Origin of the sequence: Salmonella sp. 2018103 (assembly GCF_026247685.1) — a bacterium.
Classification (GTDB): domain Bacteria; phylum Pseudomonadota; class Gammaproteobacteria; order Enterobacterales; family Enterobacteriaceae; genus Salmonella; species Salmonella enterica.
The window spans coordinates 570,901-628,571 of record NZ_CP111029.1; the positions used below are offsets into that span (position 1 = coordinate 570,901).

Here is a 57,671-nt window from a genome sequence, read left to right on the forward strand (position 1 = left end):
GGGTATTAACGACGGCGCGTATTATGCCGTCAAAAATTGGAAAGGATATTATTTTGCTTAATCCGATCGTTCGTAAATTCCAGTACGGTCAGCATACCGTTACGCTGGAAACTGGCATGATGGCGCGTCAGGCCACTGCCGCTGTTATGGTAAGCATGGATGACACCGCCGTATTCGTTACCGTTGTCGGCCAGAAAAAAGCCAAGCCAGGCCAGGACTTCTTCCCACTGACCGTTAACTATCAGGAGCGTACCTACGCTGCTGGTCGTATCCCGGGCAGCTTCTTCCGTCGTGAAGGCCGTCCAAGCGAAGGCGAAACCCTGATCGCGCGTCTGATTGACCGCCCGGTTCGTCCGCTGTTCCCGGAAGGCTTCGTTAACGAAGTGCAGGTTATCGCGACCGTCGTTTCCGTTAACCCGCAGGTTAACCCAGACATAGTTGCCATGATCGGCGCATCCGCTGCGCTGTCCCTGTCCGGCATTCCGTTCAACGGCCCAATCGGCGCGGCGCGCGTAGGTTATATCAATGACCAGTACGTGCTGAACCCGACCCAGGACGAGCTGAAAGAAAGCAAGCTGGACCTGGTGGTTGCCGGTACCGAAGCGGCTGTGCTGATGGTGGAATCCGAAGCTGAACTGCTGAGCGAAGACACTATGCTGGGCGCGGTGGTATTCGGTCACGAGCAGCAGCAGGTTGTTATCCAGGCGATCAACGATCTGGTGAAAGAAGCCGGTAAACCACGTTGGGACTGGCAGCCGGAAGCCGTCAACGACGCGTTGAACGCGCGTGTTGCTGCGCTTGCTGAATCTCGTCTGAGCGACGCGTACCGCATCACCGATAAACAAGAACGCTATGCTCAGGTTGACGTAATCAAATCCGAAACCATCGAGCAGCTTATTGCAGAAGATGAAACTCTGGATGCTAACGAGCTGGGCGAAATCCTGCACGCTATTGAGAAAAACGTGGTGCGTAGCCGCGTACTGGCAGGCGAGCCGCGTATTGATGGCCGTGAAAAAGACATGATCCGTGGTCTGGACGTGCGCACTGGCGTACTGCCGCGTACTCACGGTTCCGCTCTGTTTACCCGTGGTGAAACGCAGGCGCTGGTTACCGCGACTCTGGGTACTGCTCGTGACGCGCAGGTGCTTGATGAACTGATGGGCGAGCGCACTGATAGCTTCCTGTTCCACTACAACTTCCCTCCGTACTCCGTAGGCGAAACCGGCATGGTCGGTTCTCCGAAGCGTCGTGAAATTGGTCACGGTCGTCTGGCGAAGCGCGGCGTGCTGGCAGTGATGCCGGACATGGATAAATTCCCGTACACCGTTCGCGTGGTGTCTGAAATCACCGAATCCAACGGTTCTTCCTCTATGGCTTCCGTGTGCGGCGCTTCTCTGGCGCTGATGGACGCTGGCGTGCCAATTAAAGCCGCCGTAGCAGGTATCGCTATGGGTCTGGTGAAAGAGGGCGACAACTACGTTGTACTGTCTGACATTCTGGGCGACGAAGATCACCTGGGCGATATGGACTTCAAAGTGGCGGGTTCCCGCGACGGTATCTCTGCGCTGCAGATGGATATCAAAATTGAAGGTATCACCAAAGAGATCATGCAGGTTGCGTTGAACCAGGCTAAAGGTGCGCGTCTGCACATCCTGGGCGTGATGGAACAGGCGATCAACGCGCCGCGCGGCGATATCTCTGAATTTGCGCCGCGTATCCATACCATCAAGATCAGCACGGACAAGATCAAAGACGTGATCGGTAAAGGCGGTTCTGTGATCCGCGCGCTGACTGAAGAGACCGGCACCACCATCGAAATCGAAGATGACGGTACTGTGAAGATCGCGGCGACCGACGGCGAAAAAGCGAAATATGCTATCCGTCGTATCGAAGAGATCACCGCAGAGATCGAAGTCGGCCGTATCTACAATGGTAAAGTGACCCGTATCGTTGACTTTGGCGCGTTTGTTGCCATCGGCGGCGGTAAAGAAGGTCTGGTTCACATCTCTCAAATCGCGGATAAGCGTGTAGAGAAAGTGACCGACTATCTGCAGATGGGTCAGGAAGTCCCGGTTAAGGTTCTGGAAGTTGACCGCCAGGGCCGTGTACGTCTGAGCATTAAAGAAGCAACCGAGCAGTCTCAACCTGCGGCTGCGCCGGAAGCTCCGGCGAACGAACAGGCCGAGTAAGGTAGCCTTTTGCCCTCCGCACTGCGGAGGGCTTTAGACCTGGCTGGACGCCTTGTTGAGCCACCGGGGAACAGGACGTTCATTCAATCGTTGTCTTCGGGAGTGGGAAATGAAGCCTTTTTTGCGCTGGTGTTTCGTTGCGACAGCACTTACGCTTGCAGGATGCAGTAATTCCGCCTGGCGTAAAAGTGAAGTCCTCGCAGTACCATTGCAACCGACTTTACAGCAGGAAGTGATTCTGGCGCGTATGGAACAGATTCTTGCCAGTCGGGCTTTAACCGATGACGAACGCGCACAGCTTTTATATGAGCGCGGAGTGTTGTATGATAGTCTTGGTTTGAGGGCATTAGCGCGAAATGATTTTTCACAAGCGCTGGCAATCAGACCGGATATGCCTGAAGTATTCAATTACTTAGGCATTTATTTAACGCAGGCAGGCAATTTTGATGCTGCCTATGAAGCGTTTGATTCTGTACTAGAGCTTGATCCAACTTACAACTACGCGCACTTAAACCGCGGTATCGCATTGTATTACGGCGGCCGTGATAAGTTAGCGCAAGATGATCTGCTGGCGTTTTATCAAGACGATCCCAATGATCCTTACCGTAGCCTGTGGCTGTATCTTGTTGAGCAGAAGCTTAATGAGAAGCAGGCGAAAGAAGCGTTAAAAGCACGCTTCGAAAAATCGGATAAAGAGCAATGGGGATGGAACATTGTCGAGTTCTACCTGGGCGACATTAGCGAAGCAACGCTGATGGAAAGGCTCAAGGCGGACGCAACGGATAACACCTCGCTCGCTGAGCATCTCAGTGAAACCAACTTCTATTTAGGTAAGTATTACCTAAGTCTGGGGGATTTGGACAGCGCCACGGCTCTGTTCAAACTGGCGGTGGCCAACAACGTTCATAACTTTGTTGAGCACCGATACGCATTGTTGGAATTATCGCTCCTGGGCCAGGACCAAGATGACCTGGCAGAATCGGACCAGCAATAGCTGACGAACATATCAGCCCGTAATCTTTTTGATTGCCATCACCTTCGCGGGTGAGGGCGTTGTTGTTCGTTAATACACCTACTTTGAGCCGGTTCACACTTTTCAATGAAAATTGCAGATCAATTTCATGATGAGTTATGTAGACTGGCCGCCATTAATTTTGAGGCACACGTACTACATGGCTGAATTCGAAACCACTTTTGCAGATCTGGGGCTGAAGGCTCCTATCCTTGAAGCCCTTACCGATCTGGGTTACGAAAAACCATCTCCAATCCAGGCAGAGTGCATTCCGCATCTGCTGGGCGGTCGCGACGTGCTGGGCATGGCCCAGACCGGTAGCGGCAAAACCGCAGCGTTCTCTTTACCGCTGCTCAACAATCTTGATCCTGAGCTGAAGGCACCTCAGATTCTGGTGCTGGCGCCAACCCGCGAACTGGCGGTACAGGTTGCCGAAGCCATGACGGATTTCTCTAAACACATGCGCGGCGTAAACGTGGTTGCCCTGTACGGCGGTCAGCGTTATGACGTGCAGTTACGCGCCCTGCGTCAGGGGCCGCAGATCGTTGTCGGTACGCCGGGACGTCTGCTTGATCACTTAAAACGCGGCACCCTCGACCTCTCTAAACTGAGTGGTCTGGTGCTGGATGAAGCCGACGAAATGCTGCGTATGGGCTTCATCGAAGACGTTGAAACTATTATGGCGCAGATCCCGGAAGGTCATCAGACCGCTCTGTTCTCCGCCACCATGCCGGAAGCGATTCGTCGCATTACCCGCCGCTTTATGAAAGAGCCGCAGGAAGTGCGCATTCAGTCCAGCGTGACTACCCGTCCTGACATCAGCCAGAGCTACTGGACTGTCTGGGGTATGCGTAAAAACGAAGCGCTGGTGCGTTTCCTGGAAGCGGAAGACTTTGATGCGGCGATTATCTTCGTGCGTACCAAAAACGCGACCCTGGAAGTAGCAGAAGCGCTGGAACGTAGCGGCTACAACAGCGCCGCGTTGAATGGCGATATGAACCAGGCGCTGCGTGAGCAGACTCTGGAACGCCTGAAAGATGGTCGTCTGGACATCCTGATCGCTACCGACGTTGCGGCACGTGGTCTGGACGTTGAACGTATCAGCCTGGTGGTGAACTACGATATCCCGATGGATTCCGAGTCCTACGTTCACCGTATCGGTCGTACCGGCCGTGCGGGTCGCGCCGGTCGCGCGCTGCTGTTCGTTGAGAACCGCGAGCGTCGTCTGCTGCGCAACATCGAACGCACCATGAAGCTGACCATTCCGGAAGTGGAACTGCCGAACGCAGAACTGCTGGGTAAACGCCGTCTGGAAAAATTCGCCGCGAAAGTTCAGCAGCAACTGGAAAGCAGCGATCTGGATCAGTACCGTGCGCTGCTGGCGAAAATCCAGCCGTCTGCCGAAGGTGAAGAGCTGGATCTCGAAACGCTGGCCGCCGCACTGCTGAAAATGGCGCAGGGCGAGCGTCCGCTGATCCTGCCGCCGGATGCGCCGATGCGCCCTAAGCGTGAATTCCGTGACCGTGACGACCGTGGTCCGCGCGATCGTAATGACCGTGGCCCGCGTGGCGACCGTGAAGAACGTCCGCGTCGTGAACGTCGTGACGTTGGCGATATGCAGTTATACCGCATTGAAGTGGGCCGTGATGACGGCGTTGAAGTTCGTCATATCGTGGGCGCTATCGCTAACGAAGGCGACATCAGCAGCCGTTACATTGGTAACATTAAGCTGTTCGCGTCTCACTCCACCATCGAGCTGCCGAAAGGTATGCCGGGCGAAGTGTTGCAGCACTTCACGCGTACCCGCATTCTGAACAAGCCAATGAATATGCAGCTGTTGGGTGATGCGGTTCCGCACGCGGGCGGCGAACGTCGCGGCGGTGGTCGTAGCTTCAGTGGCGAACGTCGTGAAGGCGGTCGTAATTTCAGCGGCGAACGTCGTGAAGGTGGTCGTGGTGATGGTCGTCGCTTCAGCGGCGAACGTCGTGAAAGCCGTGGTCCGCGTCGTGATGACTCTACCGGTCGCCGTCGTTTCGGCGGTGATGCGTAACTCGCGCTGACCTGCGCATTCACAGCGTAAAGTAAAATATACAGCCCCGATCGTCACAATCGGGGCTTTTTTTATTTCTTTTGTACTCGTGTACTGGTACAGTGCAACGTATTGAGAGATAGTCACATTATAAATGACTGGAGAGAGAGCTGAATGGCAACACTTACCACCACCCAAACGTCACCTTCGCTGCTTGGCGGCGTGGTGATTATCGGCGGCACCATCATTGGCGCGGGGATGTTCTCCCTGCCGGTGGTCATGTCCGGGGCGTGGTTCTTCTGGTCGATGGCGGCGCTGGTCTTTACCTGGTTTTGTATGCTGCACTCCGGGCTGATGATCCTCGAAGCCAACCTTAACTACCGCATTGGTTCGAGTTTCGACACCATCACCAAAGATCTGTTGGGGAAAGGCTGGAACATTGTCAACGGCATCTCTATTGCCTTTGTGCTCTACATCCTGACTTACGCCTATATCTCGGCGAGCGGCTCAATTCTGCATCATACCTTTGCTGAGATGTCGCTGAACGTTCCGGCGCGAGCGGCAGGTTTTGCCTTTGCGCTGCTGGTGGCGTTTGTCGTGTGGCTGAGTACGAAGGCGGTCAGTCGGATGACGGCGATTGTGCTGGGCGCGAAAGTGATTACTTTCTTCCTGACCTTCGGCAGCCTGTTAGGACACGTTCAGCCTGCCACGTTGTTTAACGTGGCTGAAAGCCACGCGTCATATACGCCGTACCTGCTGATGACGCTGCCATTTTGTCTGGCCTCTTTTGGTTATCACGGTAACGTACCGAGCCTGATGAAATATTACGGCAAAGATCCGCGCACCATCGTGAAATGCCTGATTTATGGAACGTTACTGGCGCTGGCGCTCTATTCCGTCTGGCTGCTGGGGACGATGGGCAACATCCCGCGTCCGGAATTTATCGGCATTGCGCAGAAAGGCGGCAATATTGATGTGCTGGTACAGGCGTTGAGCGGCGTGCTGAACAGCCGCAGCCTGGATCTGCTGCTGGTGGTGTTCTCTAACTTTGCGGTCGCCAGTTCCTTCCTTGGCGTGACGCTGGGGCTGTTTGACTATCTGGCGGATCTGTTTGGCTTTGATGACTCGGCAATGGGGCGTTTTAAAACGGCGCTACTGACGTTTGTGCCGCCAATTGTCGGTGGCCTGCTGTGGCCGAACGGTTTTCTGTACGCCATTGGCTATGCAGGTTTAGCTGCAACTATCTGGGCGGCCATTGTGCCTGCGCTGTTGGCGCGCAAATCTCGCGAACGTTTCGGCAGCCCAAAATTTCGCGTCTGGGGCGGTAAACCGATGATTGCCCTGATTCTGGTCTTCGGTGTCGGCAACGCGGTTATCCATATTCTGTCGAGCTTTAATTTGCTGCCGGTGTACCAGTAATTGAACGAGCCGGATGAGCTGTTTTCATCCGGCAATATTTCACAAGTTCGCGAAATGGTATCAAATAAAACCCTGTTTATTATAAAGTTCTTTGGCGAGTGCTTCCCCGTGTTCATCGAAAAAAGCATCGGCGATAGTTAAATTTTCTGCCTTAGGATTTGCCGTTATTCTGCTACCATTGGCGTCAAATTCGAGCGCGATAGCGATCTCCGAACCCCACCAGTAATAATAAATTAGCGCAAAATTATTTTCCCCTGGCGTAATAAATTTCTCGATTCCCCGCACACAGGCCATGAGTGGCATGAAGATTTCATAGCTCTCTGAGAGAAATATGTGATCCATCGTGACTATCTGTGTTTCTTTATTAAAGTTGATATGTTCAGCATAAATATGCTTTTCACTTTCACCAGAATTACATGCGGCAAGATTGTTAAGCATTTTTGCAGGCTCGCCGTACAACCTTTGCTCCTCAGTAAACCATGGCAACCAGTCGTCATAGTCGTTAATATTTGTTGCCGGCGAATGGAAAAATTTCTTGAGGTTACTCTCGGCAATATGTGCATGAAGAAAAAAGGAAGCAGGTTCACTCATGATGATTTTCTCTGGTAATAAGTCGATTTATTCATATCCCTGTTCGGTTATGATAAAACGATTACTATTTTATAAAAGTACAGAACTGGACCTTTCCTCTATTTCCTGTCATAGAAAAATATATACTTGAACTGGTTCAGAATAAGCGGAATACGGAAATGGGGCGTAAAGGACTACTCGCTATTGTATTATTGAGCCTGTTTATCGCTTTTATTTTAAAATTTTTCTGGCTCACTCCGTACGATGAACACGTTTACCTGCCAGTGGAAAAACCTGTCGTATCGTCTTTAAAAATCATTCACCCCGGCGACCAGTTATTTATCCGCATTCTGAAAGCGGAAGATAAGCTGGAACTGTGGGTAAGCGCCAATAACAAGCCTTACGAACTCTACAAAACCTGGACTATATGCGCATGGTCTGGTGGCTTAGGGCCAAAACATAAACAGGGAGATGGTAAAAGCCCGGAAGGCTTTTATGCCACCAACAAAGGGTTGCTTAACCCAAACAGCCGCTATCATCTGGCATTTAATATTGGCTACCCGAATGCTTACGATCGGGCAAATGGCTACACCGGTGATTTCATTATGGTTCATGGGAACTGCGTTTCGGCGGGTTGCTATGCCATGACCGATGCCGGTATTGAAGAGATTTATCAACTGGTGGCGCAGGCGCTAAACAGCGGGCAGAAGAGCGTGCCTGTCCATATCTTCCCATTTACGATGAATGACAAAAATATGCGCCAGGCGCAAGCATGGCCGGAATATAATTTCTGGCGTATGTTGAAGCCCGGCTATGATTACTTCGAAAAAAATCGCCGATTGCCAACCATCACCGTTGAAAATCGGCGTTATAAAATCAGCCCAACAACTCTTCCTTAACATCCATCGCTAAATCAAACGAATGCAGCCGCGCCTGATGATCGAAAATCTGCCCGTTTACCATAATTTCATCCGCCTGGGTTTCCCGCAGGATGGATTCCAGCCCGTGGCGGACTTTCGCTTTATCGCCGACCAGCGACATACTCAGCGCCTGCTGCACGCCATACTGCTCGGATGGCGACCAGAAGGTCTCCATATTCTCAATCGGCGGCGGCAGTTGGCCGGTTTCCCCACGGCGTAGCTTCACAAAAGCCTGCTGCATAGAGGTAAACAGGAATTCGGCGTCGCGGTTGCTGTCGGCGGCGATAATATTGATACACACCATCGCGTACGGTTTTTCCAGCCGCGCTGAAGGTTTGAACTGGGTACGGTACAGATGCAGCGCCTGGAACAACATATCCGGCGCGAAATGCGAAGCAAAGGCGAACGGCAGGCCAAGCTGGGCCGCCAACTGTGCGCTATACAGGCTGGAGCCCAACAGCCAGACCGGGATCTTCTCGCCGTAGCCGGGCACCGGGCGCACATGCGGATTAGGGGCGCGAGCGTCGAACCAGTCCACCAGCTCTGCGACATCGCGTGGAAAGTTATCGATATCGCCGCTCATATGGCGACGCAGCGCGCGCATCGTCGGCTGATCGCTACCCGGCGCGCGTCCCAACCCTAAGTCGATACGTCCCGGGTAGAGCGTATTCAGCGTGCCGAACTGCTCGGCAATCACTAGCGGTGAATGGTTAGGCAGCATCACGCCGCCGGAGCCAAGATGTAATGTTGTGGTATTGGCCGCCAGATAACCAATCAATACCGAGGTCGCCGCGCTGGCGATACCGGTCATGTTGTGATGTTCCGCCAGCCAGTAGCGGTGATAGCCGCGCTTTTCGGCCAGCCGTGCGAGATCAAGCGAGTGCGTGAAGGCTTCTTTTGCCGAAGATCCTTCAGGGATCGGTGCCAGATCCAGCACCGAGAACGGAATAGTTTTGTCAGTCATAACGGCTCACTTTGTTACCGGTTAATCTTTTAATACTGCATTAAAGATTAGCGAATGTTGTTAACAAAGTGAGCTTTATGAGACTGACGGCAAAACAATGCCCGATAGCGCTGCGCTTATCGGGCCTACGGGAGCGCTATTTGTAGGCCCGATAAGGTCTTTATGCCGCCATCCGGCTAGGCCTGTAGCTCCAGCCCGGCCAGCCGCTTCCAGTAGCCGTTGCAGTCACTATGGGAGGCAAGCGGTAATGGCGCACCGCCGTTTTCGTTAGCGCGAAAGGCATCAAGCATGGCAAATGTCTCCGTACCCAACGGCGACAGCCGCACGATATCGACCAATCCCTGCATCGACGTCAGTTCGTTGCCAAGGTTATAGACATAGCCGCTCATGGTCTGAATACCGTTAAGCACAAACACCTGCTGATTCTCTTGCGAGAGCACGTCACGACCGTTTGGATACTTGATACAGCAGGTTTCGCACTCATCTTTCGGGCGGTCTTCCGAACGGGCGGTAAAGCAGCGAGCGGAGTAGGCCAGCGGCAGATGCCCGTAGCTCAACACTTCCACTTCAAACTGATTGCGGATGCCCAGTTCATCGCACTGATTAAGCAAATTCACCAGCCAGTCGCGGGACAGCTCCACCGGCATACACCAGCGTACCATGCCTTCTTTCAGCAACCGGCGCAGCGTGACCGCGTTGTAGCAATTCAGCGCATGGCCGGCGACAAACGGCAGTTTGCGCTCGGCGCACAGATTCACCACGCCAAGATCGCTGGCTTCCAGCAGAAAATCGCCGTTGTCCACATAGCGTTTCAGCTCGCTTAATTCAGATGACGCCTGTACCAGCGCCAGGGTGGAGAGCGCCACCTGCTTACCGCTGGCGGCGAGGGATTTCGCCATTTCCAGCCAGTCGCCGACTTTGGTCGCGCGACGCTTGCTGCACACCGCTTCGCCCAGATAAATGACATCAGCGCTACTTTTTGCGGCCTGCTGATAAAAATCTTCCAGCGTCTCTTTCGGCCAGTAATAAAGCACCGGTCCTAAGGAATATTTCATAGCTCCTCTCACTGCCATTTACGGTGATATGCGCCAAGCGTGGTTTGGGTGCCTTCGGACATCGCGCCGAGCGTCTCCATCCAGTCGCGCTGTGGAACGAAGTTTTGCGGGGCGGCTTTGCAGCTATCGATCGCCTGGCGCCACACTTTCGCCACCTGGCTGACATAGGCCGGGCTGCGCTGGCGACCTTCGATCTTCACCGAAGCGATGTTCGCCGCCATGAGCTCCGGCAGCAGTTCCAGCGTGTTCAGGCTGGTTGGCTCCTCCAGCGCGTGATAGCGCTCGCCGTCCACTAAATAGCGGCCTTTACACAGCGTTGGGTAGCCCGCGTTTTCGCCATCCTGGTAACGGTCAATCAGGACATCATTCAGGCGCGATTCCAGCCCCTGCGGCGTTTGCTGCCAACGGACAAAGCGGGCGGGCGAGCAGGCGCCGACGGTATTGGGCGACTCCCCCGTCAGGTAAGAAGAAAGATAGCAGCGACCTTCCGCCATAATGCACAGGCTGCCAAACGCGAATACCTCCAGCGGCACCGGCGTGACGCGGGCCAGTTGTTTTACCTGGTGAATCGACAGTACACGCGGCAGTACTACGCGGTGGACATCAAAGTTGCGGTGATAAAAGCGAATCGCCTCTTCGTTGGTTGCCGAGGCCTGAACGGAAACATGGCGCTCAATATGCGGGTAACGCTCTGCGGCATATTCCAGCATAGCGAGGTCGGCGAGAATCAACGCGTCGGCGCCAAGCTGCGCCGCCATATCCACGGCGCGCTGCCAGCGGGCATAGCCGTCCGGATGCGCAAAAGTATTAATGGCGATGTGTAATTTGCGGCGATGTTGGTGAACAAAACTCACCGCTTCCTGCAATTTTTTTTCGGTAAAGTTAAGGCCGGCAAAATGACGGGCATTGGTATCGTCTTTTAACCCGATATAAACGGCGTCAGCGCCGTTTTCGATGGCCGCCTTCAGCGCCGGGAGATTTCCGGCAGGGCAGAGCAGCTCCATAATTTATCCTGAGGGTTACGTCTGAGACGCAAAATTGTTAACGAACAGGGATTTTAGTTAACCTTGCTGCGACAATTTTTGATTTAAGGCAGTTAAAGGCGTATTGGTAACACCAATAATGGGGTAGAAAATCAGACCCAATTGTTGATTTACGCCGCCATGTGATTTATTGGATATGGCAAAATAACAGGACTATTGAAACAGGGAGTAAAGCTCGTGTTAGATAAACTGCGTTCACGCTTAGTCCATGCTGGCCCGTCTCTGATGAGTGTACCGGTTAAACTGACGCCCTTTGCGCTAAAGCGCCAGGTTCTGGAACAGGTTCTGAGCTGGCAGTTTCGTCAGGCGCTGGCCGATGGAGAGCTGGAATTCCTCGAAGGTCGTTGGTTAAGCATTCATGTTCGTGACATCGACTTAAAATGGTATACCACGGTTGAAAATGAAAAACTGATCGTTAGCCAGCAGGCGGATGCCGACGTCAGTTTTAGCGCCGACGCCAGCGATCTGCTAATGATAGCTGCCCGTAAACAGGACCCGGATACGCTCTTTTTCCAGCGTCGACTGGTCATTGAAGGCGATACTGAGTTAGGGTTGTATGTGAAGAATCTGATGGACGCCATCGAACTGGAGCAGATGCCGAAAGCGTTACGCGTTATGCTGCTGCAACTGGCGGATTTTGTTGAGGCGGGTATGAAAAACTCGCCGGAAACCAAACAGACCTCGGTAGGTGAACCATGCTAATTCGAGTAGAAATTCCTATTGATGCGCCTGGTATTGATGCGCTGTTACGCCGTTCATTCGAAAGCGATGCGGAAGCGAAGCTGGTTCACGATTTGCGTGAAGATGGTTTTCTGACGCTCGGACTGGTGGCCACGGATGATGAAGGCCAGGTGGTGGGCTATGTCGCCTTTAGTCCGGTTGATGTGCAGGGCGAAGATTTACAGTGGGTCGGCATGGCGCCGCTGGCGGTCGATGAAAAGTATCGCGGGCAAGGGCTGGCGCGCCAGTTAGTGTATGAAGGGCTGGATTCGCTCAACGAGTTCGGCTACGCGGCGGTCGTGACGTTGGGCGACCCGGCGTTATATAGCCGCTTCGGTTTTGAACTGGCCGCGCATTACGATCTTCACTGCCGTTGGCCCGGTACGGAAAGCGCTTTCCAGGTACACCGTTTGGCTGAGGATGCGCTGGAAGGCGTGACGGGGCTGGTGGAGTATCACGACCACTTCAATCGTTTTTAAGCACCGGCGTTTGCAGGCTGGACAGCAGCGCCTCAAACGCTTCGCGTTCCGTCACAAGGCGCTCCTTCTGGCGCTTTGTGAGCTGTTTGATGCGATACTCTATGCGCAGGGCCAGCGAGCGATCGCCGACCTGCGCCGCAAACGCCAGCGTTAACTCGCCTTTTCCCCGTAATGCTTTTGCGCCTTTTCCCGTTTGATGCTGCCTGTAACGACGCGCCACATCGGTGGTTATTCCGGTGTAAAGCGCATTGTCTGCGGTACGAATCAGATACAGATACCAGGGTGTCATTGTCGCCATCAGCATGATAATTTTCAGGTTCCCAGTATAAGCGAGAATAAAGATGGACACACTTACCGCTATTGGCCGTTGGCTGGCGAAACAACACGTGGTGACCTGGTGCGTACACCATGAGGGAGAGCTGTGGTGCGCCAATGCGTTTTATTTGTTCGATGCGCAAAACGTCGCACTGTATCTGTTAACGGATGATAAAACCCGCCATGCGCAAATGTCCGGCGCGTGCGCGCCAGTTGCGGGAACGGTCAATGGTCAGCCGAAAACGGTGGCGCGCATTCGCGGCGTACAGTTTAAAGGGGTAATTCGCCGTCTGGAGGGGCAGGAGAGCGACGCCGCGCGTAAAGCTTACCTTCGTCGCTTCCCGGTCGCCAGGGTGCTGCCAGCGCCGGTATGGGAAATCCGGCTGGATGAAATTAAATTCACCGACAACACGCTGGGGTTTGGTAAAAAACTGCACTGGTTACGCGACTCACGCGCCCAGCAGGCGTAGCGCCTCGCGGTTAAATGCCGGCAGGTCGTCAGGCGTGCGGCTGGTCACCAGCTGATCTTTATCGACGACGACTTCCTGATCGTAAAATTCCGCGCCCGCATTCTTCACATCGATAATAATCGGTTTCACCGCCGTGAGTTTGCGGCCACGAATGACATCGGCGCTGATCAACAACTGCGGGCCGTGGCAAATGGCAAAAACCGGTTTACCGCTGTTAACGAAATCGCGGGTAAAATCCACGAAACGGCTGTCGCCGCGCAGGTAGTCCGGCGAATGACCTCCCGGCAATAGCAAGGCGTCGAACTCGTCGGGACGAACGTCATCAATAGCCTTATCAATGGTGACGCTGGCCTCGCCTTTTTTTCCTTTCACCGTTTTACCCGCCTCTTTTTCGATGGTGATGACCTCATGGCCGGCCTGACGGAATTCTGCTGCCGGCGAGGTAAATTCTGAATCTTCAAATTCATCGGTAATCAAAACGGCAATTTTCTTACTCATGCGTTTCCTCCGCAGTGGTGGCGTCGGGTAAGGCAAATTTTCCACAATGATGGATACTTACCTCGTAGACTATTAAGCCTGGTCGATAGGGCCGAGAGTGCAAGGTGGACAAATCTGTAAAGGAGCGAGGATGAGTCAGGTACTGATTACCGGCGCGACCGGACTGGTCGGCGGACATCTGCTGAGAATGTTAATCAACACGCCGCAGGTGAGTGCTATCGCCGCGCCGACGCGTCGCCCGCTGACGGATATTGTCGGCGTTTATAACCCTCACGATCCGCAGCTTACCGATGCGTTAGCTCAGGTGACCGACCCGGTGGATATTGTTTTTTGCTGCCTGGGCACGACCCGGCGTGAAGCGGGAAGTAAAGCGGCGTTTATTCATGCGGATTATACGCTGGTGGTTGATACCGCGCTGACCGGGCGTCGACTGGGCGCGCAGCACATGGTGGTGGTCAGCGCAATGGGAGCAAACGCGCACTCTCCGTTTTTTTACAATCGGGTGAAAGGAGAAATGGAGGAGGCGTTAATCGCGCAAAATTGGCCTCGTTTGACGATTGCCCGGCCTTCTATGCTGCTCGGCGACAGAACAACGCGGCGGGTGAATGAAACGCTTTTCGCTCCGCTATTCCGGCTGCTGCCCGGAAACTGGAAATCGATTGATGCGCGGGATGTGGCGCGGGCCATGCTGGCGGAAGCGCTGGCGCCAGCACAAGAAGGCGTGACGATTCTGACCTCATCGCAACTGCGGGAAAAAGCGGAGTAGCGAAGCCGGATGATTTACCGGATGGCGACGCGGTTTACACATTTTTATCGCCACCCGGCACACCGGTTACTTAATATACGTAAAGGCGGTGGTCACGCGTTTCACGCCGCTCACCCGGCTGGCGATGTCCGCTGCCGCTTTACCTTCACGTTCAGTTACCAGGCCCAGCAGGAATACTTCGCCATTTTCGGTGGTGACTTTCACATTTGACGATTTTACCTGATCGCTGGTCAGTAGCTGTGAGCGAACTTTCGTGGTGATCCAGGTATCGTTAGAGGCGGTCCCCAGGCCGATAGGCTGACCCTGGCGAATCTCGTTATAGACCTCGGTGGTGCCTTCAACGCCCATCGCTATCTGTTTAGCGCGTGCGGAGAGTTCGCTGTTTGGCGACTGGCCCACTAACAAAACTTTGCCCTGATAAGCCGTGACATTGATGCGCGTCTCTTTTTTGATTTGCTCATCTTTCGACAGCGCGCTGCTGACACGCAGTTCCAGCGTTCCGTCATCCACCTGGGTGCCCACGCTACGCGGGTCGGTTGCGGCTTTGGTGCCGACGGCTGCCGTACCCACTACCGCGGCGGCGACGCAACCTTGCAATAGCAACGCAGAAATAAGGACTGCGAGCGGCGAAAATGCCTTCATGTGTACTCCTTAATCATCCTGGTGAGGAAAAAGCGTGTTATCGATCAAATCGCACAGGCAGTTTACCGTCAGCATATGCATTTCCTGAATGCGCGCGCTGTGGTGTGAAGGGATACGAATTTCGACATCCTGCGGCCCTAATAGTCCGGCCAGCTCGCCCCCGTCATACCCGGTTAGCGCCACAATGGTCATGTCACGTGTGACGGCTGCTTCAACGGCTTTTACGATATCGCGACTATTACCACGCGTAGAGATCGCCAATAAAACATCGCCTGCATGTCCCAGCGCCCGGACTTGTTTTGCATAAACTTCATCGTGCAGGCGATCGTTAGCGATCGCAGTTAAGACCACATTATCGGTATTTAGTGCAATGGCGGGTAAACTGGGTCGCTCCGTTTCAAAGCGGTTAATCATGCTGGCAGCAAAATGCTGTGCGTTGGCCGCGGACGTCCCGTTTCCACAACAGAGGATTTTGTTGCCGTTAAGCAGGGAATGAACCAGCGTCATGGCGGCGCGGGAAATGGCATCCGGAAGCGCTTCCGCCGCAGCAATTTGAGTTTGAATGCTTTCTGTAAAGCAAACTTTGATTCTTTCGAGCACGCTAATCCTTAAAATCTTCAATTATGAGTGGTCGTTAAACGCATCCCGAAACCACTCAATCTCATTTCCGGTGAAGGCTAACACATCGAACCGACAATCCACAGTATCAAAACTCCCATTCTGGCGGGCGAGCCACAAGCGGGCAGTATGTAATAATTTGTGTTGCTTGCTGCGGGTCACACTAGCCGCCGCGCCGCCATAAAGCCCGGAGCGCCGATAGCGGACCTCAACAAAAACCGTCGTTTTTCCGTCACGCATGATCAGATCGATTTCGCCGCCGCGCTCGCGCACGTTGGCGGCGATAAACCGCAGTCCTTTGCTTTCCAGCCAGCGACGCGCGGCAGCTTCCCACGCGTCGCCAGCCTGTTTACGCGTTAGCTGGCGGGAACAATCTCCCCTTGCTGGTATTTGAGCCATGATAACTTCCTGTTAATCACACAATCCGGGCTGGCAGTTAATGCGCCGGTATTACCATTGATCTCAAACCCCTGCACCTGACGCATCTGCGAAAAGTGGTTCGCCAGCGTCCAGGCATCCACGCCCATGGCGTACATCCGCGCCAGAGAATAGTCGTTATGTACAGCGCTCAGCGCCTGCTGCATCAACGGCATATTGCCGCCTGCCAGCATAGGAATTTCACTGTATTGTAAACCTTCCATCTCCAGACGGAAGTCGGGGCCGGAGGTGCCTTGCGCGCTGCGGGAGCTGGCATACAGCGTCGCGCCGCTCTGGGTGCCGTTACGCATGGCGATCATCGGTTTGATAAAGCCAATCTCTTCCGGCGTAGCCAGAATATAGACCGCGTCTACGCGTCCGCCGCCGGTGATTTGCGCGTCGGTCGGCGGCGCAGGGATGGTCAGACCGCCAATGGTGACGCCAGGCTGCGCAGGCACGCTGGCGGCGACCGGGCTGCCCGTCAACGCGATACCCGCGCCGCCGTTCACGCCCATTTTCAGCTCGGCTACGGAGCCGAATTTTTGCTGTAACACGATGCCGCCGCCCAGTTTTTGCCACTCCTGGGTGAAGGCGTTCGCCACGCGATCGCCAAGCGTGCTGCGTGGGATCAACAGCAGCGGCGACTGCTTGCCCTGGTTATAAATATGATGCGCCGCGTCACGGGCTTCATCTTCCGGAGAGAGCGCGAAATAGCAGATATTAGGGAAGCTACGTACCGTTTCCGGCTGGTTGAGCGCCAGCACGTTGAGCGGCGTGTTGCTTTTCATCAGCGCTTCCACATTGTTTTTCAACAGCGGCCCGACCACGATACTGGCGCCGTCTTGCTGAACCTGAGCAAGCACCTGATCCAACGGCTGGGAAGAGGTATCGTAGATTTTTAATTCAGCGGAGGGATCCGCCGGCGCGCTTGCTGTAGCAGGGGGAGTTTGTGGCGCGCTGACTGGCGTAGCGGACTGGGATGGAGCGTCATCAGTCAGATCGCTCACCGAGGCCTGCGACGGACTGGCGACGCCGTTGGTCATTTGTGGTTGCGTCTCCTTCACGCCAGGTTCGACCGGCGCGTCAGGCGCGGCGGCAGGCTGGATTTCCACCGCCTGGGTGCCGAGGTTTTTCGCGGCTTCGAAACCTTGCTGGATGGTACGGCCAAACACGGCAGCCTGACCGTTCAGCGGCAGCAGCAGAGCGATTTTGCTGGTGGAAGCTGGTTTAAAACGTTGTACATTGACGAGCTGCGTCGGCAGCATTTTCGCCCCCGGATTTTGCGGGTAGCGTTTTTGCCAGTCGGCGATCCCGGCTTTCAGCATGTCCGGATCGTTGCGGTTGTCAAACCAGACGCGTTGCAGATCCAGCCAGCCCTGAAGCACATTTTCATCGGCGTTGATAACCAGCGTCCTGGCCTGATCCGGCGTCATGGCGGAGAGCGCCTGCCAGGTGGCGTCGATATTTTTTTGTTTCTCTTTCGCCGCCAGTAGCGGTTCCTGGGCGATTAACGCCCGCAATAGGGTAAGCGACGGGCGTCCCTGGCTGGCAACGATCTGCGCCTGCCAGTAACGCGCTTGCTGATGTGGCGCAAAGTCGGCGGGTTTTAGTTTATCCAGCAAGGCCTGCGCGCCTGCGACATCTTTTTGCGCCAGTTTGATTTCTACCGCTAATAAAGACTGTTCGCGACGCTGGGCATCATTCAGATTTTGCGGGAGTTGGTTGAACAGGTCGACGGCCTGCTGGCTTTTTCCTTCTTTCAGCAGTGCATGAATGGCGAGTAATTGCCAGTTGGTCTTGCTATCATCTGCGCTTTGCTGCATCTGATGCAGGTAAAAGGCGGAGTCAGCTTGCGCTGAACCCTGCATATAGGCTGCGCTTTGATCTGGCGCCTGGGTGCCGCACCCGGCGAAAAGTAGCGCAGCCAGGACGACAGGCAGCGCGCGCGCGGCGTTCAAACGAGAAAATGTTGAGGGTACCATACTGTATCCAGTGATATTTTTTTACGCAATACTCAATATTAAATCGGCAATACGGACGACACAATGAAACAAAACGAATCGGCGGATAATTCTCAGGGCCAACTCTTTATTGTACCTACTCCTATCGGTAATCTGGCTGATATCACCCAGCGTGCGTTGGAGGTGTTACAGGCTGTAGATCTGATTGCCGCCGAGGATACTCGTCACACCGGTTTATTGCTGCAACATTTTGGGATTAATGCCCGATTGTTCGCGCTGCACGACCATAACGAACAACAAAAAGCGGAAACGCTGGTCGCGAAGCTAAAAGAAGGGCAGAACATTGCGCTGGTTTCCGACGCCGGTACGCCACTAATTAATGACCCCGGCTATCACCTGGTGCGTACCTGCCGTGAAGCGGGGATTCGCGTGGTGCCGCTACCAGGGCCATGTGCGGCGATTGCCGCCCTGAGCGCCGCTGGCCTGCCATCCGACCGTTTCTGCTATGAAGGCTTTTTACCGGCGAAATCCAAAGGCCGCCGTGATGCGCTAAAAGCCATTGAAACGGAACCGCGAACGCTGATTTTTTATGAGTCAACCCACCGCCTGTTAGATAGCCTGGAAGATATCGTCGCGGTATTGGGAGAATCCCGTTATGTGGTGCTGGCGCGTGAGCTGACCAAAACCTGGGAAACCATTCACGGCGCGCCGGTCGGCGAGCTGCTGGCGTGGGTCAAAGAAGATGAAAACCGTCGCAAAGGCGAAATGGTGCTGATTGTCGAAGGCCATAAAGCGCAAGAAGACGACCTGCCCGCCGACGCGCTGCGCACGCTGGCGCTGCTACAGGCAGAACTGCCGCTGAAAAAAGCGGCGGCGCTGGCAGCAGAAATTCACGGCGTGAAGAAAAATGCGCTGTATAAGTATGCGCTGGAGCAGCAGAATTGAATCACGCCTGAACGCGTTGCCGCCGGGAGGGTTGCAACGCGTCAGTGTGCAGAAGGCGTTAGCTGGCAGAATAGCGCTCGCCGTCGAGCAGGCAGGTTACCTTATCGGCTGATGCAGAGATGGAAACGGTGTCGCTATTTATCGAGTTATTTATCTTATAAATGTTTTTTTGCATTTATCCATTTCTGAATATATCCACACAATATATTATATATAATGTTAAATTCACAAAATAAATAACTAAAACATTATTTGCCAATAACCTCCTGTAACAGCAAAATAATGCCACTTCATGACTCCTTATTTATCAGGAGCATTAATTTTTCCGGTTAATTCGCAAATTAACGGGCTGCGGTAGCCATGTCGTATGTCCGGGAGTACCCTCAGGGTGTTTATTCAGGAAGGTAACTATGTCAACAGGATTACGTTTCACACTGGAGGTGGACGGCCTGCCACCGGATGCGCTGGTCGTGGAGTCCTTTCACCTGAGCCAGTCCCTTTCCACGTTATTTTCCCTCGATATCTCGCTGGTCAGCCAGCAACTTCTTAATATTGACTTCTCTCAGGTACTGGAAAAACCGGCGCACCTGAAAATCTGGCAGGGCACGGAGATACAGCGCCGGGTGAACGGCATCGTGACCTGGTTTGAACAGGGGGAAAACGACGGGCATCAGATGCTGTACAGCATGAAAGTTCGCCCGCCGGTGTGGCGCGCCGCGCTGCGGCAGAACTCGCGTATTTTCCAGAATGAAGACATAAAAAGCATTCTCGGGACGATACTGCAGGAAAACGGCGTGACGGAGTGGAGCCCGCTGTTCAGCGAGCCGCATCCGGTGCGGGAGTTCTGCGTACAGTACAGCGAAACGGATTACGACTTTCTGGCGCGGATGGCGGCGGAGGAAGGTATTTTCTTCTACGAGGAACATGCGCAGACCAGCGACGACCAGAGCCTGGTGCTGTGCGACACGGTGCGTTTTCTGCCGGAAGCGTTTGAAATCCCCTGGAACCCGAACACCCGCACCGAGGTGAGCACGCCGTGTATCAGCCAGTTCCGCCACAGCGCACAAATTCGCCCCTCTTCCGTCACTGGCAAGGACTACACCTTCAAACGCCCCGGCTGGGCGGGCCGCTTTGAGCACCAGGGCGAACATCAGGATTACCAGCGCACGCAGTATGAGGTCTTTGATTATCCGGGGCGCTTCAAGGACGGCCACGGTCAGAACTTCGCCCGCTGGCAGATGGAGGGCTGGCGTAATAATGCCGAAGTGGCGCAGGGGAAAAGCCGTTCGCCGGCGATATGGCCGGGACGGCGTATTCAGCTGACGGAGCACCCGCAGGCGAGCCTGAACCGGGAATGGCAGGTGGTGAGCAGCGATTTACACGGCAGCCAGCCGCAGGCGGCGGCGGGGCGCTCAGGTTCAGGGACAACGCTGGATAATCATTTTACGGTCATTCCGGCAGACAGGACGTGGCGGCCACGCCCGCTGCCCAAACCGTCAGTGGACGGCCCGCAGTCGGCGGTGGTCACCGGCCCGGCAGGGGAGGAAATCTTCTGCGACGAACATGGCCGTGTGCGGGTGAAATTTAACTGGGATCGGTATAACCCGGCGAACCAGGACAGTTCGTGCTGGATACGGGTGGCGCAGGCATGGGCGGGGCCGGGATTCGGCAACCTGGCGATACCGCGGGTGGGGCAGGAAGTGATAGTGGACTTCCTCAACGGCGACCCGGACCAGCCCATCATCATGGGGCGCACCTACCACCAGGAAAACCGCTCGCCGGGCAGCCTGCCGGGCACCAAAACGCAGATGACCATCCGCTCGAAAACCTATAAAGGCAGCGGGTTTAACGAACTCATGTTCGATGATGCGACAGGGAAAGAGCGGGTGTATATCCACGCGCAGAAGAACATGAATACCGAGGTGCTGCACAACCGCACCACCGATGTGACGAATAACCATGCTGAAACCATTGGCAATAACCAGGTGATCGCTGTCACCAATAACCAAATCCAGACCATCGGCGTCAACCAGATCCAGAACGTTGGCGTCAACCAGGTGGAGAAAGTGGGCAGCAATCAGGTGATCAAGGTGGGGACAAACCAGATTGAAACGGTGGGACTCCTCCGCGCCCTGAATGTGGGCGTGGTGTACCAGACCACGGTGGGCGCCATTATGAACACCTCAGTGGCCATGATGCAGTCTTCACAGGTGGGCCTGCATAAATCGCTGATGGTGGGGATGGGGTACAGCGTTAATGTGGGGAACAAAGTCACCTTCTCGGTGGGGAAAACAAGGTCAGACAATGCCGGGCAGACAGCGATTTATTCTGCGGGTGAACATCTGGAGCTTCGCTGCGGTAAAGCCCGGCTGGTAATGACGAAGGACGGAAAAATTTTCCTTAACGGAACGAAAATTGATCTGGAAGGTGCGGAAAGCGTCAATGGTGATGCGCTGACGATCAACTGGAACTGCGGCGCAACAGAAACCGTGCCGGATGCGCCGAAGGATGACTCGCCGGAGCCGAAGATGCCGGATATGAGGGAGTTCTGATCGGTGAGCGATCAGCCAGGCAGTGGTATGACGGGATAAAAAAGAAGAAGGACATTAAGGAGTAAGGTATGAGCGGAAAACCGGCGGCGCGACAGGGTGATATGACGAAGTACGGAGGCCCGATAGTCCAGGGTTCAGCAGGGGTGCTGATAGGCGCGCCGACAAGCGTGGCGTGTTCGGTATGTCCGGGTGGGATGACGTCCGGCGAGCCGGTGAACCCGCTGCTGGGGGCGAAGGTGCTGCCGGGTGAGACCGACTTTGCGCTGCCCGGCCCGCTGCCGTTCATCCTTAGCCGCGCCTACAGCAGCTACCGGACGAAGACGCCCGCGTCATCGGGGCTGTTCGGCCCCGGCTGGAAGATGCCTGCCGATATGCGCTTACAGATTCGTGAGCGGGCGCTGATACTGAACGACAGCGGAGGCCGGAGCATTCACTTTGAGCCACTGTCGCCGGGTGAGTCGTCATACAGCCGCAGCGAGTCGTTCTGGCTGGCGCGGTGCGGGGTGCTTATGCCGGATAAAAGCAACCCGCTGCATGGTCTCTGGCAGGCACTGCCGGAAGAGATACGGCTAAGCCCGAACACGTACCTGGCAACGAACAGTATGCAGGGGCCGTGGTGGATACTGGGATGGACGGAGCGGGTGCCGGGCATGGATGAGGCGTTACCCGCGCCGCTGCCGCCGTACCGTGTGCTGACGGGGCTGGCGGACAGTTACGGACGGACGCTGACGTATCACCGCGCTGCGGAAGGTGAATTTACCGGGAGCGTCACCGGGGTGACGGACGGTGCGGGACGGCGCTTTCAGCTGGTGCTGACCACGCAGGCGCAGCGTGCGGAGGCGGCGCAGGCGGCTTACGCCACAGCAGGCACTTCCGGCACGTCCCGGTCTGCATCTGTTGATTTTCCTGAGACGTTGCCCGCCACGGAGTACGGAACGGATAACGGTATCCGCCTCTCGCAGGTATGGCTGACGTATGAGCCGGACGCTGAGGGCGACCAGGAGCCGGTAATGCTGTCGCGATATGAGTACACGCCGGGCGGAGAGCTTGCCGCCGTGTATGACCGTGGGGGCATGGAGGTGCGCCGCTTCCTGTATGACGCGGAGCATCCGGGGCGGATGACGGGCCACCGGTATGCAGGCAGGCCGCAGATGCGCTACCGCTATGATGAGACAGGGCGTGTCACGGAGCAGCTTAACCCGGAAGGCTTAAGCTACCGCTATGCGTATGAGAAGAACCGCGTCACCATCACGGACAGCCTGGGGCGGCGCGAAGTGCTGCACACGGAAGGTGAAGGCGGCCTGAAACGGGTGGTGATGAAGGAATCAGCGGACGGGAGTGTGACGCGCAGCGAGTACGACCCGGCGGGGAGGCTGAAAGCGCAGACGGACGCGGCAGGGAGAAGGACGGAGTACAGCCTGCACATGGCGTCGGGGATGGTGACGGCGGTGACGGGGCCGGACGGAAGGACGGTGCGCTATGGCTACAACAGCCAGCGGCAGTTAACGTCCACGACGTACCCGGACGGGCTGCGGAGCACGCGGGAGTATGATGATAAAGGCAGGCTGACGGCGGAGACATCGCGTACCGGCGAGACGACGCGGTACAGCTATGATAATCCGCAGAGTGAATTACCGTCCGGGATACAGGACGCCACCGGCAGCAGTAAGTCAGTGACCTGGAGCCGTTACGGCCAGATGGTGGCGTTCACGGACTGTTCGGGGTATGAGACGCGGTATGAGTATGACCGGTTCGGCCAGATGACGGCAATTCACCGCGAGGAGGGGCAGAGCGTTTACCGGGCTTACAATAGCCGGGGCAGGCTGGTCAGCCAGAAAGATAATCAGGGCCGTGAGACGCGATATGACTATAACGACGCGGGTGACGTAACCACCGTCACCGGGCCGGACGGCAGCCGCACTGAAACGCAGTACGACGGGTGGGGCAAGGCGCTCAGTACCACGCAGGGCGGGCTGACGCGGCGGATGGAATATGATGCTGCGGGCCGTGTGACGCAACTGACCAACGAGAACGGCAGCCACAGCGCATTTACCTGGGACGAACTGGACCGCCTGACACAGCAGACGGGCTTTGACGGACGGGTACAGCGGTACGGTTATGACGTGACGGGGCAGCTTGTCCGCAGCGAGGATGAGGACCTGGTGACGCACTGGCATTATGATGCGTCAGACCGCCTGACGCACCGCACCATCAACGGCCTGGAGGCTGAACGCTGGCAGTACGACGACCACGGCTGGCTGACGGAACTGAGTCACCTCAGTGAAGGGCAGCGGGTGGCGGTGCATTACGGCTACGATAATAAAGGCCGCCTTATCCGCGAGCGGCAGACGGTAACGGACCCGCAGACGGACGAACTGTTATGGCAGCATGAGACACTACAGGGGTACAGTGAGCAGGGGCTGGCGAACCGGTTTAAGCCGGACAACCTGCCGCCGGTGGAGTGGCTGACGTACGGGAGCGGTTATCTGGCGGGAATGAAGCTGGGGGATATGCCGCTGGTGGAATACACGCGTGACAGGCTGCACCGCGAGGTGTTGCGGCGGTTCGGTGCGGGCGCAGCACCAGAGCCGGGTGCTTACGAACTGACGACCACTTACACACCGGGCGGTCAGCTTCATGGTCAGCACCTGACACTGCCACAGCTAAACCGGGAGTACGGTTACGATGAGGGCGGGAGGCTGGTGCGCATCAGCGGGCCGCAGCAGACGAGGGAGTACCGCTACAGCGGGAGCGGGCGCCTGACCGGGGTGCATACCAGCGCCGCGAATCTGAACATCACCCTCCCGTATGCCACGGACCCGGCGGGGAACCGGCTGCCGGACCCGGAGTTTTATCCCGACACGGGTGCCACAGTATGGGCAGATAACCGCATCACGGAAGATATGCAGTACCTGTACCGCTACGACAAATACGGCAGGCTGACGGAGAAAACGGACCGCATCCCGGAAGGGGTGGTGATACGGATGAACGACGAACGTACACACCGGTACGAATACGATAACCAGCACCGTCTGGTACATTATGTGCGCACACAGCACAACACCGTCCTGGCGGAGGGGCGGTATATTTACGACCCGCTGGGCCGCAGGGTGGGCAAACGGGTATGGAAGCGGGAGCTGGTTCACTGGAGCGACACGCGGATGGAGCTGTCGCGCAGACCGTATGTGACGTGGTACGGCTGGGAAGGCGACAGGCTGACGACCATCCAGACCGGACAGAGCCGCGTCCAGACGGTGTATGCGCCGGGGAGCTTCACGCCGCTGGTGCGCATCGAAACAGACGCGGCTGAACAGGCGAAAGCACAGCACCGCAGCCTGGCGGAGAAGCTGTCGCAGGAAGGGAGCGAGGACGGCCAGGCGGTACAGCTTCCGGCGGCGCTGACGGCGATGCTGGACAGGCTGGAGGGCGAACTGAGGCGTAACGCGGTGAGTGAGGAGAGCCGGGCATGGCTGGCGGGATGCGGGCTGACGCCGGAGCAGATGGCGGGGCAACTGGAGCCGGAGTACACACCCCAAAGGAAAATTCATCTTTACCACTGCGACCAGCGTGGACTGCCACTGGCGCTGATTACCCCGGATAACCAGGTGGCGTGGCGCGGGGAGTATGATGAATGGGGAAATTTGTCGGGTGAGGAAAACCCTGAGCACCTGGAGCAACTGATACGGCTACCGGGCCAGCAGTACGATGAGGAGTCGGGGCTGTATTATAACCGGCACCGTTACTATAATCCGGGACAGGGAAGGTATATTACACAGGATCCGATAGGGCTGGATGGTGGATGGAATCCGTATATGTATCCTTTAAATCCAGTACAGGGGATTGATCCCCTAGGATTAGATGCGATACAAATTAATTATGATTATTACCCAGTTAATACCGGAATGGGGTTCAATTTACCTCTTGGTCATGGTGCGGTTGTTACTGTTGATCCTAAAACTGGAAAAACTCAATATTATGAATTTGGTCGCTACACAGACAAAAAGTGCGGGAATGTAAGACGGAGGCCTGTTCCAGACTTAAGCATGGGTAAAGATGGACAACCAACCAAAGAGTCGCTAGATGCACTATATAAATTCACCTCAGAAAAATATGGACATGGTTCGACTGTAACGCCAACGTATTATTCTGATACTAATTACAAAAGTGCGAATGAATATGCCGAAGATTTTAGTAAAAAACATGACTGCTATAGCCTGATAGGGAATAATTGCAAGACATTTGCACATGATGCTGCAACAGCGGGTGGGAAATAATTCAGTAGGGGCAATGTGATGAAGAGAATAATTAGACTTGCGCTGTTGTGCTCGATCTTGATAAATGCTGTTTTGCTTTATCGAGTATTTGATTTGGGAGTGATGACAACTTACGGGATGGATGAAATTCATTACCGGAATAGACAGGCTTCCGAACTGAAAAAGTTACTTCCTTTATTACTGAAGTCAACTTCACAGGAACAGGTATTACTTGCAGCAAAGCAAGCAGATCTAGAGGTGATCAATAAATCTGGCGAGGGTACTTATGTTGGCACAATACTTTTCACTTACTCTGGCGGCAAAGTAATGGCTGTTGACTTACAATGATACATCGTGGACTGCCGCTGGCACTGATTAAAGGAAAAGATGAAGCATGCAAACTGACACCTACGCCATTAAGTGTAGTTATCGCCCACGAAATGGGGCATGCAATGGGTCAAAATGACGACGGACCAGGACATATGAATAATGTCAAAAAACATGAGAACCCTGTCCGCAAAGAAATGGGAATCCCACCAAGGATGAAATACTGATGATAAAGATAAGCCCCCCCTGCTTAATGAAATTTTATGTATTTTCTTTGCATCTTCAAAAAATCATTAAAAACACATTATTGCTGCTTGTCTGTATTTTACCATTTTCTTGCGATGCGAAAATGCTATTTTTCCGTATTCCTTTTCGTATTCAAACCTATACACCAATAACAAGGGGGGGGAATTAAAAGGCTTGCAGTGAAAGGAGGGGGGCAAGAATTGCTGCAACGAAATCATGGAAAAGTATTAGCATTACTAAGCTCACATGGGAATAAATGTTATCTATTCGATGATGAAAACATTAGAATATATATATGAAGATGATCACGAATATTTCATAGATAACAAAGGTGTAGTGTTATTCAAGAATAAAAAAACTATAAATGCTCAAAAAATAAAATTAATGAGAATGAAATTGTTATGTTATTGAACGATGGAAATGTAGATACATGGGAGAAAGATGAATAATAATGAGAGGAATCGCATAATTCCTGTAGTGGGCCAGGAAAATATATTAAAAATAAAACGATAGTACTATGCAGAAACCAACCGGATCCAGGGAAAGAACATCAGAAGTATGTTTTTTGTACTAATAAATCAGCATTTTTTGTTTAAAAATTAAGCTAATCCTTATCCAGTGCAACTGTCCTTCTGACTTTACATATGATCAAATATCTCCTGGAAAATAAGGAGAACAGATTATGAATCTTGAAAAATTAATGGCACATACTTCAATTATCCCTGATTACAGACAACCCTGGAAGTAGAGCATAAATTATCAGACATTCTGCTTTTGACAATCTGTGCTGTCATTTCTGGTGCTGAGGGTTGGGAAGATATCCAGGATTTTGGCGAGGCCCATATAGAATTTTTAAAAGAATATGGTGATTTTGAAAATGGCATTCCGGTTCATGATACCATTGCCAGAGTTATATCCTGCATAAGTCCTAGAAAATTCCATGAATGTTTTATTAACTGGATGCGAGATTGTCACTCTTCAGATGATGGTGATATTATTGCTATTGATGGAAAAACACTTCGACACTCTTACGATAAAAGCCGTCGCCGGGGGGGCGATTCATGTAATAAGTGCGTTTTCCACAATGAACGGTCTTGTACTGGGACTGATAAAAACCAATGAGAAATCCAATGAGATTACTGCAATACCAGAACTGCTTAACATGCTTGATATCAAAGGGAAACTGATTACAACGGATGCAATGGGATGCCAGAAAGATATTGCTGAAAAGATACATCATCAGGAAGGTGACTATTTATTTTCAGTAAAAGGTAATCAGGGACGATTGCAAAAAGCGTTTGAAGAAAAATTTCCGTTAAAAGAACTAAATAATCCAAAGTATGACAGTTATGCCACAACCGAAAAGGGACATGGAAGAGAAGAAACCCGGCTTCATATTGTCAGCGATGTTCCTGATGAGTTAATTGATTTTACGTTTGAATGGAAAGGTTTAAAAAAACTATGTGTGGCGGTATCTTTTCGTTCAGAGAAAGATAGCGGAAAGAAAGAACCAGAAATGCTGGTGAGATATTATATAAGCTCAGCGGATTTAACAGCAGAGAAATTTGCCAGTGCGATGAGAAGTCATTGGGATGTGGAAAATAAATTGCACTGGCGTTTAGACGTGGCGATGAACGAAGATGATTGCAGAATAAGAAGAGGAAATGCAGCGGAATTATTTTCTGGCATAAGACATATAGCGGTAAATATTTTGACGGAAAACAAGGAATTCAAAGCAGGGCTGAGAAGAAAGATGAGAAGAGCGGCGATGGACAGAGAGTACCTCGCGTCAGTCCTTGCGGGGTGCGGGGTTTCGTAATCTTGCCCTGATCCCCTGAACCCGATAGTAAATATAGAACCATTAGGTTTAACCTTATCTGATATACCAATCTATAAATTTAATAGTCAAGATGAAGCTGCGCTTTTTGCCATAAAAATGTGTAATGGCACATCAATTATAGAGAATAGAGAATATGGCGGGTTAGTTTGTAAAACCTCTAATAATAAATATATTGCAACTGAAGCTAAACAGGGAAGCTTGGCTGGTTTTTCTCCGTCAAATAGCTCTTGTCCTTCTGGCTCAACTAAGGTTGGTGATTATCACACACATGGCTTTTACTCTGATCTAAAGGGGAATCCAGTATCACCTCAAAATGATGCATATGACTCTTTACATTTTTCACCGCAAGATATTTCTGGGATTACAAGTGATGGTATAGGTAATCCTGATTATACTGGCTATTTGGGGACTCCAGATAATAAATATTATAAGTTTACCCCTGGAACTGGAAAAACTGAGGAAATGAAATGAAATATATTATTTTTGCATTTATTTTTCTAATTCCGTTAAGATGTATGGGTGAAAAACTTGTTTTTTTAGATGAAGTACAAACAAAAGCTATGAATGTTGCTTTTTCACATTTTAGAGAGCATACAAACTGGGGCTTATTTAATACCATGATACAGGATAATGATGAAAATATTAAAATCGCATTCTATTGTAAATCTCATCTGGAAGAAACCCGTGGTAGCGGTATGGAGCAAATTATTTATATAATTTCAAAAAAAGATTTTAAAATTGAAAAAATAAACAAAAGTTATAGCAAATGAAATGATATAAATTATTGGGTAATTGGTGAATATTCTCTGGAGAGAAAGATTAGAAGAGCGGCGATGGACAGAGAGTACCTCGCGTCAGTCCTTGCGGGGTGCGGGGCTTCGTAATCTTGCCCTGCGGCCCACTCACGATGAAATGATTCATTGCCGAGCAGACGATCAACGCGTTTGATTTTATTTTTGACCTGAGCCGCTCCGGGTAAATAACGACCGATACTGGTCAGCGTCAGCGATGCGCCATTGATTAGTGCAACAGTGACATCCGGCAGGGCATTTTGTCGGTATTTGTGAAATGGAGCTAAGGCATCCTGGAAGAAATTCTGACATACTTGATAAGCAGGCATAAAGGTGATCTCATTGAATTGGTTGCACAATCAGTAGATCACAAAACTCTATGCTTGTCTTTTTTCACCCGCACATTACTGGGGATTACTCAGTGCGGGGTGCGGGGTTTCGTAATCTTGCCCTGCCGCGCTGCGCGATCAGCGCCGTGACGCGTTCGCACTCCTGTTCATCAACATTTTGCGACCGGAAGCCGATCAACTGATCTTCCCGTAGATTCAGCGGCCGCACGATATGCTGTTGCAGAAATGCCTCGCAGGTGCCGGGCGTCTGTAAAGGGATGCCGACCCATTCATCCAGCTTCACGAAGCTCACCTGGCTGATATCGATCTGACGCTGTTTAACTTTCTCAACAAAATAGCGATAGGTCAGCAGCGGCGAGCCGCCCGTGGCGAGGCAAATGACGGCGTCGGGTTTGTTCTGGATGAATGCCGCCAGATAGTCGCTGGCGCGTTCGCTTAAGGCACAGTAGTTGTCATAATGCTGGAGCGTTTGCATGGGAGATAGTCCTTTTGGGGAAAAGGGCGCGATTGCCAGCGCCCTCCGTTCCGTTTACAGAATGCCGAGCGCGGACGACGCAAACGTCACGCCGATTAACAGCACCGGGTGGGCTTTCTTCACCCGCAGCAGGTAGTACATCAGCAGCGTGTAGCCCATCGGTAAAATGTTCGGGAACACCTTATCGAAGAAATCCTGCTGTAGCGCGACGCTGTGGGTGCTGTCGATGGCGAAAGAGGTGACGACATTGATGTGCACGTAAGATGCGATAAGGCCGCCAATCACCGTGATACCAAGAATGGTCGCGGAGCGGGCGATCATTTGCGAATTTTCCCTCACCTTATCAATCGCTTTTACCCCGACCGAATAGCCGATGTGGGTCCAGCCGACGCGCTGCGCACGCTGGCGCTGCTACAGGCAGAACTGCCGCTGAAAAAAGCGGCGGCGCTGGCAGCAGAAATTCACAGCGTGAAGAAAAATGCGCTGTATAAATATGCGCTGGGGCAGCAGGAAGAGTAAAAGCGAGCGCCCGGGAACCGCCTTTTATCGCCATCGCGTTAATACTCAATCAGGTGATTGATGTGGGTAAAGTGATGGGGGCATTGGGCGGTGATAGCGGGCCGGGCCTTTCCTTCGGGCTTACTCTCGCGATCAGCAACGCATAACCGACTCCTTTTTAGACGATCATTAATTCCACGCCTGTTTTCGCTAATGCCGCTTTATCCTGTTTGCTGATGGTGTCATCGGTTATCACACAATCGATCTTGTCCATCGGCAATACCTGGTTAAAGCCGCGACGGTTAAATTTGGTCGCGTCCAGTACCGCGATAACTTTGTGTGCCGCCGCCGCCATGACGCCGCTAATGGAATAACCTTCGTTAAACGTGGTAATACCGTTTGTCGCATCAATGCCATCCGCCCCGACAAACATGACATCGGCGCTGATGCCGTGTAGCGATCGTTCCGCAATCGTGCCGTGCATTGAGTGGGTTTTATGCCGTACCGTACCGCCGCAGACCACCAACGTGAGATCTTTATTTTCTGATAGCGTAAAAGCGGCAGGCAAGCTGTTAGTGATCACCGTAATATTGCTTTTTCGCGCGAGCGCTTCCGCAATCAGTAACGTTGTGCTCCCGCTATCCAGAATGATGGTCATTCCTTCTTCAACCATTGCCGCAGCCGCCTGGGCAATCCGCTTTTTCGGATCGCTGGCGAGTTGATACCGATCTTCCAGAATGACTTCCTGATTGTCGCCTTCCGCCAGATGACTTCCCGGTTTTGCCGCGCCGCCATGAAAACGGGTGACAAGGCCTTTCTCTTCCAGCAGACGCAGGTCAGCACGGATAGTCACTTCAGAAATACCAAAGGTATTTGAAAGGTCCATCACCAGCACGCTGCCTTGCGTATTAATCAGGTCGACAATTTTATTTCTTCGCTCAAATGAGTTCATATTGATTTGCCTGATAATTAACTGTAACTAGTTTAAACGAAGGATTGCGAAAGGTGAACGCTAAATTTCGAAAGGAAATGTGAGCCAGCGCAGGTTGCTGGCTCGTACCATCAGGAAAGTTGAAGTAGGATTTTGCCCTGCATGGGCGCGCCATTAAGCGCTTTGACTGCTTCTGCAAAGCTTTCCGCATCGCCGCGATGGGCAATGAGAGGGGTCAGTTGAAGACGTTTTTCAGCCAACAGGCGCGCTGCGGTTTCCCATTCTTCTCCTGGCCATGGCGCGGAGTAGTTCATCCAACTGCCGAGGAGCGTGAGCTCTTTACGCAAAATTAGCCCGAATGTACGCGTTGTCAGGGTGAGATCGTGATGTAACGTCCCCACCAGCGCCAGTTGCGCGCGCGGCCCGGCGATATCGATAGCCAGCGAGACGGTCTGGGGAGTTCCTGCCGTTTCGAGAACCAGTTGATCAAACTGAATGTCGGACAACGCGGTCTGGATGTCGTCGGCGGTCATTTCCCGGCTATTACAGGTATGCGTTGCGCCGAGCGCTTTCGCCAGTTCCAGTTTCTGCGGATTGATATCAATCGCCGTTACGCTTCGCGCGCCCAGTTCCCGCGCGCACTGTAAGGCCAGCAGGCCAATTGTCCCGGCACCAACGATAATTACGTTTTTCCCCTCGCAGCCCTGCGCCAGATGAAAGGCGTGTAAGCCCACGGTAATCGGTTCGATAAACGCGCCATCTTCAATCGGCATATCAGACGGCAAGCGGAAAAGATTGGCCCGTTTGACCACCACATATTCCGCATTACCGCCTTCGCTGCGCGATCCTACAAACTGATACTGTTTGCATAAAGAAAAGTAACCGCGTTCGCATTGCGGACAGTGAAAGCAGGGAAGAAGCGGGACACAAGCGACGGCATCGCCAGGCTGCATATCCGTTACGCCTGTGCCGTAGGATTCAACGTAGCCGCTGAATTCATGGCCTAACGTAATAGGATAATAATGGGCGCCCTGCGCGAAAATACGCGGGATATCCGACCCGCAAAGCCCTGAGCTAACGACTTTGACCAACACATCGTCCTCGGCTTGCAGTTGTGGTAAGGGGCGTTCTTCAACGCGCACGTCTCCCTCAGCGTGAATAACCACTGATTTCATAACATTCTCCAGGAAGGTGAGGGGAGCGATTGCTCCCCTAAAATTAAGAGGCGATTTGACTTTGCTGTAGCGCCGTGGCTTTCTCAGCCGCAACAAACTGTCGGGCGCGACGCCAGGTCAGCAGTACGCCGGCCAGATAGATAATGGCAATGACGGCGAAGCCGACGATATTCTGCCAGGTAAAAAGTTGAATCAGCAGCCAGGTGATAGGGGAACCGCCCTGATCCAGCGAGGCGACTTGTCCGCCAGCTTTTAGCGCTCCGGCATTGGCAGCCAGTTGGGTATGCAGGCCAATCGTCTGGGTGGCTATCCACAGGGTGATACCCATGATAATGACACCTGAAATCAGCGTGCGGAACAGGTTGCCCTGGTGTACCGCGACCGCCATCGCAATAAAGAAACCGATGGTGGCGAGGTCGCCGAACGGCAGCACCTGGTTCCCCGGTACTAAGACGGCAATCAGGATGGTCAGCGGAATGAATATCAGGCTCGCGGAGACAACAGAGGTATGACCGAGCAGTAGCGCTGGATCAAGGCCTATCAGGAACTCCTGCCCGCCAAATTTGGCCTGTAGACGTTTACGCGCATGTTTCGCGATAGGCGTTAGGCCATCCATAATAGGTTTAATGACGCGTGGCATAAGCAGCATCACCGCTGCGGTTTTGACCGCCAGTTGCAGAACGGCTTTGGCGTCGTAGCCTGCCAGCACACCAATCACCAGCCCCATCACGAAGCCGACAGTCACCGGCTCGCCAAACGGTCCGAAGCGTTTCTGGACATCATCTGCGCTAAAGTGAATACGATTGAGGCCCGGAATTTTTTCGATGATGGTATCAACGAGCACCGCCACGGGGCCCAGGTACGCGGATGAACCGTGTGGGATAGCAATCCCCTCAAGGCCAAAATAGTCGCGGGTATCTTTGGCAAACCAGTCCCCCAGTTTGTAGACAAAGGCGGCATGAACCACAACGCCCAGAATCCCCAGCCAGTATGAACCGGTCGCCAGATGCAGCATGGCGCCCGTGAAAGTCATGTGCCAGATATTCCAGATATCGACATTCACCACGCGGGTCATGCGGGTCACCAGCATCAGGACGTTAACCCCGATAGCGACAGGGATCGCGACTAGCGCGATTTGTGACGCCCAGGTCATGGGCGATGAACCCGGCCAGCCGACGTCAATAACGTGGAGATTGATTTGGAAATGTTCCGCCATGGCTTTTGCCGCGGGGCCGATAGAATCCAGCATCAGGCCGATGACCAGACCAATACCCACGAAGCCGATACCAATATGCAAACCCGATTTAAAACAATCCCCAAGCTTCATTCCCAGCAGTTTAGAGAACACGATGATCACCAGGGGCAACATCACCGTTGGGCCTAAGTCGAGGATATAACGCATTATTTCGCTAAACATACGTTACCCCATGAGAATGGACAGAATTTTTTGCTGTAATGCTTCAATACCCACGCCGGAAACAAAAGGCATACCGTGAACGACGGGAATATCGCCAAAGGCGCGATCGACCCTGGCAGTGGTACAGATAAGATCGGCTCCGTCCATATAGGTTTCGATTTCGGTGACCCGACATTGCACTAAGTCGAGCTCAATATGGTTGGCATCACATAGCTCTTTAATTTCTTCCGCAGCCATCGTTGAGGTTGCAACCGCACCGCCACAGGCCACAATTACTTTACGTTTCATAGGGTATTCCTCATTATTATCAATTTATTATCAAACCTGGGCGCACTGCTCAGGCTCAAGGATGGTTTCCTGAAAGCGTATCGCCAGTTCGGCATCCGGCGCGCTTAACAGGGCATCGAGGGTGCTCGGGTTCTGTAGCTCACTAAACAGGCGGCGCAGAAGTTTTAGCTGTGCCGCCGGGTTTTCAACGATTAAGGCGATGATTAACGAAACGGCAATCTCTTCGTCATCATCCGCCTGTTGAAACATGACCGGCTTATCTGGACGAATCAGATAGATAGCGGGTGATTTCGCATGAACCGCCTCGCAATGAGGGATAGCGACGGCGTGACGCTCCAGCGCAATGCCGGTAGGAAAAGACGCTTCACGTTCCACCAGCGCCTGCGGATAACTGTCATGTACCACGCCTTTCGCCAGCATCTCTTTGCCAATGTGCGCCAGCGCCTGTTGGCTCGAGTCGAATGTGATTCCGGTTCGGACAAATAGTTGGCTCATAAATTCTCCATTATTCAGGCGACATCCGGCGTGCAACCGAAGCGATAAGCGCGCAGAACATCCTGAATTTTGTCAATAATCAGGTTATGCGGCGTGGGGGTGAGCACGCCCTCAGACAGGCGTTCAAACTGTACGGGCATAAACTGGCTAATTAATCCCAGCGGCAATGTGACGTTGTTCAGATTGGCGATTAACTTCTCTACGCTTTGACGAATACGCGGGTGCGGCCAGTAATAGCGAATACGGTCAGACAAACTAAAGTGGATGTCGACCATCGCCTGGCTCCAGGTTGGACGGTAGTATTTTTTCCAGTAGCCTGGCTCGTTTAGCATCACTTCATCGATAACTTCCATCACGCGGCTACGTTGTTCTGGGGATACCAGCTCATTTTCCATTTGCGCAAGTGCGAAAATGGCTTCGCGCAGCGCGAAAGTGAGCGCCGGGCCGACCTTCAGAATGGCGTAATGATCGCGAACGAGGGCGCGGTAGGCCTGTCGCGTCTGATAATCAGTCGAATGCGCTTCATAGACCATCGGCGTTTCTTTTATCCATGCGGAGAGCGCCTGTGCCGCCTGCGGCTGATAATGAATAATCTGGGTATGATCAAATTCAACGCCCGGCTGTACGACAATCGCGATAACCCGGTTCAATGCCTCATCCAGCCCCAGGGCGCGAAAAGCAGCCTGATGCGTTTGCAGCGTGCGGGCAGCATCCTGTTCGCGGGTAACATGTACGGCGTTAATGGCGCTGGCTTCCCCGCCCGGAACCGGAACTTCAGTGCCGATAACATAGGTTAAATGGCGTTTTTGTTCGTCGGCCGCCGTCGTTTCCGCTGCCTGGCAAAGCAGGGCGGCGCGTTTAGCGACAACCATTGGGTCCAGCGGCGTCGGGTCGTCAGCGCAGGACATAGAGGCATCAAGATGGATTTTGCTAAACCCGGCAGCGACGTAAGCCTTAATGAGTTCGACGGATTTTTCCATCGCCGTATCCGCAGGTTCGTTTTGCCAGCAGTTAGGTCCCAGGTGATCGCCGCCTAAAATAAGCCGTTCTCGTGAAAAACCCACTTCCTGGGCGATGCCATAGACAAAATCACGAAAGTCAGCCGGTTTCATGCCGGTATAACCGCCAAACTGATTAACCTGGTTAGAGGTCGCTTCGATCAGAACTTTGTTCCCGTTGTTCAGATCAAAACGTAATGCGGATTCAATCACCAGCGGGTGTGCTGAACATACGGAACAGATCCCTATCTGTTCCCCTGCTTTGTGACGAGAAATTATTTCTTTCACTTCTGGCTCCGATATCTTTTGTTTATCTTCATAATATTTTTGGTTTGAAGGCAAAGGATAATAATGGCTTTCGTGATCCAGCTATGAAAACGCCCTTTGCCGTGCTAAATCCGGGGGCTTTAGAGCTTCCCTTCACAACCGCAGTCGGCAATCACTTTACGTACAACCTCTTTCATGGCCGCTTTCGCCGGGATCATGTAATGGCGGGGATCGCTGGCCTCTGCGTGTTGCGTTAAATAGTTTTTAAGCGCGCCAGAAAAAGCGATTTTAAGCTCGGTCGCGACGTTAACTTTGCAGATGCCCAGCGAAATAGCGCGGGTAATATCGCGGGTCGGCAGGCCAGAGGCGCCGTGAAGGACTAAGGGGACATCAACCCGCTGACGAATTTCCGTCAGTCGTTCAAAATCAAGTTTTGGTTCAGCGGTGTAGAGGCCGTGAGCGGTGCCGATAGCAATGGCTAACGAGTCGATACCCGTTTTTTCTACAAATTCCCGGGCCTGTTCCGGATGGGTATAAAGCGCATCTTTACCGTCAACGATAAGATCGTCTTCCTGCCCGCCGAGACGCCCAAGTTCAGCTTCAACGCTGACATCGTAGCGATGACAGTAATCAACCACGCTTTTCACCAGCGCAATATTGTCGGCAAAGGGGAAATGCGACCCGTCGATCATGACCGAGCGTACCCCGGCGGCGACTTTCATTTTGATGTCGGCCAGTTTTTCATGATGATCGAGATGTACCGCGAGAGGATGGTTCCAGCTTTTCGCCAGTTCTGCGGCGATAGCCACGATATTACCGACGCCTGCGTAGATAAAGGTGCCTGGCGTACCGGCGACAATCAGCGGAGAGCGCAATTCTGCGGCGGTTTCCACCACCACTTGCAATGTCTCCAGGTTGTGGATGTTAAACGCCGGCACAGCATAGCCTTCCTGCTGCGCCTTCTTTAGCATTGTTCTGCCTGAAATGATAAACATCCTTCCTCCGAAATCTTTCGTTTGTTTTCTTTGAAAGAATTTATAGGCTTTCGGAATGTTTTTTTGTGATTTTGATCTGATAAATGAAAGTTTCGAAATAAAATGGAAGCTATCGAAAGTTAGGCGTAAAAAAAGCATGTCGGGCAGACATACTTCAGGCTACAGACTAAGGGCGAAAAAATACCGGGTAGCGCTGGCGCTTACCCGGTCTACAGATTATGCGGTTATACCCTGCTCGGAGAAGGGTACTGACTGGATCAGGTCACTGGTGCCGGGTTAAATATCGCCAGTTGGTTATGTAGGCCCCACTGGTCCGAGAAAGTCTTTTTCCGGCCGCTGGCGACATCGAGAATAAAGTGAAACAGCTTCCAGCCCACATCTTCGATTGTCTCTTCACCCGTGGCGATGGTGCCGGCATTGATATCCATTAAGTCATACCAGCGGTTCGCCAGCTCGGTACGCGTCGCCATTTTAATGACCGGCACCGCCATCAGCCCGTACGGCGTGCCGCGTCCGGTGGTAAAGACCTGTACGGTAATGCCGGAAGCGACCTGCTGCGTGCCGCAGACGAAATCGCTGGCGGGCGTCGCGGCGTAAATCAGGCCGCGTTTGGTGGGGCGCTGGCCCGGCGATAATACTTCGACAATGGCGCTCTTACCCGATTTAGCGATAGAGCCCAACGCTTTTTCCACGACGTTCGCCAGGCCGCCTTTTTTGTTGCCAGGGGACGGGTTAGCGCTGCGATCGGTTTTCCCCATATCAAGATAGTTATCGTACCAGGCCATTTCATCCAGCAGGCGTTTACCCACGGCTTCGTTGATGGCGCGCGGCGTCAGAAGATGAATGGCATCGCGCACTTCGGTGACCTCCGAGAACATGACGGTCGCGCCGCAGCGTACCAACAGATCGGAAGCATAACCCACCGCCGGGTTTGCCGTGACGCCGGAAAACGCATCGCTGCCGCCACACTGCATCCCGACGACCAGCTCGGAGGCCGGGCAGGTTTCGCGCTGGCGCTGGTTCAGTTTCGTCAGATGGCGTTCGGCGACCCGCAAAATATCGTCGACCATTGATTTAAAGCCGACATGCTGCTCGTCCTGTAAACGCACAATACTGGCGCTTTCAACGGCGATGGCGGGAACATCCTCGGTGCCTTCCAGCAGCCGTTCCGGCTGCAGTTTTTCGCAACCGAGGCCAATCACCATCACTTCGCCGCCAAAATTGGGGTTGAGCGCGATATTATGAATCGTGCGAATCGGCACGACCGCCGCCGGCGCGTTGATTGCCACGCCGCAGCCGTACAGATGGTTTAGCCCTACAACGCCATCGACATTCGGGTATTTGGGCAGGAGATCGCGCTCAATCACTTTCACCACATAATCGACCACGCCCGCCACACAGTGCACGCTGGTGGTAATGCCAAGCAGATTTTTGGTGCCGACGCTGCCATCGGCGTTACGATAGCCCTCAAACGTGTAGCCTTCCAGCGGCGGCAGCGGTTCCGGTACTTTGGTCGCCAACGGTAGCGTATTCAGCGGCGGCGCTTTTGGCAGTTCAACCAGCGACTCGTCGATCCAGCTTCCGCGCGGGATGTCGCGTACCGCATAACCGATGACTTCGCCATAACGGATGATTTCGCCGTGAGCGGGGATATCCGTCAGAGCGACTTTATGGCCTTGCGGAATATGTTCAGTCAGTTCCAGGCCATCCGGAAAACGTGTTCCGGCTTTAAGACCGTGGTCATTAACAATAATTGCGACATTATCGGTTTCATGTACTTTTATATAAAACGCCGATGGCGATTCCTGGCGAATTTCGATATTGGCCATTGTTCAACATTCTCCAGCCTGGATGATAGAAATAGGATTATCTATTTTGGTTATGGTTAAATCGTTAAATCTCAATATAAGAAATAAAGTTCATGCATAATGAAATAAGAATGACAGGAGTATAAATATAAGAATGTGATCCAGATCACCGCAAATTATGAAATTTTTTATGTAGGCCGGGTAAAGCGTAAATGTGTGCATTAGCGCCCAGTATCATGGGCGTATGCTCAAAAATAAGCGTTAAATAATCCCTTTTTAATGAGCGTTTGCACAATGATTATCCGCCATAGGCTGTTTATACTGAATGGCGAATTCAGTGTATCTGACGAGTTATTTGAAAATACCATGATAATAATAAAAGACGCTAAAGATATCAGAACGGTATATTGTGCTACAGGATGTGTACCACATTAGAAATAGAATGTGGAGATCCATTCTGATTTCAGATAAGCATTTTATTGTCGTTGCTATAAGTTATGGTGGCGGCATCACATGTAGAGAATTAAAGAAATAAGCGAAGGTATAAGCGATGAATAACGCTATTTTCCCGAATAAGTTTAAAGCGGCGCTGGCGGCGCAACAGGTGCAGATTGGCTGCTGGTCTGCACTGGCAAGCCCAATCACCACCGAAGTTCTCGGTCTGGCGGGATTTGACTGGCTGGTGCTGGATGGCGAACATGCGCCGAACGATGTGACCACCTTAATTCCGCAGTTAATGGCATTGAAAGGCAGCGCCAGCGCGCCTGTGGTACGTGTGCCAACCAATGAACCGGTCATTATCAAACGGATGCTGGATATTGGGTTTTATAACTTCCTGATCCCCTTTGTTGAAACGCAAGAGGAAGCGGCTCGCGCCGTCGCCTCGACGCGTTACCCGCCGGAAGGCATTCGCGGCGTCTCCGTTTCTCACCGCGCGAATATGTTCGGTACGGTGCCTGATTACTTTGCGCAGTCGAACAAAAACATCACCATTATTGTTCAAATCGAAAGCCAGTTGGGTGTCGACAATGTTGATGCCATCGCCGCAACGGAAGGCGTTGATGGCATTTTTGTCGGCCCAAGCGATCTGGCCGCCGCGCTGGGTCATCTCGGCAATGCTTCTCACCCTGACGTGCAGCAGACGATTCAACATATTTTCGCCCGCGCTAAAGCGCACGGTAAACCGTGCGGCATTCTGGCGCCGGTAGAGGCGGATGCCCGCCGTTATCTGGAATGGGGCGCGACCTTTGTCGCCGTTGGCAGCGATTTAGGCGCATTCCGCGCCAGCACGCAGAAGCTTGCCGACACCTTTAAAAAATAATCCTGGTATGGAAAGAGAGAACGCTATGACGATGAAAGTTGGCTTTATTGGCTTAGGCATCATGGGTAAGCCCATGAGCAAAAACTTACTGAAAGCAGGGTATTCGCTGGTGGTGTCCGATCGTAATCCTGAAGCGATTGCCGACGTCATTGCCGCAGGCGCGGAAACGGCCTCTACGGCGAAGGCGATCGCTGAACAGTGTGACGTCATCATCACGATGCTGCCTAACTCTCCGCATGTGAAAGAGGTTGCGCTGGGCGAGAACGGTATCATCGAAGGCGCGAAGCCGGGAACCGTATTGATTGATATGAGTTCTATCGCGCCGCTGGCAAGCCGTGAAATCAGCGATGCGCTGAAGGCGAAGGGCGTTGAGATGTTGGATGCGCCGGTCAGCGGCGGCGAGCCGAAGGCGATTGATGGCACGTTGTCGGTGATGGTGGGGGGCGATAAAGCCATTTTCGACAAGTACTACGACCTGATGAAAGCGATGGCGGGTTCCGTGGTGCATACCGGCGATATCGGCGCAGGCAACGTCACAAAACTGGCTAACCAGGTGATCGTGGCGTTGAATATCGCCGCCATGTCTGAAGCGCTGACGCTGGCGACTAAAGCGGGCGTCAACCCGGATCTGGTCTATCAGGCGATTCGCGGCGGTCTGGCTGGCAGCACGGTACTGGATGCGAAAGCGCCGATGGTCATGGACCGAAACTTTAAGCCAGGTTTCCGTATCGATCTGCACATTAAAGATCTGGCGAATGCGCTGGATACCTCCCACGGCGTTGGCGCGCAGCTCCCGCTGACCGCCGCCGTTATGGAAATGATGCAGGCGTTACGCGCGGATGGACACGGTAATGACGACCATAGCGCGCTGGCGTGCTACTACGAAAAACTGGCGAAAGTGGAAGTCACTCGCTAACGACGTTGTGCCCGGATGGCGTGTAGCGATCCGGGCCTGAATTTCAGGCTGGATAAGTGAAACGCCATCCGGCGTTGTGCAGTAACAGGCTACCACTATGAAAATCGTAATTGCCCCCGACTCCTACAAAGAAAGCCTTTCTGCCGCCGAGGTAGCGCAGGCGATAGAAAAAGGATTTCGGGAAATTTTCCCCGATGCGCAATATGTCTCTGTTCCGGTTGCCGATGGCGGCGAAGGAACGGTCGAAGCCATGATTGCCGCGACGCAGGGCGTTGAACGCGCCGCATGGGTGACCGGGCCGTTGGGTGAAAAAGTGAAAGCCTGCTGGGGAATGTCCGGGGATGGTAAAACCGCGTTTATTGAAATGGCGGCGGCCAGCGGACTGGCGCTGGTTCCGCCAGAAAAACGCAACCCTTTGATTACTACCTCGCGGGGAACGGGGGAGCTGATATTGCAGGCGCTGGAAAGCGGCGCAAGCAATATCATTATCGGCATTGGCGGCAGCGCGACAAATGATGGCGGCGCGGGGATGATGCAGGCGTTAGGCGCAAAACTGCGCGATGCAAACGGCGCGGATATCGGTTACGGTGGCGGAAGCCTTCATTGTCTAAGCGACATTGATATTTCAGAGCTCGATCCCCGTTTAAAACTCTGCGCTATTCGTGTCGCTTGCGATGTCTCTAATCCTCTGATCGGCGACAACGGCGCATCACGAATTTTTGGGCCGCAGAAAGGCGCGACCGAAGAGAACATTGTTGAGCTGGACAGAAATCTTGCTCACTATGCCGACATCATAAAAAAATCGCTGAATGTCGACGTAAAGGCGGCGCCCGGCGCAGGCGCGGCAGGCGGTATGGGGGCGGCGTTAATGGCTTTTCTCGGTGCGGAATTACGCAGCGGGATCGAAATTGTCACGGCGGCACTGAACCTGGAGGAGCATATCCACGACTGTACGCTGGTGGTGACGGGAGAAGGACGGATTGATAGCCAAAGTATTCGCGGTAAAGTGCCGATTGGCGTCGCGAATGTGGCGAAAAAATATCATAAGCCAGTGATTGGCATTGCCGGCAGCCTGACGCACGATGTAGGGATAGTGCATCACTATGGCATCGACGCTGTCTTTAGCGTACTCACGCGCATCGTGACGCTGGAGGAGGCTTTTCGGGGCGCTTTTGACAATATTTATCGGGCATCCAGAAATGTTGCTGCCGCTCTGGCGATAGGAATGCGCAGCGCAGGGTGACAAAGTCGCGCGAACCCTCTATACTGCGCGCCGAAGCTGACCAGACAGTCGCCGCTTCGTCGTCGTCCTTTCGGGGAGACGGGCGGAGGGGAGGAAAGTCCGGGCTCCATAGGGCAGGGTGCCAGGTAACGCCTGGGGGGGAAACCCACGACCAGTGCAACAGAGAGCAAACCGCCGATGGCCCACGCAAGTGGGATCAGGTAAGGGTGAAAGGGTGCGGTAAGAGCGCACCGCGCGGCTGGTAACAGTCCGTGGCACGGTAAACTCCACCCGGAGCAAGGCCAAATAGGGGTTCATAAGGTACGGCCCGTACTGAACCCGGGTAGGCTGCTTGAGCCAGTGAGCGATTGCTGGCCTAGATGAATGACTGTCCACGACAGAACCCGGCTTATCGGTCAGTTTCACTTCTTCATAAAACCCGCTTCGGCGGGTTTTTGCTTTTACAGGGCGACAGGATGAATGACTGTCCACGACACTATACCCAAAAGAAAGCGGCTTATCGGTCAGTTTCACCTCTTCATAAAACCCGTCAGTGTAAGCTGGCGGGTTTTTGCTTTTACAGGGCGGCAGGATGAATGGCTGTCCACGACGCTATACCCAAAAGAAAGCGGCTTATCGGTCAGTTTCACCTCTTCATAAAATCCGTCAGTGTAAGCTGGCGGGTTTTTGCTTTTACAGGGCGACAGGATGAATGACTGTCCACGACGCTATACCCAAAAGAAAGCGGCTTATCGGTCAGTTTCACCTCTTCATAAAACCCGTCAGTGTAAGCTGGCGGGTTTTTGCTTTTACCGGGCGGCAGGATGAATGACTGTCCACGACGCTATGTCCAAAAGAAAGCGGCTTATCGGTCAGTTTCACCTCTTCATAAAATCCGTCAGTGTAAGCTGGCGGGTTTATGCTTTTACCGGGCGGCAGGATGAATGGCTGTCCACGACGCTATACCCAAAAGAAAGCGGCTTATCGGTCAGTTTCACCTCTTCATAAAATCCGTCAGTGTAAGCTGGCGGGTTTTTGCTTTTACAGGGCGACAGGATGAATGACTGTCCACGACGCTATACCCAAAAGAAAGCGGCTTATCGGTCAGTTTCATCTCTTCATGCAAAAAACCGTCAGTGTAAGCTGGCGGGTTTTTGCTTATCAGGCCGGTGAAGGGTATAGAGGTTGCAGAAGACGCCAGCGTCACTATCCGGCAATTAATTGACAGCCGTGGTGACATAATATTATTCGTTTTTGTGATGAGAAACACAAAACGCTATAGACTGCGCTCTTTTTAGTTGAAGTGAAAAGCAATCGATTTCTTTCACAAAATTACATCCTGAAAAACAGCAAGAAAGCGGTGTAAATTATTTGTTGTAAATGAAAATTAAATGTATGAAATATTTTGGTTAAAATTTTATTAAATGTTTCTTTACAAACAAATAAGGTAAAAAAATGTGACGCGTAACGGTTTTTAAGCGCATTTACCTCCGGTTTATACTTAAATTTGAGAAATTACGCTTTAAATTTAACGCTGGAATTGTCGATAAAATGTCCCGTAATTGATTGAAATATCGTCTTCATAGGATGTCGAAAATAGGAGGTAAAATAGACTGGTTATCGCCATAATATATCGTTATCCCGACCCTGTTTTTTGATTGAAATCAGACTAAGTTACTGCTTTATTTTTGCAACTTATTGAAATAATAGGTTTTATTTATTTAATAAAGACCATGTAAAAATTGCGGCAAGTTAATTTGTGAGTGGTCGCACATAACCTTTAAGATTTAATTTGCTACACTTCCTGCCGTTCACAATGTTATTTCAGAGCGGTAGATATGAATACTCTTGTTCTCCCTAAAACACAGCATTTGGTGGTCTTTCAGGAAGTCATTAGAAGTGGTTCTATCGGTTCTGCCGCAAAATCGTTAGGGTTAACCCAGCCCGCCGTCAGTAAAATCATTAGCGATGTTGAGGCCTATTTTGGCGTTGAGCTAATTGTACGCAAAAATACCGGCGTTACGTTGACCGAAGCGGGACAGGTACTGCTTTCCTGGTCTGAATCTATCACCCGCGAAATGAAAAACATGATCAACGAGATGAACAGTATGACGTGCAATACCGTTGTCGACGTCTCGTTTGGCTTTCCTTCGCTGATTGGCTTTACCTTCATGTCCGATATGATTCATAAGTTCAAAGAGGTCTTTCCAAAAGCGCAAGTATCCATGTACGAAGCCCAGCTCTCTTCATTCCTGCCGGCCCTGCGCGACGGGCGGCTGGACTTTGCTATCGGTACGCTCAGTAATGAAATGCAGCTACAGGATCTGCATGTCGAGCCGCTGTTTGAATCAGAGTTTGTCCTGGTAGCCAGCAAGTCCCGAACATGCACCGGCACCATCACACTGGAATCGTTAAAAGACGAACAGTGGGTGTTGCCGCAAACGAATATGGGCTACTACAGCGAATTACTCACCACTCTACAACGAAATGGCATCAGCATCGAAAACATTGTTAAAACAGATTCCGTCGTCACAATATATAATCTTGTTCTCAATGCTGATTTCTTAACTGTTATTCCCTGCGATATGACCACGCCTTTTGGCTCTAATCAATTTATCACGATACCAATCAAAGACACATTACCCGTTGCACGTTATGCGGCGGTATGGTCTAAAAATTATCGTATCAAAAAAGCCGCTTCAGTATTAGTAGAATTGGCTAAACAATATTCATCATATAATGGATGCAGACGCAGGCAGTTAATAGAAATTGAATGATATGGAATAAACATATTTAGCGAAATTGACGTCACCTGTTTCTTTTGAACAGTGGGCAACGGTAACTTATTTTTAATACCCAGGTTAAGAGGTTATAATGCACATTACATACGATCTCCCGGTTGCAATTGAAGATATCCTCGAAGCGAAAAAAAGACTGGCGGGGAAGATATATAAAACGGGAATGCCTCGCTCTAACTATTTTAGTGAACGTTGCAAAGGCGAAATATTTCTCAAGTTTGAAAATATGCAGCGTACGGGTTCATTTAAAATTCGTGGCGCTTTTAACAAACTTAGCTCGTTAACGGAGGCGGAAAAACGTAAAGGCGTCGTGGCCTGTTCCGCAGGTAATCATGCACAGGGCGTTTCTCTTTCTTGCGCAATGCTGGGTATTGACGGCAAAGTCGTGATGCCGAAGGGCGCGCCAAAGTCAAAAGTGGCGGCCACCTGTGATTATTCGGCGGAAGTGGTGCTCCACGGTGACAACTTCAATGACACCATTGCTAAGGTGAGTGAAATTGTCGAAACCGAAGGCCGCATTTTTATTCCGCCTTACGACGATCCAAAAGTCATTGCCGGACAGGGCACTATTGGTCTGGAAATTATGGAAGATCTGTACGATGTCGATAATGTCATCGTGCCTATTGGCGGCGGCGGTTTAATTGCAGGTATTGCCATTGCGATTAAATCGATTAACCCGACCATTAAAGTTATCGGCGTACAGGCCGAAAATGTTCACGGTATGGCGGCGTCTTATTACGCTGGCGAAATAACCACGCACCGAACGACCGGCACCCTGGCGGATGGTTGTGATGTCTCCCGCCCGGGTAATTTAACCTATGAAATCGTTCGTGAATTAGTCGATGACATTGTCCTGGTTAGCGAAGATGAAATTCGTAACAGCATGATCGCTTTAATTCAGCGCAATAAGGTTATTACTGAAGGCGCTGGCGCTCTGGCCTGCGCTGCACTATTAAGCGGGAAATTAGATAGCCATATTCAGAACAGAAAAACGGTCAGTATTATTTCTGGCGGCAATATCGATCTTTCTCGTGTATCACAAATTACGGGTTTAGTTGACGCTTAATCTTTTCGTGAGGATAGGATATGAGTACTACTGATAGCATTGTATCCAGCCAGGCAAAACAGTCGTCATGGCGTAAATCGGACACGACGTGGACGCTGGGTTTATTTGGTACCGCCATTGGCGCCGGGGTGCTGTTTTTCCCTATCCGCGCCGGGTTTGGCGGGCTTATCCCCATTCTGCTGATGCTGGTTTTAGCTTACCCCATTGCGTTCTATTGTCACCGGGCGCTGGCGCGTCTGTGTTTATCCGGATCTAATCCGTCCGGCAATATTACGGAAACGGTCGAAGAGCACTTTGGTAAAACGGGCGGGGTAGTTATCACGTTCCTTTACTTCTTTGCGATTTGTCCGCTGCTGTGGATTTATGGCGTCACCATTACTAATACGTTCATGACGTTTTGGGAAAACCAGTTGCAGATGCCAGCGTTGAATCGCGGTTTCGTGGCGCTGTTCTTGCTGCTGCTGATGGCCTTTGTGATCTGGTTTGGTAAAGATCTGATGGTTAAGGTGATGAGTTACCTGGTATGGCCGTTTATCGCCAGTCTGGTGCTAATCTCATTATCGCTGATTCCTTACTGGAACTCGGCGGTTATCGATCAGGTTGATCTCAGTAATATCGCGCTGACCGGGCATGATGGCATACTGGTTACGGTGTGGCTGGGCATCTCTATCATGGTGTTCTCCTTTAACTTTTCGCCTATCGTCTCTTCCTTCGTGGTGTCTAAGCGGGAAGAGTATGAGAAAGAGTTTGGCCGCGAATTTACCGAGCGTAAATGTTCACAGATCATCTCGCGCGCCAGTATGCTGATGGTCGCCGTGGTGATGTTCTTCGCCTTTAGCTGCCTGTTTACGCTCTCTCCACAGAACATGGCGGATGCGAAAGCGCAGAACATTCCGGTACTTTCCTACCTGGCCAACCATTTCGCCTCTTTGTCGGGGACAAAATCCACTTTTGCAACGGTGCTGGAGTATGGCGCGTCTATCATCGCGCTGGTTGCTATTTTCAAATCTTTCTTCGGTCACTACCTGGGGACGCTGGAAGGGCTGAACGGCCTGGTGCTGAAATTCGGTTATAAAGGCGATAAAACCAAAGTCTCTATGGGCAAGCTTAATACCATCAGCATGATCTTCATTATGGGGTCTACCTGGGTCGTAGCTTACGCAAACCCGAACATTCTGGACCTGATTGAAGCGATGGGCGCGCCGATTATCGCCTCGCTGTTATGCCTGCTGCCGATGTACGCCATTCGTAAAGCGCCGTCGCTGGCGAAGTACCGTGGTCGTCTGGATAACGTGTTCGTCACCCTGATTGGTCTGCTGACCATCCTGAATATTGTCTACAAATTGTTCTAATCCTCACGTTTAGCCTGCGTTCCACCCCAGGGCGCGGACGCAGGCTGACATCGACGGAGGCACTACATGAATGAATTTCCGGTCGTTCTGGTCATTAATTGCGGATCATCTTCTATCAAATTCTCTGTACTGGATGTCGCTACCTGTGATGTTTTAATGGCGGGAATAGCAGATGGAATGAATACTGAAAACGCCTTTTTATCTATTAATGGCGATAAGCCGATAAACCTCGCGCACTCTAATTATGAGGACGCGTTAAAAGCCATTGCCTTTGAGCTGGAAAAACGTGATTTAACGGATAGCGTGGCATTAATTGGTCACCGTATCGCGCACGGTGGAGAGCTATTTACGCAGTCCGTCATTATTACCGATGAGATTATCGATAATATTCGTCGGGTATCGCCTTTAGCGCCGCTGCATAATTACGCTAATTTAAGCGGCATTGACGCGGCGCGGCACCTTTTCCCGGCCGTGCGGCAAGTGGCGGTATTTGATACCAGTTTCCACCAGACGCTGGCGCCGGAAGCCTATTTATACGGATTGCCGTGGGAGTATTTTTCCAGTCTGGGTGTGCGTCGCTACGGCTTTCACGGTACGTCGCATCGCTATGTTTCGCGGCGCGCGTATGAACTGCTTGACCTCGATGAAAAAAACTCGGGTCTGATTGTCGCGCATCTGGGCAATGGGGCGTCTATCTGCGCGGTACGCAATGGTCAGAGCGTGGATACCTCAATGGGGATGACGCCGCTTGAGGGGCTGATGATGGGTACTCGCAGCGGCGACGTTGATTTCGGCGCGATGGCGTGGATAGCCAAAGAAACCGGGCAGACGTTGAGCGATCTGGAGCGAGTGGTGAATAAAGAGTCCGGTTTGCTCGGCATCTCCGGGTTGTCATCCGACCTTAGAGTCCTGGAAAAAGCCTGGCACGAAGGACATGAGCGCGCCCGGTTAGCGATAAAAACATTTGTCCACCGTATCGCCCGTCATATTGCCGGACACGCGGCATCGTTACATCGGTTGGATGGCATTATTTTTACCGGCGGTATTGGTGAAAATTCAGTATTAATTCGCCAGTTGGTAATTGAACATTTGGGCGTGCTGGGGCTTACGTTAGACGTTGAAATGAATAAGCAGCCGAATTCTCACGGCGAGCGCATTATTTCCGCTAACCCTTCTCAGGTTATTTGCGCTGTTATTCCCACGAATGAAGAGAAAATGATTGCTCTTGATGCCATTCATTTAGGCAACGTGAAAGCACCAGTGGAATTTGCATAACTTAACGGCTGTTCTGTAGAGAGATTATTTTTCATGAAGGTAAATATCGATACCAGCGATATGCTGTATGCCGAAGCATGGCGTGATTTTAAAGGTACGGACTGGAAAGAAGAAATTAATGTCCGTGATTTTATTCAGCATAACTATACGCCCTATGAGGGGGATGAATCTTTTCTCGCCGACGCGACGCCAGCGACCACGGCGCTGTGGGAAAAGGTGATGGCGGGAATACGTATCGAGAACGCGACCCATGCGCCGGTGGATTTCGATACCAACATCGCGACGACGATTACCGCGCACGATGCGGGATATATTGAAAAAGATCTGGAAAAAATCGTCGGTTTACAAACGGATAAGCCGCTTAAACGCGCTTTGCATCCGTTTGGCGGCGTTAACATGATCAAAAGTTCATTCCACGCTTATGGCCGCGAAATGGACGCCGATTTTGAATATACCTTTACCGACCTGCGGAAAACCCATAATCAGGGCGTATTCGATGTTTACTCGCCGGATATGCTGCGCTGCCGTAAATCCGGCGTATTAACCGGTTTGCCGGATGGTTATGGTCGCGGGCGCATTATTGGCGATTATCGTCGCGTCGCGCTGTATGGCATCCGTTATCTGGTGCGCGAACGCGAGCTGCAATTCGCCGATCTGCAGTCGAATCTGGAGCAGGGACAGAATCTTGAGGCGACGATTCGCCTGCGTGAGGAGTTGGCGGAGCATCGTCGCGCGCTGCTGCAAATGCAGGAGATGGCGGCGAAATACGGCTATGATATCTCCCGCCCGGCGCGGAACGCGCAGGAAGCGGTACAGTGGCTCTACTTCGCTTATCTGGCGGCGGTAAAATCGCAAAATGGCGGTGCAATGTCGCTGGGAAGAACCGCCTCGTTCCTTGATATCTACATTGAGCGCGATTTCAACGCGGGCCTTCTGACAGAGCAGCAGGCGCAGGAACTGATCGACCATTTCATCATGAAGATCCGCATGGTGCGCTTCCTGCGCACGCCGGAATTTGACTCGCTCTTTTCCGGCGATCCGATCTGGGCCACCGAAGTTATTGGCGGGATGGGGCTTGATGGCCGCACGCTGGTGACGAAGAACTCCTTCCGTTATCTGCATACCCTGCACACGATGGGGCCAGCGCCGGAGCCGAACCTGACCATACTGTGGTCAGAAGCGTTGCCGGTGGCATTCAAAAAATATGCTGCGCAGGTCTCCATCGTGACCTCATCTTTGCAGTATGAAAACGACGATTTAATGCGTACCGACTTTAACAGCGACGATTACGCCATCGCTTGTTGCGTCAGCCCGATGGTCATCGGTAAGCAGATGCAGTTCTTCGGCGCGCGCGCCAACCTTGCCAAAACGTTGCTGTACGCTATCAATGGCGGCGTTGACGAGAAACTGAAAATCCAGGTTGGGCCGAAAACCGCGCCGTTAACGGATGAGGTGCTGGATTACGACGCGGTAATGGAGAGCCTCGACCATTTTATGGACTGGCTGGCGGTGCAGTACATTAGCGCGCTGAACATCATTCACTACATGCACGATAAGTACAGCTATGAAGCTTCGCTGATGGCGCTGCACGACCGTGATGTGTATCGGACGATGGCGTGCGGCATCGCCGGACTGTCGGTGGCGGCGGATTCCCTGTCCGCCATCAGGTACGCTCAGGTGAAGCCGATCCGCGACGAAAACGGCCTTGCCATCGACTTCGCTATTGAAGGCGAGTATCCGCAGTACGGCAACAACGATGAGCGCGTGGACAGCATCGCCTGCGACCTGGTGAAACGCTTTATGCAAAAAATTAGTGTGTTGCCGACGTATCGCAATGCGGTGCCGACGCAGTCCATTTTGACCATCACCTCGAACGTCGTGTACGGGCAGAAGACCGGCAATACGCCGGATGGACGCCGCGCCGGAACGCCGTTCGCGCCGGGGGCGAACCCGATGCACGGTCGTGACCGCAAAGGGGCGGTGGCCTCGCTGACGTCGGTGGCGAAACTGCCGTTTACCTACGCCAAAGACGGTATTTCGTACACCTTCTCGATTGTGCCTGCGGCGCTCGGGAAAGAAGATGCGGTGCGGAAAACCAATCTTGTCGGCCTGCTGGACGGCTATTTCCATCATGAAGCACAGGTAGAAGGCGGGCAGCATCTGAACGTCAATGTCATGAACCGTGAAATGTTGCTGGATGCGATTGAACATCCGGAAAACTACCCGAACCTGACGATCCGCGTTTCCGGCTATGCCGTGCGCTTCAATGCGCTGACTCGTGAGCAGCAACAGGACGTTATTTCGCGCACCTTTACTCAGGCGATGTAACGTGAACGGGGCGATCGTGTGGATCGCCCCGCGACGGATCTTCACTGAACGGTAATCTTAGGGGGAGATATGATTAGCGCATTTGATATTTTTAAGATTGGCATTGGACCTTCAAGCTCCCATACCGTAGGGCCAATGAATGCAGGAAAATGTTTTATCGATCGGCTGATCGACAGCGGCGACCTGCCGCGAACGACGCGCATCACGGTTGATCTTTACGGATCGCTATCGCTGACGGGCAAAGGCCACGCGACCGATACCGCCATCATTATGGGCCTGGCGGGCAATACGCCGCAGGATGTCAATATTGATAGCATTCCGGCGTTTATCCAGGAGGTTGCCCGCAGCAGCCGTTTATCGGTGGCGGGTGGCGCGCATGTGGTGGATTTTCCCGTCGCCGACAGTATTCTCTTTCACGCTGAAACCCTGGCGCGCCATGAAAACGGTATGCGAATTACCGCCTGGCACGGGCAAACGCCGCTTTTGCACAAAACGTATTACTCTATTGGCGGCGGCTTTATTGTCGAAGAGGAACGCTTTGGTCAGTCGCACGACGTAGAAAAATCGGTGCCGTATGATTTTCATTCCGCCAGCGAACTGCTGACGCTGTGTGAAAGACAGGGGCTCTCGGTTTCCGGCCTGATGATGCAAAATGAACTGGCGTTGCGGAGCAAAGAGCAGATTGACGCTGGCTTTGCCCGCATCTGGCAGGTGATGGCGACCGGAATTGAACGTGGCATGAATACTGAGGGCGTGCTGCCGGGGCCGCTGAACGTTCCACGCCGCGCGGTAGCGTTACGGCGTCTGCTGGTCTCCAGCGATAATCTCTCCCGCGATCCGATGAACGTCATCGACTGGATTAACATGTTCGCCCTGGCCGTGAGCGAAGAGAACGCGGCGGGCGGGCGAGTGGTCACCGCGCCGACCAACGGCGCGTGCGGCATTATTCCTGCGGTGCTGGCCTATTACGACAAATTCCGTCGTCCGGTCAATGCCAACTCTATCGCCCGTTATCTGTTGTCGGCGGGGGCGATTGGCATGCTGTACAAGATGAACGCCTCGATATCCGGCGCGGAAGTGGGGTGTCAGGGCGAGGTTGGCGTCGCGTGTTCGATGGCGGCGGCGGGGCTGACAGAACTGCTGGGCGGTAGCCCGGCGCAGGTCTGTATTGCGGCGGAAATTGCGATGGAGCATAACCTTGGCCTCACCTGTGACCCGGTGGCGGGTCAGGTGCAAATCCCTTGTATTGAACGTAATGCGATTAACGCCGTTAAAGCGGTAAATGCGGCGCGAATGGCGCTACGCCGAACCTCTGAGCCGCGGGTTTCGCTCGATAAAGTGATCGAAACCATGTACGAAACGGGTAAAGACATGAACGACAAATATCGCGAGACGTCGCGCGGCGGTCTGGCGATTAAAGTCGTTTGTGGATAGGCCCGACAGGCGCAGAGTGAGCAGGCTATGGGATAACGCAGAAGACAGAAGCTGAGAAAAGGGCGCACCAATGTGCGCCCTTTTTTGTTGTGATGTGCGTCAAATAGAGAAAATAACAACATTAAACCAATAGTAAATAGAAAAGAATTCTTAACCCACAAGAAATGCAGGTGTTTTATTGGTAAGTTTTTCTCTTATCGTGCGCGTATGATTTTCTTATTACAAGAAAGTACCTGCACCTCACGTTCTGCATATCGCCTTGCTGCGGCACGAAAAATAAAAAAAACCTCTACCTACACATTGAGCGAGAATTTTATGGAATCGGCTAGTAATACCAGCGTAATCCTCGACGCATCAGCCCCGGCGCGTCGGGCAGGGATGACAGAAAGCGAATGGCGTGAAGCCATCAAATTTGATAGTACCGACACCGGTTGGGTCATTATGAGTATCGGGATGGCGATCGGCGCAGGAATCGTTTTTCTTCCTGTCCAGGTTGGCCTGATGGGACTTTGGGTCTTTTTACTCTCTTCTATTATTGGCTATCCGGCCATGTACCTGTTCCAGCGGCTGTTTATTAATACGCTGGCGGAATCCCCGGAATGTAAAGACTACCCCAGCGTGATCAGCGGCTATCTGGGCAAAAACTGGGGTATTTTATTAGGCGCGCTGTACTTTGTAATGCTCGTCATCTGGATGTTCGTCTATTCTACGGCGATTACTAACGACAGCGCCTCTTATCTGCATACTTTCGGCGTAACGGAAGGATTACTTTCCGATAGTCCGTTTTATGGTCTGGTGCTGATCTGCATCCTGGTGGCGATTTCCTCACGCGGTGAAAAATTACTGTTCAAAATTTCCACCGGCATGGTGCTGACCAAGCTACTGGTAGTAGCGGCGCTGGGCGTCTCCATGGTGGGTATGTGGCATCTGTATAACATTGGCGCGCTGCCGCCGATGGCCCTGCTGATTAAAAACGCCATTATTACCCTGCCATTTACGCTGACCTCGATTTTATTTATCCAGACGTTAAGCCCAATGGTGATCTCTTACCGTTCACGCGAAAAATCTATTGAGGTCGCACGTCATAAAGCGTTGCGCGCCATGAATATCGCGTTTGGCGTCTTGTTCGTTACCGTATTTTTCTATGCGGTTTCCTTCACCCTGGCGATGGGGCATGACGAAGCGGTGAAAGCCTACGAGCAGAATATTTCCGCCCTGGCGATCGCCGCGCAGTTTATTAGCGGCGATGGCGCTGGCTGGGTCAAAGTGGTTAGCGTAATTCTGAACATTTTTGCCGTCATGACCGCCTTCTTTGGCGTTTACTTAGGATTCCGCGAAGCGACGCAAGGCATTGTGATGAATATCCTGCGCCGCAAAATGCCCGCCGAGAAGATTAAGGAAAATCTGGTACAGCGCGGCATTATGATTTTCGCTATTTTGCTGGCCTGGAGCGCCATTGTGCTCAACGCGCCGGTACTGAGCTTCACCTCTATTTGTAGCCCTATCTTCGGTATGGTGGGCTGTTTAATTCCGGCATGGTTGGTCTACAAGGTTCCCGCATTGCACAAATATAAAGGCGCTTCGTTGTACCTGATTATTATTACCGGTCTGCTGCTATGCGTTTCTCCGTTCCTGGCATTCTCTTGATATACCTGAGATTAAGGTTGTTGTTATGTTTGAATCTAAAATAAATCCATTGTGGCAAAGTTTTATCCTGGCCGTACAGGAAGAAGTAAAACCGGCGCTGGGGTGTACTGAGCCAATTTCACTGGCGCTGGCGGCAGCGGCGGCGGCGGCTGAACTTGACGGCACAGTTGAACGCATTGACGCGTGGGTTTCGCCTAATCTGATGAAAAATGGTATGGGCGTTACCGTTCCAGGAACGGGAATGGTAGGGCTACCGATCGCCGCGGCGCTTGGCGCGTTGGGCGGTGATGCGAAAGCCGGGTTGGAGGTGTTAAAAGACGCTTCCGCTAAAGCCGTTGCCAATGCAAAAGCGATGCTGGCCGCCGGACATGTCGCAGTGATGTTGCAGGAGCCATGTAACGATATCCTGTTTTCACGGGCGAAAGTGTATAGCGGCAATAGCTGGGCATGTGTCACGATCGTCGGCGATCATACAAACATTGTGCGGATAGAAACCGACAAGGGCGTGGTATTTACCCAGGCCGATAATGCGCAGGAAGAAGAAAAAACCTCGCCGCTGGGAGTGCTGTCTCATACCTCGCTGGAAGAGATCCTGGCGTTTGTGAATGCGGTGCCCTTTGACGCTATCCGCTTTATTCTCGATGCGGCCAGGCTAAACGGCGCGTTGTCGCAGGAGGGACTGCGTGGTTCCTGGGGGCTGCATATCGGTTCGACGCTGGCCAAACAGTGCGATCGCGGTCTGCTGGCGAAAGATCTCTCCACGGCGATTTTGATCCGTACCAGCGCGGCGTCAGACGCCAGAATGGGCGGCGCCACGTTGCCCGCGATGAGCAACTCCGGCTCCGGCAACCAGGGGATTACCGCCACGGTGCCAGTCATGGTGGTTGCTGAACATGTCGGTGCCGATGACGAGCGCCTGGCGCGCGCGCTAATGTTATCGCATTTGAGCGCTATCTATATTCACCATCAGCTTCCGCGTTTGTCGGCGCTGTGCGCGGCAACTACGGCGGCGATGGGCGCGGCGGCGGGTATGGCGTGGCTGATAGATGGTCGTTATGACACTATCGCAATGGCTATCAGCAGTATGATCGGCGATGTCAGCGGGATGATTTGCGATGGCGCGTCGAATAGCTGTGCGATGAAAGTCTCTACCAGCGCGTCGGCGGCGTGGAAAGCCGTACTGATGGCGTTGGATGATACGGCGGTGACCGGAAACGAAGGGATTGTGGCGCACAATGTCGAACAATCTATTTCGAATTTGTGTTCGCTGGCGTGTCGCTCAATGCAGCAGACAGACAAGCAGATCATCGAGATTATGGCCAGTAAAGCGCATTAATAATAACGCCCCGGCATGACGTCGGGGCAGCGTGTTGCCCGATGGCGCTGCGCTTATCGGGTCTACCTGTTCTAAGCCGGATCGGGCGCTTGCGCCGCCATCCGGCATGATTTCAGGCTGCGGCCTCTTCTTCTGCCAGCCGGGCTTCGGCGTCCGCCACGATGGCTTCCAGTTCGGTTAGCATCTCTTCATAGCCCAGCGGCACAGTGGCGCTCATCGCCTCCTGTACGGCAGGTTTTACCACGGGCTGACGTTTTTTCGCCGATTTTTTGCTCATCTTGCGACTCCTTTTCTGGCTGGCTACACCGGTAAATCTACCAGTAATGCGCGCAGCGGCGTATCGGCAACCAGCGTAATGTTAGGTTCATCACGAATAAATGCGCCATCTCCGCAGGTTAACGCCTCGCGTTCTTCGTTGTGCGTCAGCGCGTGGAACGTACCGTGAATCGACTGCAAATAGGCGCGCGGCCCGTGAAGCTGGAAATTAAGCGATTCGCCTTTCTCCAGCGTAATATGATGTACCCAGACCTGTTGGCGCAGTTGTAAGCTGTTTTGCTCACCGTCGGGCGAGGCAAGAAGCTGTTGTTGCGCCGCCAGGAGTGGGATTTTTTGTACCAGCGCGTTTTCCCGTTCAGGACAGGCGTCAAGCCACAGTTGCATTCGGGTTAACGGCTTAACTTTGCTGAGATTATGTTCGCTGTAGCTAATGCCCGGCTGCGCGGCGAGCAGTAACGCTTCGCCCGCTTTAGCCTGTACATGGTTGCCGTCGCTGTCGCGGTATTCCGCTTCGCCGTCCAGAATCAGGTTTAAAATATCCACCTTTGGATAAGTTCGAGGCTGAAAAGAGGCGCCCGGCGCCAGCACTTCCTGGTTCAGTACGCGCAACGACGCGTAGCCCAGCAGTGTAGGGTCGAAGTAGTGTCCAAAGGAGAAGGTATAGCGGGCCTGTAGCCATCCGTAGTCTGCCTGTCCACATTGTTTGGCGGTTCGGGTCGTAATCATCGTTATTAACCTCTCTTTACTTCCTTTTATGTTAAGGGGCTGGACGCTGCATTGTTAGCCAGATATTCTGCCCGGTATGTTCAAATTTCCTGAATGAGAACGTTATGGCTAAAGAGAGAGCGCTGACGCTTGAAGCATTGCGTGTGATGGACGCCATTGACCGCCGGGGCAGTTTTGCCGCAGCGGCTGATGAGTTGGGGCGGGTGCCCTCCGCGCTGAGTTACACCATGCAGAAGCTGGAAGAAGAGTTGGACGTTGTACTGTTCGATCGCTCCGGCCATCGTACAAAATTCACCAACGTCGGACGTATGCTGCTGGAACGCGGGCGGGTATTGCTGGAAGCGGCAGACAAGTTAACGACGGATGCTGAAGCGTTGGCCCGCGGTTGGGAAACGCATCTGACGCTGGTCACTGAAGCTCTGGTACCGACGCCTGCTTTTTTTCCGCTGATCGACCGGCTGGCCGCTAAAGCCAATACGCAGCTTTCATTGATTACCGAAGTACTGGCTGGCGCATGGGAGCGGCTTGAGCAGGGACGGGCGGATATCGTTATCGCCCCGGATATGCATTTTCGATCGTCGTCGGAAATTAACTCCCGTAAGTTGTATACGTTAATGAATGTGTATGTCGCTGCGCCTGACCATCCTATTCATCAGGAGCCGGAGCCGCTTTCGGAAGTGACGCGGGTTAAATACCGCGGCGTAGCGGTAGCGGATACCGCGCGCGAGCGGCCGGTATTAACGGTGCAACTGCTGGATAAGCAGCCACGTCTGACGGTAAGCACGATTGAAGATAAACGTCAGGCGCTGCTGGCCGGGCTTGGCGTCGCGACTATGCCATATTCGATGGTGGAACAGGATATTGCCGAAGGGCGGCTACGCGTGGTCAGCCCGGAATCGACCAGCGAAATCGATATTATTATGGCCTGGCGGCGCGACAGTATGGGGGAGGCAAAAGCCTGGTGCCTGCGGGAAATACCTAAGCTATTCGCCGGAAAATAAATAGCGCGCGGCGCTTTAAAAGCGGCGCCGCGCCGCCATCAGGAAAAACGTTTCGGATCGGGGCCGAAGCGGTTGTCGCCTGGCGTACCATTCTGGCAGTTGAACGCGATGATGATAAGCCAGCCGATAATGGGGATAAGTAGCAACAGTAGCCACCATGCGGAGCGGTCAGTGTCATGCAGACGACGGAACTGCACGGCCCACCACGGTAAAAAGATCAGAACGCCGTAAATGG

General features: G+C 52.8%; 49 protein-coding genes, 1 other RNA gene and 6 pseudogenes (1 of these 56 running past the window's edge). 32 read left to right on the top strand and 24 right to left on the bottom strand.

The window, feature by feature from the left end; translation table 11 throughout:
* The first annotated feature begins 53 nt into the window (after window positions 1-53).
* From pnp to mtr, 5 genes are all read left to right on the top strand, one after another.
* Window positions 54-2,189: a polyribonucleotide nucleotidyltransferase gene (pnp, locus tag OLG56_RS02745; protein WP_079900576.1), complete on the top strand. Its 2,136-nt coding sequence runs from the start codon at window positions 54-56 to the stop codon at window positions 2,187-2,189.
* Between the two features lie 109 nt (window positions 2,190-2,298).
* Window positions 2,299-3,183 (top strand): lipoprotein NlpI, encoded by an 885-nt coding sequence (gene nlpI, locus OLG56_RS02750; protein ID WP_000802069.1) that lies wholly within the window; start codon window positions 2,299-2,301, stop codon window positions 3,181-3,183.
* 105 nt (window positions 3,184-3,288) lie between these two features.
* Window positions 3,289-3,369, top strand: coding sequence for a protein YrbN (yrbN, locus tag OLG56_RS02755; RefSeq protein WP_010723222.1), 81 nt, complete (start codon window positions 3,289-3,291; stop codon window positions 3,367-3,369).
* The gene (deaD, locus tag OLG56_RS02760) at window positions 3,362-5,251 is read left to right on the top strand and encodes an ATP-dependent RNA helicase DeaD (RefSeq protein WP_000807248.1); all 1,890 of its coding nucleotides are present in this window, start codon (window positions 3,362-3,364) and stop codon (window positions 5,249-5,251) included. Before yrbN ends, deaD begins: the two co-directional genes overlap by 8 nt.
* 153 nt (window positions 5,252-5,404) lie before the next feature.
* Complete coding sequence (gene mtr, locus OLG56_RS02765) at window positions 5,405-6,649, top strand: tryptophan permease (protein WP_000224373.1); 1,245 nt, start codon at window positions 5,405-5,407, stop codon at window positions 6,647-6,649.
* Window positions 6,650-6,709: 60 nt separating this feature from the next.
* Here the strand turns inward: mtr and OLG56_RS02770 are convergent, their stop codons facing one another.
* Entirely contained in the window at window positions 6,710-7,240 is a 531-nt protein-coding gene (locus OLG56_RS02770; RefSeq protein WP_079900573.1) for a cytoplasmic protein, read from the bottom strand.
* A 158-nt stretch (window positions 7,241-7,398) separates the two neighbouring features.
* Between OLG56_RS02770 and OLG56_RS02775 the strand changes: the two genes are divergently transcribed.
* Window positions 7,399-8,118: a L,D-transpeptidase family protein gene (locus tag OLG56_RS02775; RefSeq protein WP_023205234.1), complete on the top strand. Its 720-nt coding sequence runs from the start codon at window positions 7,399-7,401 to the stop codon at window positions 8,116-8,118.
* Here the strand turns inward: OLG56_RS02775 and OLG56_RS02780 are convergent.
* From OLG56_RS02780 to ubiU, 3 genes are all read right to left on the bottom strand, one after another.
* Entirely contained in the window at window positions 8,096-9,103 is a 1,008-nt protein-coding gene (locus OLG56_RS02780; protein ID WP_079900574.1) for a luciferase-like monooxygenase, read from the bottom strand. The genes OLG56_RS02775 and OLG56_RS02780 overlap by 23 nt on opposite strands.
* A gap of 176 nt (window positions 9,104-9,279) precedes the next feature.
* Window positions 9,280-10,158 (bottom strand): U32 family peptidase, encoded by an 879-nt coding sequence (locus tag OLG56_RS02785; RefSeq protein ID WP_000877716.1) that lies wholly within the window; start codon window positions 10,156-10,158, stop codon window positions 9,280-9,282.
* Between the two features lie 8 nt (window positions 10,159-10,166).
* Entirely contained in the window at window positions 10,167-11,162 is a 996-nt protein-coding gene (gene ubiU / locus OLG56_RS02790; protein WP_000421310.1) for a ubiquinone anaerobic biosynthesis protein UbiU, read from the bottom strand.
* Window positions 11,163-11,378: 216 nt separating this feature from the next.
* On the opposite strand from ubiU, the gene ubiT reads away from it, so the two are divergent.
* Window positions 11,379-11,903, top strand: a complete 525-nt coding sequence (ubiT, locus tag OLG56_RS02795) for a ubiquinone anaerobic biosynthesis accessory factor UbiT (protein WP_000884721.1) — start codon at window positions 11,379-11,381, stop codon at window positions 11,901-11,903.
* On the top strand, window positions 11,897-12,400 hold the full coding sequence (locus OLG56_RS02800) for a GNAT family N-acetyltransferase (protein WP_000908562.1): 504 nt from the start codon (window positions 11,897-11,899) through the stop codon (window positions 12,398-12,400). The genes ubiT and OLG56_RS02800 overlap by 7 nt, the downstream gene beginning before the upstream one ends.
* On the opposite strand, the gene OLG56_RS02805 is transcribed toward OLG56_RS02800, so the two are convergent.
* Window positions 12,387-12,704 carry a GIY-YIG nuclease family protein gene (locus tag OLG56_RS02805; protein ID WP_000928379.1) on the bottom strand — a complete coding sequence of 106 codons (318 nt, stop codon included), beginning with the start codon at window positions 12,702-12,704 and terminating at the stop codon, window positions 12,387-12,389. The genes OLG56_RS02800 and OLG56_RS02805 overlap by 14 nt on opposite strands.
* Before the next feature lie 37 nt (window positions 12,705-12,741).
* Between OLG56_RS02805 and OLG56_RS02810 the strand changes: the two genes are divergently transcribed.
* Window positions 12,742-13,185: a YhbP family protein gene (locus OLG56_RS02810; protein ID WP_000380406.1), complete on the top strand. Its 444-nt coding sequence runs from the start codon at window positions 12,742-12,744 to the stop codon at window positions 13,183-13,185.
* Here OLG56_RS02810 and yhbO read toward each other — a convergent pair.
* Window positions 13,165-13,683 carry a protein/nucleic acid deglycase gene (gene yhbO / locus OLG56_RS02815; RefSeq protein WP_000037599.1) on the bottom strand — a complete coding sequence of 173 codons (519 nt, stop codon included), beginning with the start codon at window positions 13,681-13,683 and terminating at the stop codon, window positions 13,165-13,167. The genes OLG56_RS02810 and yhbO overlap by 21 nt on opposite strands.
* A gap of 130 nt (window positions 13,684-13,813) precedes the next feature.
* Here yhbO and OLG56_RS02820 point away from each other — a divergent pair, with 130 nt between their 5' ends.
* Complete coding sequence (locus tag OLG56_RS02820; protein ID WP_001521094.1) at window positions 13,814-14,449, top strand: NAD(P)H-binding protein; 636 nt, start codon at window positions 13,814-13,816, stop codon at window positions 14,447-14,449.
* A gap of 66 nt (window positions 14,450-14,515) precedes the next feature.
* On the opposite strand, the gene dolP is transcribed toward OLG56_RS02820, so the two are convergent.
* Genes dolP through OLG56_RS02840 form a run of 4 tightly spaced genes read right to left on the bottom strand, consistent with a single transcriptional unit; the run spans window position 14,516 to window position 18,108 of the window.
* Window positions 14,516-15,091, bottom strand: a complete 576-nt coding sequence (gene dolP, locus OLG56_RS02825; protein ID WP_000643280.1) for a division/outer membrane stress-associated lipid-binding lipoprotein — start codon at window positions 15,089-15,091, stop codon at window positions 14,516-14,518.
* 9 nt (window positions 15,092-15,100) lie between these two features.
* Window positions 15,101-15,691 (bottom strand): DnaA initiator-associating protein DiaA, encoded by a 591-nt coding sequence (gene diaA, locus OLG56_RS02830; protein ID WP_000893481.1) that lies wholly within the window; start codon window positions 15,689-15,691, stop codon window positions 15,101-15,103.
* A 21-nt stretch (window positions 15,692-15,712) separates the two neighbouring features.
* Window positions 15,713-16,108, bottom strand: coding sequence for a YraN family protein (locus OLG56_RS02835; protein ID WP_000057285.1), 396 nt, complete (start codon window positions 16,106-16,108; stop codon window positions 15,713-15,715).
* Window positions 16,066-18,108 carry a penicillin-binding protein activator gene (locus OLG56_RS02840; RefSeq protein ID WP_079900575.1) on the bottom strand — a complete coding sequence of 681 codons (2,043 nt, stop codon included), beginning with the start codon at window positions 18,106-18,108 and terminating at the stop codon, window positions 16,066-16,068. Before OLG56_RS02840 ends, OLG56_RS02835 begins: the two co-directional genes overlap by 43 nt.
* Before the next feature lie 63 nt (window positions 18,109-18,171).
* Here OLG56_RS02840 and rsmI point away from each other — a divergent pair, with 63 nt between their 5' ends.
* The 8 genes and pseudogenes from rsmI to OLG56_RS02875 all read left to right on the top strand — a co-directional run bounded on the left by rsmI (window position 18,172) and on the right by OLG56_RS02875 (window position 29,020).
* Window positions 18,172-19,032, top strand: a complete 861-nt coding sequence (gene rsmI / locus OLG56_RS02845; protein WP_000812289.1) for a 16S rRNA (cytidine(1402)-2'-O)-methyltransferase — start codon at window positions 18,172-18,174, stop codon at window positions 19,030-19,032.
* Window positions 19,033-19,442: 410 nt separating this feature from the next.
* A complete protein-coding gene (locus OLG56_RS02850) occupies window positions 19,443-21,584 on the top strand; it encodes a type VI secretion system Vgr family protein (RefSeq protein WP_079906038.1) in 2,142 nt (713 codons plus the stop codon).
* Between the two features lie 68 nt (window positions 21,585-21,652).
* Window positions 21,653-25,441 (top strand): annotated as a pseudogene (locus tag OLG56_RS02855) (RHS element core protein); the annotation flags it as partial.
* Between the two features lie 45 nt (window positions 25,442-25,486).
* Entirely contained in the window at window positions 25,487-25,858 is a 372-nt protein-coding gene (locus OLG56_RS22265) for a hypothetical protein (RefSeq protein ID WP_436593736.1), read from the top strand.
* 18 nt (window positions 25,859-25,876) lie between these two features.
* A complete protein-coding gene (locus tag OLG56_RS02860) occupies window positions 25,877-26,185 on the top strand; it encodes a hypothetical protein (RefSeq protein ID WP_000821332.1) in 309 nt (102 codons plus the stop codon).
* Window positions 26,186-27,092: 907 nt separating this feature from the next.
* Window positions 27,093-28,229 (top strand): annotated as a pseudogene (locus tag OLG56_RS02865) (ISAs1 family transposase).
* 117 nt (window positions 28,230-28,346) lie between these two features.
* Complete coding sequence (locus OLG56_RS02870; RefSeq protein ID WP_079900302.1) at window positions 28,347-28,721, top strand: DUF4329 domain-containing protein; 375 nt, start codon at window positions 28,347-28,349, stop codon at window positions 28,719-28,721.
* Window positions 28,718-29,020: a hypothetical protein gene (locus tag OLG56_RS02875; RefSeq protein WP_079900301.1), complete on the top strand. Its 303-nt coding sequence runs from the start codon at window positions 28,718-28,720 to the stop codon at window positions 29,018-29,020. The genes OLG56_RS02870 and OLG56_RS02875 overlap by 4 nt, the downstream gene beginning before the upstream one ends.
* A gap of 131 nt (window positions 29,021-29,151) precedes the next feature.
* Here the strand turns inward: OLG56_RS02875 and OLG56_RS02880 are convergent.
* The 3 pseudogenes from OLG56_RS02880 to OLG56_RS02890 form a co-directional block, all read right to left on the bottom strand.
* Window positions 29,152-29,370: pseudogene (locus tag OLG56_RS02880) on the bottom strand (IS4 family transposase); the annotation flags it as partial.
* 124 nt (window positions 29,371-29,494) lie between these two features.
* Window positions 29,495-29,866, bottom strand: a pseudogene (locus tag OLG56_RS02885) (6-phosphogluconolactonase); the annotation flags it as partial.
* A gap of 54 nt (window positions 29,867-29,920) precedes the next feature.
* A pseudogene (locus OLG56_RS02890) lies at window positions 29,921-30,259 on the bottom strand (PTS system mannose/fructose/sorbose family transporter subunit IID); the annotation flags it as partial.
* Here OLG56_RS02890 and OLG56_RS02895 point away from each other — a divergent pair.
* Window positions 30,248-30,385, top strand: a pseudogene (locus OLG56_RS02895) (hypothetical protein); the annotation flags it as partial. The pseudogenes OLG56_RS02890 and OLG56_RS02895 sit on opposite strands and share 12 nt — an antisense overlap.
* Before the next feature lie 157 nt (window positions 30,386-30,542).
* Here OLG56_RS02895 and OLG56_RS02900 read toward each other — a convergent pair.
* From OLG56_RS02900 to garD, 8 genes are all read right to left on the bottom strand, one after another.
* Window positions 30,543-31,316: a DeoR/GlpR family DNA-binding transcription regulator gene (locus OLG56_RS02900; protein ID WP_001083899.1), complete on the bottom strand. Its 774-nt coding sequence runs from the start codon at window positions 31,314-31,316 to the stop codon at window positions 30,543-30,545.
* 110 nt (window positions 31,317-31,426) lie between these two features.
* On the bottom strand, window positions 31,427-32,470 hold the full coding sequence (gene gatD / locus OLG56_RS02905) for a galactitol-1-phosphate 5-dehydrogenase (RefSeq protein ID WP_000844174.1): 1,044 nt from the start codon (window positions 32,468-32,470) through the stop codon (window positions 31,427-31,429).
* A gap of 43 nt (window positions 32,471-32,513) precedes the next feature.
* Window positions 32,514-33,887, bottom strand: coding sequence for a galactitol-specific PTS transporter subunit IIC (locus OLG56_RS02910; RefSeq protein WP_000490601.1), 1,374 nt, complete (start codon window positions 33,885-33,887; stop codon window positions 32,514-32,516).
* A gap of 3 nt (window positions 33,888-33,890) precedes the next feature.
* Entirely contained in the window at window positions 33,891-34,175 is a 285-nt protein-coding gene (gene gatB / locus OLG56_RS02915; protein ID WP_000824293.1) for a PTS galactitol transporter subunit IIB, read from the bottom strand.
* 30 nt (window positions 34,176-34,205) lie between these two features.
* On the bottom strand, window positions 34,206-34,670 hold the full coding sequence (gene gatA, locus OLG56_RS02920) for a PTS galactitol transporter subunit IIA (protein ID WP_000080444.1): 465 nt from the start codon (window positions 34,668-34,670) through the stop codon (window positions 34,206-34,208).
* A 14-nt stretch (window positions 34,671-34,684) separates the two neighbouring features.
* Window positions 34,685-35,956, bottom strand: a complete 1,272-nt coding sequence (gatZ, locus tag OLG56_RS02925) for a tagatose-bisphosphate aldolase subunit GatZ (RefSeq protein WP_207011552.1) — start codon at window positions 35,954-35,956, stop codon at window positions 34,685-34,687.
* Between the two features lie 119 nt (window positions 35,957-36,075).
* Complete coding sequence (locus OLG56_RS02930; RefSeq protein ID WP_079900298.1) at window positions 36,076-36,930, bottom strand: tagatose bisphosphate family class II aldolase; 855 nt, start codon at window positions 36,928-36,930, stop codon at window positions 36,076-36,078.
* A 257-nt stretch (window positions 36,931-37,187) separates the two neighbouring features.
* The gene (garD, locus tag OLG56_RS02935; protein WP_001273722.1) at window positions 37,188-38,759 is read right to left on the bottom strand and encodes a galactarate dehydratase; all 1,572 of its coding nucleotides are present in this window, start codon (window positions 38,757-38,759) and stop codon (window positions 37,188-37,190) included.
* Between the two features lie 529 nt (window positions 38,760-39,288).
* Between garD and garL the strand changes: the two genes are divergently transcribed.
* The 12 genes from garL to OLG56_RS02995 all read left to right on the top strand — a co-directional run bounded on the left by garL (window position 39,289) and on the right by OLG56_RS02995 (window position 55,433).
* Complete coding sequence (garL, locus tag OLG56_RS02940) at window positions 39,289-40,059, top strand: 2-dehydro-3-deoxyglucarate aldolase (RefSeq protein ID WP_001057715.1); 771 nt, start codon at window positions 39,289-39,291, stop codon at window positions 40,057-40,059.
* A gap of 25 nt (window positions 40,060-40,084) precedes the next feature.
* On the top strand, window positions 40,085-40,975 hold the full coding sequence (garR, locus tag OLG56_RS02945; RefSeq protein WP_000178106.1) for a 2-hydroxy-3-oxopropionate reductase: 891 nt from the start codon (window positions 40,085-40,087) through the stop codon (window positions 40,973-40,975).
* A gap of 97 nt (window positions 40,976-41,072) precedes the next feature.
* Window positions 41,073-42,218, top strand: coding sequence for a glycerate 2-kinase (gene garK / locus OLG56_RS02950; protein ID WP_000706458.1), 1,146 nt, complete (start codon window positions 41,073-41,075; stop codon window positions 42,216-42,218).
* A 32-nt stretch (window positions 42,219-42,250) separates the two neighbouring features.
* An RNA gene (gene rnpB / locus OLG56_RS02955) (RNase P RNA component class A) lies at window positions 42,251-42,625 on the top strand.
* Window positions 42,626-44,035: 1,410 nt separating this feature from the next.
* Entirely contained in the window at window positions 44,036-44,974 is a 939-nt protein-coding gene (gene tdcA, locus OLG56_RS02960) for a transcriptional regulator TdcA (protein ID WP_001094907.1), read from the top strand.
* A 97-nt stretch (window positions 44,975-45,071) separates the two neighbouring features.
* Complete coding sequence (gene tdcB, locus OLG56_RS02965) at window positions 45,072-46,061, top strand: bifunctional threonine ammonia-lyase/L-serine ammonia-lyase TdcB (protein ID WP_000548368.1); 990 nt, start codon at window positions 45,072-45,074, stop codon at window positions 46,059-46,061.
* 20 nt (window positions 46,062-46,081) lie between these two features.
* Window positions 46,082-47,413 carry a threonine/serine transporter TdcC gene (tdcC, locus tag OLG56_RS02970; protein WP_000108129.1) on the top strand — a complete coding sequence of 444 codons (1,332 nt, stop codon included), beginning with the start codon at window positions 46,082-46,084 and terminating at the stop codon, window positions 47,411-47,413.
* 66 nt (window positions 47,414-47,479) lie between these two features.
* Entirely contained in the window at window positions 47,480-48,688 is a 1,209-nt protein-coding gene (tdcD, locus tag OLG56_RS02975; RefSeq protein ID WP_001001855.1) for a propionate kinase, read from the top strand.
* Window positions 48,689-48,721: 33 nt separating this feature from the next.
* On the top strand, window positions 48,722-51,016 hold the full coding sequence (gene pflB / locus OLG56_RS02980) for a formate C-acetyltransferase (RefSeq protein ID WP_000867314.1): 2,295 nt from the start codon (window positions 48,722-48,724) through the stop codon (window positions 51,014-51,016).
* Between the two features lie 69 nt (window positions 51,017-51,085).
* Window positions 51,086-52,450: an L-serine ammonia-lyase gene (gene tdcG, locus OLG56_RS02985; RefSeq protein ID WP_000622071.1), complete on the top strand. Its 1,365-nt coding sequence runs from the start codon at window positions 51,086-51,088 to the stop codon at window positions 52,448-52,450.
* Window positions 52,451-52,765: 315 nt separating this feature from the next.
* The gene (locus tag OLG56_RS02990) at window positions 52,766-54,097 is read left to right on the top strand and encodes an SLC5/6 family protein (RefSeq protein ID WP_000443189.1); all 1,332 of its coding nucleotides are present in this window, start codon (window positions 52,766-52,768) and stop codon (window positions 54,095-54,097) included.
* A 25-nt stretch (window positions 54,098-54,122) separates the two neighbouring features.
* The gene (locus OLG56_RS02995) at window positions 54,123-55,433 is read left to right on the top strand and encodes an L-cysteine desulfidase family protein (RefSeq protein ID WP_000463082.1); all 1,311 of its coding nucleotides are present in this window, start codon (window positions 54,123-54,125) and stop codon (window positions 55,431-55,433) included.
* A 112-nt stretch (window positions 55,434-55,545) separates the two neighbouring features.
* Here OLG56_RS02995 and OLG56_RS03000 read toward each other — a convergent pair whose 3' ends face one another.
* Together OLG56_RS03000 and OLG56_RS03005 are read right to left on the bottom strand one after the other, a co-directional pair.
* Window positions 55,546-55,710, bottom strand: a complete 165-nt coding sequence (locus OLG56_RS03000) for a protein YhaL (RefSeq protein WP_000039326.1) — start codon at window positions 55,708-55,710, stop codon at window positions 55,546-55,548.
* Window positions 55,711-55,733: 23 nt separating this feature from the next.
* On the bottom strand, window positions 55,734-56,435 hold the full coding sequence (locus OLG56_RS03005; protein WP_000633548.1) for a pirin family protein: 702 nt from the start codon (window positions 56,433-56,435) through the stop codon (window positions 55,734-55,736).
* A 104-nt stretch (window positions 56,436-56,539) separates the two neighbouring features.
* Between OLG56_RS03005 and yhaJ the strand changes: the two genes are divergently transcribed.
* The gene (gene yhaJ / locus OLG56_RS03010; RefSeq protein ID WP_001041026.1) at window positions 56,540-57,436 is read left to right on the top strand and encodes a DNA-binding transcriptional regulator YhaJ; all 897 of its coding nucleotides are present in this window, start codon (window positions 56,540-56,542) and stop codon (window positions 57,434-57,436) included.
* A 38-nt stretch (window positions 57,437-57,474) separates the two neighbouring features.
* On the opposite strand, the gene OLG56_RS03015 is transcribed toward yhaJ, so the two are convergent.
* Window positions 57,475-57,671, bottom strand: partial view of a DUF805 domain-containing protein gene (locus OLG56_RS03015; protein ID WP_000384139.1) — the 3' portion only. The gene runs 169 nt beyond the window's last position; the window shows 197 of its 366 coding nt (coding positions 170-366); its start codon lies beyond the right edge, outside the window; its stop codon occupies window positions 57,475-57,477.

Coding starts and splice junctions, on each gene's coding strand:
- nlpI (WP_000802069.1), top strand. CDS start 2,299: ATGAAGCCTTTTTTGCGCTGGTGTTTCGTTGCGACAGCACTTACGCTT.
- yrbN (WP_010723222.1), top strand. CDS start 3,289: ATGAAAATTGCAGATCAATTTCATGATGAGTTATGTAGACTGGCCGCC.
- deaD (WP_000807248.1), top strand. CDS start 3,362: ATGGCTGAATTCGAAACCACTTTTGCAGATCTGGGGCTGAAGGCTCCT.
- mtr (WP_000224373.1), top strand. CDS start 5,405: ATGGCAACACTTACCACCACCCAAACGTCACCTTCGCTGCTTGGCGGC.
- OLG56_RS02770 (WP_079900573.1), bottom strand. CDS start 7,240: ATGAGTGAACCTGCTTCCTTTTTTCTTCATGCACATATTGCCGAGAGT.
- OLG56_RS02775 (WP_023205234.1), top strand. CDS start 7,399: ATGGGGCGTAAAGGACTACTCGCTATTGTATTATTGAGCCTGTTTATC.
- OLG56_RS02780 (WP_079900574.1), bottom strand. CDS start 9,103: ATGACTGACAAAACTATTCCGTTCTCGGTGCTGGATCTGGCACCGATC.
- OLG56_RS02785 (WP_000877716.1), bottom strand. CDS start 10,158: ATGAAATATTCCTTAGGACCGGTGCTTTATTACTGGCCGAAAGAGACG.
- ubiU (WP_000421310.1), bottom strand. CDS start 11,162: ATGGAGCTGCTCTGCCCTGCCGGAAATCTCCCGGCGCTGAAGGCGGCC.
- OLG56_RS02800 (WP_000908562.1), top strand. CDS start 11,897: ATGCTAATTCGAGTAGAAATTCCTATTGATGCGCCTGGTATTGATGCG.
- OLG56_RS02805 (WP_000928379.1), bottom strand. CDS start 12,704: ATGCTGATGGCGACAATGACACCCTGGTATCTGTATCTGATTCGTACC.
- OLG56_RS02810 (WP_000380406.1), top strand. CDS start 12,742: ATGGACACACTTACCGCTATTGGCCGTTGGCTGGCGAAACAACACGTG.
- yhbO (WP_000037599.1), bottom strand. CDS start 13,683: ATGAGTAAGAAAATTGCCGTTTTGATTACCGATGAATTTGAAGATTCA.
- OLG56_RS02820 (WP_001521094.1), top strand. CDS start 13,814: ATGAGTCAGGTACTGATTACCGGCGCGACCGGACTGGTCGGCGGACAT.
- dolP (WP_000643280.1), bottom strand. CDS start 15,091: ATGAAGGCATTTTCGCCGCTCGCAGTCCTTATTTCTGCGTTGCTATTG.
- OLG56_RS02835 (WP_000057285.1), bottom strand. CDS start 16,108: ATGGCTCAAATACCAGCAAGGGGAGATTGTTCCCGCCAGCTAACGCGT.
- OLG56_RS02840 (WP_079900575.1), bottom strand. CDS start 18,108: ATGGTACCCTCAACATTTTCTCGTTTGAACGCCGCGCGCGCGCTGCCT.
- rsmI (WP_000812289.1), top strand. CDS start 18,172: ATGAAACAAAACGAATCGGCGGATAATTCTCAGGGCCAACTCTTTATT.
- OLG56_RS02850 (WP_079906038.1), top strand. CDS start 19,443: ATGTCAACAGGATTACGTTTCACACTGGAGGTGGACGGCCTGCCACCG.
- OLG56_RS22265 (WP_436593736.1), top strand. CDS start 25,487: ATGGGGTTCAATTTACCTCTTGGTCATGGTGCGGTTGTTACTGTTGAT.
- OLG56_RS02860 (WP_000821332.1), top strand. CDS start 25,877: ATGAAGAGAATAATTAGACTTGCGCTGTTGTGCTCGATCTTGATAAAT.
- OLG56_RS02870 (WP_079900302.1), top strand. CDS start 28,347: ATGTGTAATGGCACATCAATTATAGAGAATAGAGAATATGGCGGGTTA.
- OLG56_RS02875 (WP_079900301.1), top strand. CDS start 28,718: ATGAAATATATTATTTTTGCATTTATTTTTCTAATTCCGTTAAGATGT.
- OLG56_RS02900 (WP_001083899.1), bottom strand. CDS start 31,316: ATGAACTCATTTGAGCGAAGAAATAAAATTGTCGACCTGATTAATACG.
- gatD (WP_000844174.1), bottom strand. CDS start 32,470: ATGAAATCAGTGGTTATTCACGCTGAGGGAGACGTGCGCGTTGAAGAA.
- OLG56_RS02910 (WP_000490601.1), bottom strand. CDS start 33,887: ATGTTTAGCGAAATAATGCGTTATATCCTCGACTTAGGCCCAACGGTG.
- gatB (WP_000824293.1), bottom strand. CDS start 34,175: ATGAAACGTAAAGTAATTGTGGCCTGTGGCGGTGCGGTTGCAACCTCA.
- gatA (WP_000080444.1), bottom strand. CDS start 34,670: ATGAGCCAACTATTTGTCCGAACCGGAATCACATTCGACTCGAGCCAA.
- OLG56_RS02930 (WP_079900298.1), bottom strand. CDS start 36,930: ATGTTTATCATTTCAGGCAGAACAATGCTAAAGAAGGCGCAGCAGGAA.
- garD (WP_001273722.1), bottom strand. CDS start 38,759: ATGGCCAATATCGAAATTCGCCAGGAATCGCCATCGGCGTTTTATATA.
- garL (WP_001057715.1), top strand. CDS start 39,289: ATGAATAACGCTATTTTCCCGAATAAGTTTAAAGCGGCGCTGGCGGCG.
- garR (WP_000178106.1), top strand. CDS start 40,085: ATGACGATGAAAGTTGGCTTTATTGGCTTAGGCATCATGGGTAAGCCC.
- garK (WP_000706458.1), top strand. CDS start 41,073: ATGAAAATCGTAATTGCCCCCGACTCCTACAAAGAAAGCCTTTCTGCC.
- tdcA (WP_001094907.1), top strand. CDS start 44,036: ATGAATACTCTTGTTCTCCCTAAAACACAGCATTTGGTGGTCTTTCAG.
- tdcB (WP_000548368.1), top strand. CDS start 45,072: ATGCACATTACATACGATCTCCCGGTTGCAATTGAAGATATCCTCGAA.
- tdcC (WP_000108129.1), top strand. CDS start 46,082: ATGAGTACTACTGATAGCATTGTATCCAGCCAGGCAAAACAGTCGTCA.
- tdcD (WP_001001855.1), top strand. CDS start 47,480: ATGAATGAATTTCCGGTCGTTCTGGTCATTAATTGCGGATCATCTTCT.
- pflB (WP_000867314.1), top strand. CDS start 48,722: ATGAAGGTAAATATCGATACCAGCGATATGCTGTATGCCGAAGCATGG.
- tdcG (WP_000622071.1), top strand. CDS start 51,086: ATGATTAGCGCATTTGATATTTTTAAGATTGGCATTGGACCTTCAAGC.
- OLG56_RS02990 (WP_000443189.1), top strand. CDS start 52,766: ATGGAATCGGCTAGTAATACCAGCGTAATCCTCGACGCATCAGCCCCG.
- OLG56_RS02995 (WP_000463082.1), top strand. CDS start 54,123: ATGTTTGAATCTAAAATAAATCCATTGTGGCAAAGTTTTATCCTGGCC.
- OLG56_RS03000 (WP_000039326.1), bottom strand. CDS start 55,710: ATGAGCAAAAAATCGGCGAAAAAACGTCAGCCCGTGGTAAAACCTGCC.
- OLG56_RS03005 (WP_000633548.1), bottom strand. CDS start 56,435: ATGATTACGACCCGAACCGCCAAACAATGTGGACAGGCAGACTACGGA.
- yhaJ (WP_001041026.1), top strand. CDS start 56,540: ATGGCTAAAGAGAGAGCGCTGACGCTTGAAGCATTGCGTGTGATGGAC.